Annotated in this window: 38 protein-coding genes and 2 tRNA genes; 26 read left to right on the top strand and 14 right to left on the bottom strand. The window is 40.7% G+C overall.

What is annotated here, in order from left to right; genetic code table 11:
* The 4 genes from ACLL8Z_RS05985 to groL form a co-directional block, all read left to right on the top strand.
* On the top strand, nucleotides 1-891 hold an 891-nt coding region (locus ACLL8Z_RS05985; RefSeq protein WP_411273856.1), incomplete at its 5' end, for a hypothetical protein.
* A gap of 5 nt (nucleotides 892-896) precedes the next feature.
* Nucleotides 897-1,238 (top strand): preprotein translocase subunit SecG, encoded by a 342-nt coding sequence (gene secG, locus ACLL8Z_RS05980; RefSeq protein WP_411273855.1) that lies wholly within the window; start codon nucleotides 897-899, stop codon nucleotides 1,236-1,238.
* 213 nt (nucleotides 1,239-1,451) lie between these two features.
* Nucleotides 1,452-1,745: a co-chaperone GroES gene (gene groES / locus ACLL8Z_RS05975; protein ID WP_340380197.1), complete on the top strand. Its 294-nt coding sequence runs from the start codon at nucleotides 1,452-1,454 to the stop codon at nucleotides 1,743-1,745.
* Nucleotides 1,746-1,859: 114 nt separating this feature from the next.
* Nucleotides 1,860-3,500 carry a chaperonin GroEL gene (gene groL, locus ACLL8Z_RS05970; protein ID WP_411273854.1) on the top strand — a complete coding sequence of 547 codons (1,641 nt, stop codon included), beginning with the start codon at nucleotides 1,860-1,862 and terminating at the stop codon, nucleotides 3,498-3,500.
* Nucleotides 3,501-3,580: 80 nt separating this feature from the next.
* Here groL and ACLL8Z_RS05965 read toward each other — a convergent pair whose 3' ends face one another.
* The 3 genes from ACLL8Z_RS05965 to ACLL8Z_RS05955 are packed head-to-tail and all read right to left on the bottom strand — an operon-like array spanning nucleotide 3,581 to nucleotide 5,601.
* Nucleotides 3,581-4,267: an SGNH/GDSL hydrolase family protein gene (locus tag ACLL8Z_RS05965; RefSeq protein ID WP_411273853.1), complete on the bottom strand. Its 687-nt coding sequence runs from the start codon at nucleotides 4,265-4,267 to the stop codon at nucleotides 3,581-3,583.
* Between the two features lies 1 nt (nucleotide 4,268).
* Nucleotides 4,269-4,967 carry a lipoyl(octanoyl) transferase LipB gene (lipB, locus tag ACLL8Z_RS05960; RefSeq protein WP_411273852.1) on the bottom strand — a complete coding sequence of 233 codons (699 nt, stop codon included), beginning with the start codon at nucleotides 4,965-4,967 and terminating at the stop codon, nucleotides 4,269-4,271.
* Complete coding sequence (locus ACLL8Z_RS05955) at nucleotides 4,954-5,601, bottom strand: 4'-phosphopantetheinyl transferase family protein (protein WP_411273851.1); 648 nt, start codon at nucleotides 5,599-5,601, stop codon at nucleotides 4,954-4,956. The genes lipB and ACLL8Z_RS05955 overlap by 14 nt, the downstream gene beginning before the upstream one ends.
* Nucleotides 5,602-5,669: 68 nt before the next feature.
* Between ACLL8Z_RS05955 and dcd the strand changes: the two genes are divergently transcribed.
* The 5 genes from dcd to ACLL8Z_RS05930 all read left to right on the top strand — a co-directional run bounded on the left by dcd (nucleotide 5,670) and on the right by ACLL8Z_RS05930 (nucleotide 11,105).
* Entirely contained in the window at nucleotides 5,670-6,206 is a 537-nt protein-coding gene (gene dcd / locus ACLL8Z_RS05950) for a dCTP deaminase (RefSeq protein ID WP_411273850.1), read from the top strand.
* A gap of 107 nt (nucleotides 6,207-6,313) precedes the next feature.
* Complete coding sequence (locus ACLL8Z_RS05945) at nucleotides 6,314-9,025, top strand: TonB-dependent receptor plug domain-containing protein (RefSeq protein ID WP_411273849.1); 2,712 nt, start codon at nucleotides 6,314-6,316, stop codon at nucleotides 9,023-9,025.
* Between the two features lie 3 nt (nucleotides 9,026-9,028).
* Nucleotides 9,029-9,796: an enoyl-CoA hydratase/isomerase family protein gene (locus ACLL8Z_RS05940; protein WP_411273848.1), complete on the top strand. Its 768-nt coding sequence runs from the start codon at nucleotides 9,029-9,031 to the stop codon at nucleotides 9,794-9,796.
* Complete coding sequence (locus tag ACLL8Z_RS05935; RefSeq protein WP_411273847.1) at nucleotides 9,796-10,671, top strand: SDR family oxidoreductase; 876 nt, start codon at nucleotides 9,796-9,798, stop codon at nucleotides 10,669-10,671. The genes ACLL8Z_RS05940 and ACLL8Z_RS05935 overlap by 1 nt, the downstream gene beginning before the upstream one ends.
* Before the next feature lie 152 nt (nucleotides 10,672-10,823).
* Nucleotides 10,824-11,105: an ATP-dependent Clp protease adaptor ClpS gene (locus tag ACLL8Z_RS05930; protein ID WP_411273846.1), complete on the top strand. Its 282-nt coding sequence runs from the start codon at nucleotides 10,824-10,826 to the stop codon at nucleotides 11,103-11,105.
* On the opposite strand, the gene ACLL8Z_RS05925 is transcribed toward ACLL8Z_RS05930, so the two are convergent.
* Nucleotides 11,106-12,044: a type IX secretion system membrane protein PorP/SprF gene (locus tag ACLL8Z_RS05925; protein WP_411273845.1), complete on the bottom strand. Its 939-nt coding sequence runs from the start codon at nucleotides 12,042-12,044 to the stop codon at nucleotides 11,106-11,108. It lies immediately after the preceding gene.
* Between the two features lie 302 nt (nucleotides 12,045-12,346).
* On the opposite strand from ACLL8Z_RS05925, the gene ACLL8Z_RS05920 reads away from it, so the two are divergent.
* The 6 genes from ACLL8Z_RS05920 (at nucleotide 12,347) to preA (ending at nucleotide 20,268) form a co-directional block, all read left to right on the top strand.
* Entirely contained in the window at nucleotides 12,347-13,804 is a 1,458-nt protein-coding gene (locus ACLL8Z_RS05920) for a CoA-acylating methylmalonate-semialdehyde dehydrogenase (protein ID WP_411273844.1), read from the top strand.
* A gap of 63 nt (nucleotides 13,805-13,867) precedes the next feature.
* Nucleotides 13,868-15,214, top strand: a complete 1,347-nt coding sequence (locus tag ACLL8Z_RS05915) for an aminotransferase class III-fold pyridoxal phosphate-dependent enzyme (RefSeq protein WP_411273843.1) — start codon at nucleotides 13,868-13,870, stop codon at nucleotides 15,212-15,214.
* Nucleotides 15,215-15,337: 123 nt separating this feature from the next.
* A complete protein-coding gene (hydA, locus tag ACLL8Z_RS05910; RefSeq protein ID WP_411273842.1) occupies nucleotides 15,338-16,717 on the top strand; it encodes a dihydropyrimidinase in 1,380 nt (459 codons plus the stop codon).
* 19 nt (nucleotides 16,718-16,736) lie between these two features.
* Complete coding sequence (locus ACLL8Z_RS05905) at nucleotides 16,737-17,603, top strand: nitrilase-related carbon-nitrogen hydrolase (protein ID WP_411273841.1); 867 nt, start codon at nucleotides 16,737-16,739, stop codon at nucleotides 17,601-17,603.
* Between the two features lies 1 nt (nucleotide 17,604).
* Nucleotides 17,605-18,990 (top strand): NAD(P)-dependent oxidoreductase, encoded by a 1,386-nt coding sequence (locus tag ACLL8Z_RS05900; protein WP_411273840.1) that lies wholly within the window; start codon nucleotides 17,605-17,607, stop codon nucleotides 18,988-18,990.
* A gap of 9 nt (nucleotides 18,991-18,999) precedes the next feature.
* Nucleotides 19,000-20,268 (top strand): NAD-dependent dihydropyrimidine dehydrogenase subunit PreA, encoded by a 1,269-nt coding sequence (gene preA / locus ACLL8Z_RS05895; protein WP_411273839.1) that lies wholly within the window; start codon nucleotides 19,000-19,002, stop codon nucleotides 20,266-20,268.
* A gap of 37 nt (nucleotides 20,269-20,305) precedes the next feature.
* Here preA and ACLL8Z_RS05890 read toward each other — a convergent pair whose 3' ends face one another.
* Nucleotides 20,306-21,430 carry a carbohydrate-binding family 9-like protein gene (locus tag ACLL8Z_RS05890; RefSeq protein WP_411273838.1) on the bottom strand — a complete coding sequence of 375 codons (1,125 nt, stop codon included), beginning with the start codon at nucleotides 21,428-21,430 and terminating at the stop codon, nucleotides 20,306-20,308.
* Between the two features lie 294 nt (nucleotides 21,431-21,724).
* On the opposite strand from ACLL8Z_RS05890, the gene ACLL8Z_RS05885 reads away from it, so the two are divergent.
* Complete coding sequence (locus tag ACLL8Z_RS05885) at nucleotides 21,725-23,278, top strand: M20/M25/M40 family metallo-hydrolase (protein ID WP_411273837.1); 1,554 nt, start codon at nucleotides 21,725-21,727, stop codon at nucleotides 23,276-23,278.
* A 126-nt stretch (nucleotides 23,279-23,404) separates the two neighbouring features.
* Here ACLL8Z_RS05885 and ACLL8Z_RS05880 read toward each other — a convergent pair whose 3' ends face one another.
* On the bottom strand, nucleotides 23,405-25,600 hold the full coding sequence (locus ACLL8Z_RS05880) for a B12-binding domain-containing radical SAM protein (RefSeq protein ID WP_411273836.1): 2,196 nt from the start codon (nucleotides 25,598-25,600) through the stop codon (nucleotides 23,405-23,407).
* A gap of 176 nt (nucleotides 25,601-25,776) precedes the next feature.
* On the opposite strand from ACLL8Z_RS05880, the gene ACLL8Z_RS05875 reads away from it, so the two are divergent.
* From ACLL8Z_RS05875 to ACLL8Z_RS05860, 4 genes are all read left to right on the top strand, one after another.
* On the top strand, nucleotides 25,777-26,385 hold the full coding sequence (locus ACLL8Z_RS05875; protein ID WP_411273835.1) for a superoxide dismutase family protein: 609 nt from the start codon (nucleotides 25,777-25,779) through the stop codon (nucleotides 26,383-26,385).
* A 142-nt stretch (nucleotides 26,386-26,527) separates the two neighbouring features.
* A complete protein-coding gene (locus ACLL8Z_RS05870) occupies nucleotides 26,528-27,388 on the top strand; it encodes a S1 RNA-binding domain-containing protein (protein WP_411273834.1) in 861 nt (286 codons plus the stop codon).
* A 66-nt stretch (nucleotides 27,389-27,454) separates the two neighbouring features.
* On the top strand, nucleotides 27,455-28,045 hold the full coding sequence (locus ACLL8Z_RS05865) for a hypothetical protein (RefSeq protein ID WP_411273833.1): 591 nt from the start codon (nucleotides 27,455-27,457) through the stop codon (nucleotides 28,043-28,045).
* Nucleotides 28,046-28,384: 339 nt separating this feature from the next.
* Complete coding sequence (locus tag ACLL8Z_RS05860; protein WP_411273832.1) at nucleotides 28,385-28,906, top strand: glucosaminidase domain-containing protein; 522 nt, start codon at nucleotides 28,385-28,387, stop codon at nucleotides 28,904-28,906.
* Between the two features lie 2 nt (nucleotides 28,907-28,908).
* On the opposite strand, the gene ACLL8Z_RS05855 is transcribed toward ACLL8Z_RS05860, so the two are convergent.
* Both ACLL8Z_RS05855 and ACLL8Z_RS05850 read right to left on the bottom strand, forming a co-directional pair.
* Nucleotides 28,909-30,144 (bottom strand): TCR/Tet family MFS transporter, encoded by a 1,236-nt coding sequence (locus ACLL8Z_RS05855; protein WP_411273831.1) that lies wholly within the window; start codon nucleotides 30,142-30,144, stop codon nucleotides 28,909-28,911.
* Between the two features lie 74 nt (nucleotides 30,145-30,218).
* Nucleotides 30,219-32,870, bottom strand: a complete 2,652-nt coding sequence (locus ACLL8Z_RS05850; protein WP_411273830.1) for a PAS domain S-box protein — start codon at nucleotides 32,868-32,870, stop codon at nucleotides 30,219-30,221.
* Nucleotides 32,871-33,028: 158 nt separating this feature from the next.
* Here ACLL8Z_RS05850 and trxA point away from each other — a divergent pair, with 158 nt between their 5' ends.
* A complete protein-coding gene (gene trxA / locus ACLL8Z_RS05845; RefSeq protein WP_411273829.1) occupies nucleotides 33,029-33,334 on the top strand; it encodes a thioredoxin in 306 nt (101 codons plus the stop codon).
* Here the strand turns inward: trxA and ACLL8Z_RS05840 are convergent.
* Nucleotides 33,331-33,792, bottom strand: a complete 462-nt coding sequence (locus tag ACLL8Z_RS05840) for a MaoC family dehydratase (RefSeq protein WP_411273828.1) — start codon at nucleotides 33,790-33,792, stop codon at nucleotides 33,331-33,333. The genes trxA and ACLL8Z_RS05840 overlap by 4 nt on opposite strands.
* Before the next feature lie 181 nt (nucleotides 33,793-33,973).
* On the opposite strand from ACLL8Z_RS05840, the gene ACLL8Z_RS05835 reads away from it, so the two are divergent.
* Nucleotides 33,974-35,830, top strand: coding sequence for an ABC transporter ATP-binding protein (locus tag ACLL8Z_RS05835; RefSeq protein WP_411273827.1), 1,857 nt, complete (start codon nucleotides 33,974-33,976; stop codon nucleotides 35,828-35,830).
* An 11-nt stretch (nucleotides 35,831-35,841) separates the two neighbouring features.
* Nucleotides 35,842-36,939 carry a DUF3810 domain-containing protein gene (locus ACLL8Z_RS05830; RefSeq protein ID WP_411273826.1) on the top strand — a complete coding sequence of 366 codons (1,098 nt, stop codon included), beginning with the start codon at nucleotides 35,842-35,844 and terminating at the stop codon, nucleotides 36,937-36,939.
* A gap of 27 nt (nucleotides 36,940-36,966) precedes the next feature.
* Here the strand turns inward: ACLL8Z_RS05830 and ACLL8Z_RS05825 are convergent, their stop codons facing one another.
* From ACLL8Z_RS05825 to ACLL8Z_RS05815, 3 genes are read right to left on the bottom strand one after another with little or no spacing between them, the layout of a single operon-like run.
* Nucleotides 36,967-38,319 (bottom strand): Gfo/Idh/MocA family protein, encoded by a 1,353-nt coding sequence (locus ACLL8Z_RS05825; RefSeq protein WP_411273825.1) that lies wholly within the window; start codon nucleotides 38,317-38,319, stop codon nucleotides 36,967-36,969.
* A 48-nt stretch (nucleotides 38,320-38,367) separates the two neighbouring features.
* Nucleotides 38,368-39,405: a Gfo/Idh/MocA family protein gene (locus ACLL8Z_RS05820; protein WP_411273824.1), complete on the bottom strand. Its 1,038-nt coding sequence runs from the start codon at nucleotides 39,403-39,405 to the stop codon at nucleotides 38,368-38,370.
* Between the two features lie 36 nt (nucleotides 39,406-39,441).
* A complete protein-coding gene (locus ACLL8Z_RS05815; RefSeq protein WP_411273823.1) occupies nucleotides 39,442-40,737 on the bottom strand; it encodes an MFS transporter in 1,296 nt (431 codons plus the stop codon).
* Nucleotides 40,738-41,130: 393 nt separating this feature from the next.
* Between ACLL8Z_RS05815 and ACLL8Z_RS05810 the strand changes: the two genes are divergently transcribed.
* The 3 genes from ACLL8Z_RS05810 to ACLL8Z_RS05800 all read left to right on the top strand — a co-directional run bounded on the left by ACLL8Z_RS05810 (nucleotide 41,131) and on the right by ACLL8Z_RS05800 (nucleotide 45,366).
* The gene (locus tag ACLL8Z_RS05810) at nucleotides 41,131-41,259 is read left to right on the top strand and encodes an ATPase domain-containing protein (protein ID WP_411273822.1); all 129 of its coding nucleotides are present in this window, start codon (nucleotides 41,131-41,133) and stop codon (nucleotides 41,257-41,259) included.
* A gap of 167 nt (nucleotides 41,260-41,426) precedes the next feature.
* Complete coding sequence (locus ACLL8Z_RS05805) at nucleotides 41,427-41,831, top strand: Dabb family protein (protein WP_411273821.1); 405 nt, start codon at nucleotides 41,427-41,429, stop codon at nucleotides 41,829-41,831.
* 109 nt (nucleotides 41,832-41,940) lie between these two features.
* Nucleotides 41,941-45,366, top strand: a complete 3,426-nt coding sequence (locus tag ACLL8Z_RS05800) for a PAS domain S-box protein (RefSeq protein ID WP_411273820.1) — start codon at nucleotides 41,941-41,943, stop codon at nucleotides 45,364-45,366.
* Nucleotides 45,367-45,485: 119 nt separating this feature from the next.
* On the opposite strand, the gene ACLL8Z_RS05795 is transcribed toward ACLL8Z_RS05800, so the two are convergent.
* A tRNA-Asp gene (locus ACLL8Z_RS05795) sits at nucleotides 45,486-45,559 on the bottom strand.
* 159 nt (nucleotides 45,560-45,718) lie between these two features.
* Nucleotides 45,719-45,791: transfer RNA gene (locus tag ACLL8Z_RS05790), tRNA-Lys, on the bottom strand.
* Nucleotides 45,792-45,833 lie beyond the last annotated feature (42 nt).

Here is a 45,833-nt window from a genome sequence, read left to right as displayed (position 1 = left end):
GGAGGGGAAACGACAATTGACGAACACGTCCTCATAGAAGAAGAGCAGATAGAAATTTTTGAAGAAATTGAAGAAGCCGCCCAGGACCTAAGTCATGCTTCTAAAGAAAAAATAGCGGAAAAGTCTTTTGAAGGAACAATAGATGATGACAGCGGTGAAAATGAGATCGGAAATATCGATTCTGAATCCGAACCTGTAAAAGTTATAGTTGAACAGGACGATTTACACTTGCACACAACAGAAAATATTTCTTCTGCTGATTTCTTAACACAAGATGCGGGTTTAGTTACTACACCAGACATAACGGAAAATGTTTTTACGCCAGAGCGGGATATTGCCGAAAATATTACGCACCACGCTGCGTTAGATGATCAGCAGAAAGTTTCAAGGTACGATGATGATAAAATGCCTTACTCTTTCTTGTGGTGGCTGAGTAAGACGCGGAAAGAACATGCCGACAGTTATCAACCTTACGTAAGTTTTCAACTTGATACCAGCCAAAACATCAAGCGCAATACGGTAGACGAGTTGAGCACGCAAATAATTGAAAATATTTTTCATCTTCAATCACCTGTTGATGAACTAGAAAATGCACCTAAAACTGTTCCCTTTCAAGTTAAGCGTAAAGAAGATTTTATCGTAGAAAAATTCATTCGGGATGAACCGCAGATAAAGCCTCCTAAGTCTGATAAACTTGATAATGAGAATAAAGCACGAAAAAGTGCAGAAGATCCAAATGACCTTGTTTCAGAAACTTTAGCCCATATCTACACTGACCAAATGCTATTCTTCAAAGCAGTTGAGACTTACAAAAAATTAAGTTTGAAATTCCCGGAAAAAAGCACGTACTTTGCCGACCAAATTCGGGAATTAGAAAAGAAAATAAATTAAATAATATGTTATATACAATAGTTGTTCTTGCAATTATAGTTTGCGTCTTGTTGGTATTAATTGTGCTGATACAAAATCCCAAAGGCGGAGGCCTCTCTTCAGGATTTGCAGGATCGAATAATATTATGGGTGTGCAACGTACCGGTGACTTCCTCGAAAAAGGAACATGGGTTCTGGCTGTCAGCTTAATGGTATTAGCGCTTATGATTAACGTTGTTGTTGATAAGGGAGGAGCAGTCACTCAGGAAGGAAGGGAACTCCAGGAGATGATCAATAAGCCAGTTACAGCGCCGGCGCCTTCAAATATGACACTGCCTACCGCACCGGCAGATACGACGAAAAAATAAAATGAAATCTTTTAAAGAGGCCCTCTTACGGAGGGCCATTTTTTTATCCAAAGCTGACATTCAACTGACAGCATGACACCGTAACCTCCGAATTAAATGAGTCAACATTGTTAAAGAATGCAATTTTGACAAGAATTTGTTTGCTAGGGTATTTGGCATAATAAGTGACTGCTAAGAGACGTAAAATTCAACTAATTAAATACATAATAAAATATGGCATTAAATATTAAACCTAGCGCAGACCGGGTAGTTATAGAAGCTGCTGCTGCTGAAGAGAAGACAGCCTCAGGACTCTATATCCCTGATACTGCCAAAGAGAAACCACAAAAGGGAACAGTAGTAGCTGTTGGTCCTGGCAAATATGCAGAGCAAACCGGAAATTTAATCCCTATGCCTTACAAGGTTGGAGACGTTGTTTTATATGGTAAATACGCCGGTACAGAGATCACTCATGAGGGAAAAGAATATCTTATCATGCGTGAGGCCGATATTTTTGCAACTTTATAGTCATGGCGAGGTGTACCCTCAGAAATGAAAACCCAGTTTAAATAACATTAAAACCAAGGAGTCAGTTTATTAACTTAGTTCAATTACTAACTCCAACCTCAAAACTCTTTAAAAATGTCAAAACAAGTTAAATACAATGTTGAAGCACGTGATGCTCTGAAAAGAGGCGTGGATATTCTGGCTAATGCTGTTAAAGTAACTTTGGGACCAAAAGGCCGGAATGTAATTATCGATAAAAAATTCGGCTCTCCTTCTATCACTAAGGATGGTGTTACCGTTGCAAAGGAGATAGAATTGAAAGACCCCCTTGAAAACATGGGTGCTCAAATGGTCAAGGAAGTTGCTTCTAAAACTGCTGATATAGCAGGTGACGGAACCACCACTGCAACTGTCTTAGCTCAGGCTATTGTAACTGCAGGTATAAAAAACGTTGCAGCTGGAGCAAATCCAATGGATCTTAAGCGTGGTATCGACAAAGCTGTTTCAGCTGTCGTTGCAAACCTTAAAAGTCAGTCACAATCAGTTGGAGAAGACAATAACAAAATCAAACAAGTAGCTTCCATCTCAGCAAATAATGATGAGGTTATTGGAACCTTGATTGCTGATGCAATGGCAAAGGTTGGTAAGGATGGTGTTATTACTGTTGAAGAAGCAAAAGGAACTGAAACTGAAATGAAAACAGTTGAAGGAATGCAGTTTGACCGTGGTTACTTGTCTCCGTACTTTGTTACTAATGCTGACAAAATGGAGGTTGAGTTAGAAAATCCTTACATTCTAATTTATGATAAGAAGATTTCATCAATGAAAGAACTGCTTCCAGTACTTGAAAAACAAGTTCAAACTGGAAAACCACTTTTGATAATTGCAGAAGATCTTGATGGAGAAGCATTGGCGACTCTTGTGGTGAATAAGATTCGCGGATCTTTGAAAGTTGCAGCTGTCAAAGCCCCTGGTTTTGGAGATCGTCGTAAAGCTATGCTTGAAGATATCGCTATTTTAACTGGTGGTACGGTAATTTCTGAAGAAAGAGGATACAAACTTGAAAACGCTGATCTTACATATTTAGGAACGGCTGAGAAAGTTGTTGTTGATAAAGACAATACTATTGTTATTAACGGTGCAGGTAAGTCAGAAGATATAAAAGCACGCGTAAACCAGATCAAAGCTCAGGTTGAAACAACAACGTCTGATTATGATAAGGAAAAATTACAGGAACGTTTAGCCAAGCTTTCAGGTGGTGTTGCAGTACTATATGTTGGTGCAGCAACTGAAGTTGAAATGAAGGAAAAGAAAGACCGTGTTGATGATGCATTACATGCAACCCGTGCGGCTGTAGAAGAAGGTATTGTAGCAGGTGGTGGTGTTGCATTTATCCGTGCAGTTGAAGCTTTGGCAGATCTTAAAGGATTAAATGAAGATGAAAACACGGGTATTGCTATTATCAAACGTGCTATCGAAGAACCATTACGTCAGATCTGTGAAAATGCAGGTATTGAGGGTTCTATTGTCGTTCAAAAAGTTAAAGAAGGAACAGGTGATTTTGGTTATAATGCACGTACTGATGTGTATGAGAACCTAATTGGCGCTGGAGTTATTGATCCTACTAAAGTGGGTCGTGTAGCTTTGGAAAATGCCGCTTCAATAGCAGCAATGCTGTTAACTACTGAAGTAGTTTTAGCTGATGAGCCTGAAGAAAATTCTGGTGGTGGTCATATGCCTCCAATGGGTGGTGGTGGTATGGGTGGAATGATGTAATCATTCCCCATCGTATAATAAAAGGTCTTTTCGTAATCGAAAGGACCTTTTTTTGTAACCGACTTCCGTTTTCAACGACACTAATTCAACTCTTTTTTTATAAGGGGATACAATTTGTCTGCCCAATCCTTGTACATTTTATAGGAAGGATGAAGCCCGTCTGTTGAAGTATAGCTGTCATCGGTATCTGCGATTCTTGATGCAGCAGTTATTTCTACGTAATGGACATTTGCATTCTTTGATTCTTCTCTATTTACCTTGTTGTAAATATCAACAGATGCTGACTCCAGCTTTGTGTCTTTAAGTTTCCCAAAGGGTGTAACCGTCCAGTCTGGAATAGACAATACATAAACTGTAGCCCTCCCCCCTCTCGAATGGCTTATTGCCTTATTCAAGATTTCGACAAAGTGTGTTCTGTATTCATTAAGTGAGCTTTTTACATATTGGTTATTAACACCGATAAGCACAGTAACAAAGTCATATTTTTCTTTCAGGGGTTCGTTTTTCAGCGCCGCTAACAAATTTATTGTGGTCCATCCAGTGCTTGCTATTACATGTGGATTCTCCACTTTAAAACCCTCTGCCCGTAATTTATCCGCCAGTTGAAAAGGGAAAGATTCACTCTGAATCACTGCCTCGCCTGAAGTGTATGAATCTCCCAGAGCCAGAAATGTTTTCATTCCAAGGTGCTCTCCGCCTGAAGCGTCCACCTGCTTCCGGCAGGATGATACGGACAAAATCATAAATAAGCCTAATAGGAAATTCATTCTACAATTGCATTTCAAACAACCGGACAATATTTCTAACAAGTGCTTTCTTGACTTGTTCTAAATCCACCTCCATTTCCAGCTCCTTCTTCATTGAAGTTACAGCTTTATCATCAATACCGCACGGAATAATATTGTCGAAATAGTTCAGGTCAGTATTTACGTTAAACGCAAATCCATGCATGGTGACCCAACGGCTGCACCTGACACCAAGTGCGCATATCTTTCGTGCCTTCTCATTATCTGCGTCAAGCCACACACCAGTGTACCCCGGATAACGACCACTCTCAATCTCATATTCTGTAAGTGTATCGATCACAGCTTGCTCTAATGTCCGGAGATAGAGATGAATATCCGTAAAAAAATTATCCAGGTCAAGTATTGGGTAACCTACGATTTGCCCCGGACCATGATAAGTAATATCCCCCCCTCTGTTAATTTTGTAAAAACTGGCCTGTTTTTCTTTCAACCCCTCTTCGTCCAGGAGTAAATTTTTAGCCTCTCCACTTTTCCCGAGCGTAAAAACGTGGGGATGCTCAACAAGGATAAGGTGGTTTGGTACCGGGTTCTCGGAATTATTAGTCCTATTAGCGACTTTAGTATTTACCGTCGCAGAAAAAATCATTTCCTGCTTTTCCCAAGCAGCCTCATAGTCAAGAAGACCCCAATCCTGAAATATTACCTGTTTATTCTTGATCATTGTCGGCAACATAACCAATCATATATCCTTCAAATTTGTCGTAATTTACTGTATAGCCTTTGATCAATTTACCAATATCAAGACTTGCCTGAAATGATCCTTTACATGAATATATAAACGGTTGTATCCTGATGTGATCAAGAAAGCTGATATTTTTCTTCCCGTGTAATTTATAAATAGCCTCTTTTGCGCACCAGCAGACATACAAATGTTCAATACGGTCTGCCGATATGAAATCCAGTTCCTGCTGACTCAGAAACTTATGAGCTATTCGTTCTATCTTATCTTTAATTAGTTCAATGTCAATACCCACTGCCTTGGTTTTACTGACCATGACGGCAGCATAGTCAAAAGAGTGGCTCAGGGAAATAAAGTGGGGAAAATTAGTTAGGTAGGGCTTGCCACTTAAATCAACCCGGCAGTCTATATACTCATCTGTATTCATCATTCTCCGAAGGAGGACCCGGGTGCTGAGCCAATGCAGATTTCTCTTGCCATTAACTAGCGTATCCAAATAGGAAATCTCATGATGTTTTAGCTGCAGTTGAGCCATCAAATCCTCTGCACTTTCTTCAATTTTCCAAATAGCAAACGATGTTCCTGGGTCTAATTCTTTATGATAAACAAGCGACATTTTAAAAAATAAAATACCTGTAAAACTATCTCAAATTAATCATAATTTAGGCTAAATCTGAAATATTTATGATACTTTCCGACAAACTAATCCTTGAAGAAATCGACAAAGGAAATATTATTATCGAGCCCTTTAATAAAGACTGTCTTGGAACAAATTCCTATGACGTACATCTCGGCAAATATCTAGCCACATACAAAAACAGGGTGCTTGATGCAAAAGCTCATAATGAAATTGACCATTTTGAGATTTCAAAAGAAGGTTTCGTTTTGCAACCTAACACACTTTACCTGGGTGTTACACTAGAATATACAGAAACCCATAAGCATGTTCCTTTTCTGGAGGGTAAATCTAGTACAGGAAGGCTTGGAATAGATATTCACGCAACTGCTGGGAAGGGTGATGTCGGATTTTGCAATACCTGGACTTTAGAAATATCCTGTGCTCAGCCAGTAAAAATTTATGCAGGCATGCCTATTGGCCAACTAATTTACTTTGTTGTTGAGGGGGAAATTGAAACAATGTACAACACCAAAGGCAATGCGAAATACAATAATAAGACTACAAAACCGGTAGAAAGTATGATGTGGAAGAATTCCTTTTAAGGAAAGTCTTCGTAAAAAATAAGCTATACCGGATGTAATCACTCAATTTTTTCGTAAATTGAGTGATCTCATTCATGCGGTTCCCGAACCTGCGAAAAAAAACTCCAATGAACAGGCGCCTGCTGATATTATTTCCAATTATATTCCTAGTAATAACATTTGGCTTTATTCAGGAAGATGAGCCTCTCAAAAAGATAATTTCTCAGATTGAAAAATATCGGACTGATTATCCTCAGGAGAAAGTTCACCTCCACATGGATAAGCCGTATTATGCAATAGGGGATAATATCTGGTTTAAAGCTTATGTTGTAAATGCCGAAATAAACGAGCTGTCGGCACTCAGTAAAATTCTATATGTTGATCTGATAAACGATAAAGATTCCATTAAACAATCCCTGAAGTTACCATTAAACTTAGGTCTCGCCTCGGGAGATTTCACGCTGACCGATTCCTTGAAGGAAGGCAATTATCGTATCCGGGCTTATACAACCTGGATGCGGAATTTTGGCGAGGAGTATTTTTTTGACAAGACATTTACTGTTGGAAATTCTATATCAAACGCGATCCTGACCAATGTTAACTATACATTCAGCAAAACCGGCAATTCAGAAAGGGTTGTCGCGAATATTCAGTACACTGACATGGAAGGTAATCCCCTTTCTAGTAAAGAGGTAAACTATAATGTTAATTTGGATTTTAGAGATATTGCCAAAGGAAAAGGGATAACAGATTCCAGGGGTAATGTCCAGATAAACTTTACAAATAATCAACCTTTCATTTTAAAATCAGGGAAAATACTTACGAGTATAAGGCTCGACGAAAAAACTGCAGTATCCAAGAGTTTTCCTGTTAAGTCTACTTCAAGTCAGGCAGATGTGAAGTTTTTCCCGGAAAGCGGCGAGCTCGTAAACGGCATCCGGTCCAGGGTAGGATTTAAGGCAGTTGGCGCCGACGGACTTGGGATGACAGTTTCCGGTTATATCACCGACAAAGGAAATAACAAATTAACCGAATTTAAATCGGAACATGCTGGAATGGGTCATTTCCGATTAAATCCCCTCACTGACGAAATCTATACTGTGCATATAATATTTGAAGATGGGTCAGAAAAAAAATTCCCTCTTCCACGTGTGCTCCCCCGGGGTTATGTGTTAAGTATTACAAACACCAACCCGGATAAACTTATTGTTAACATAATAACCTCGGAAAATAGTCAACCTGACGCCAAATTTACTCTTGTCGCTCAAACCAATGGCCTTATTAATTTTGTTGCGAAGAACAAACTACAGGGCCAATCGTTTACAGCTGAGATCCCTAAAAGCCGTTTTCCAACCGGAATATTACAACTAACTCTTTTCTCCCCGACAAATGAGCCAGTTGCGGAACGACTCGTATTTATTAATCACTCCGATTTTTTAAAAATCAATTTAAGCACTACGAAGATAGTATTCGACAAACGGGAAAATGTCAGTCTAATGCTGGATGCAAAAGATTCAAAAGATAAACCTACTGTCGGAAGTTTTTCAGTTTCAGTCATAGACGAGACAAAAGTGCCCTTTAAGGAATCAGCAGAAACCACAATAATATCCAACCTATTACTAAGCTCTGACTTGAAGGGTTTTATTGAAGAACCAAACTATTATTTTACTGAAATCAATGAGGATAAAATCAGGCAGTTAGATATACTCTTGCTAACCCAGGGATGGCGACGCTTTGAATGGAAAAATATCCTTTCAAACTCATTCCCTAATCTGGCGTACCAGCCTGAGACTAACATGGAAATTAGCGGGCGTGTAAAGGCTTCAAACGGCAAGCCAGTCGTGGGAGGTAAAGTAACATTATTCTCCTCCGCAGGCGATGTCTTTCTGATTGATACTATTACAGACGTCAATGGCGAATTCAAGTTCCAGGATTTGAACTTCAGCGACAGCACTAAATTTATAGTCCAGGCAAGGAATGAAAAAGATCGCAAAAATGTAGAAATTCAACTAAACAGAATCCCAACTCAGCTTGTAACAAAGAACAAAAATGAAGCAATGCTTGAAGTTAACGTGAACCGGTCTATACTCCCATATCTTCAAAATAGTAAAAATCAATTCGATGAATTGCGTCGTTATGGAGTGATAGGAAGGAACATTATGTTAAGCGAAGTTAAGGTAACAGAGAAAAAACCGATCCTTAAATATTCCTCTAATCTAAATGGTGCTGGAAATGCAGACGCAATTATAAAAAGTGAAGATCTTCAAAATTGTGCCTTCATTTCGCAATGTCTGCAGGGAAGAATAGCAGGCATAATTGTGAGTAACGGAATAGTTTATTCATCAAGAAGCATGGGCAGTTCTTTCGGGGGACCTGTGCCTATGCAAATTGTTATTGATGGAATGATGGTAGAACCGGAATTTATTTCTTCAATTAATCCACAGGATGTAGAAAGTATAGAGATTTTAAAAAGCGGAGCTAATACCGCTATTTATGGAATGCGCGGCGGTGGTGGTGTCCTCGTAATTAACACCAAGCGAGGGGAGGTCAGCCGGGATTACAGGAGCTTTGCGCCGGGGATTATTAGTTATAATCCCAAAGGCTTGTATAAAGCACGCGAGTTTTATTCTCCAAATTATGCGGACCCTAAAATAAATTCAAAGATGGCAGATCTAAGGACAACTATTTATTGGAACCCTAATGTAGTTAGCGATTCTACAGGCAAAGCAAGTGTTGAATTTTACAACGGCGACGGTACAGGAAACTATAAAGCCATAGTTGAGGGCATAGACATCAACGGAAAGATCGGGAGACAAATTTTCAGGTACAGCGTTAAATAGACAATGAACACTATTCAAGTCAACATAAAAGATAAAGTGGCAGTCCTCCAGCTCGACAGAGGTCGATCAAATGCCATAAACGCCGAAATGGTTTCGGAGCTGAAACAAATGATACAGAATATCGGGAAAGATGATAATATTGCTGGATTAATTATTACAGGTAAAGAAGGTTTCTTTTCGGCCGGTTTGGACCTCATTGAACTCTATGATTATGATGAATCAAGTATCAGAAAGTTTTGGATTGACTTCCTGAATTTAGTTTCGGTTATGGTTGCCTTCCCGAAACCGATGGTTACAGCCATCAGTGGTCACAGTCCAGCGGGCGGCTGTGTTCTGGCTCTATGCGCCGACTACCGCGTAATGGCCGAAGGAAAGTTTATAATCGGTCTCAATGAAGTCCCGGTCGGAATAATTGTTCCTCAAGGCATTTTCCACCTGTATTCTTTCTGGCTTGGGAATGCAAAAGCGTATCGATATTTACTTGAGGGTAAATTAATGAATACAATAGAGGCATTGGCTTCAGGTCTTGTTGATGAACTGGTCAAATCGGAAAGTATTTTGCATGCTGCTGAGCGGCAGATCAAGAAGTATATTCAGATGGATTCTACAACATGGCAGCAAAGCAAAATTAATTTGCGGGCAGAACTACTTGAAAAAGTAAATGCCGACCAAACCGAAATGCTTGAAATTATGCTGAAACAATGGTGGTCGACTAGTACCCGTTCAATTTTAAGAACAATCATACAAAACTTACAGCAAAAATCGTCCTGATGTATAATCAACCAATGTTAAGAGAGGATGCTCTATCTGGAAAAACTATTATTGTAACTGGAGGAGGTACCGGACTGGGGCGTGCAATGAGCACCTATTTCCTCAAAATTGGAGCAAATGTGGTTATTACGAGTCGCAAACTCGATGTACTAACGAAGTCAGCTTCAGAAATGGAAGCCGAAACTGGAGGAAAAGTACTGCCCTTACAATGTGATGTAAGAAATCCTGAAGAAATCGAAGCGGTATTAAAAGCATCAATCACAGCATTTGGACAAGTTAACGGCTTATTGAACAATGCTGCAGGGAATTTTATTTCTCCCACCGAAAGGCTTTCCACAAACGCCTTTTCTACAATAATCGACATTGTATTGAAAGGGACCGCAAACTGTACAATGACTCTTGGAAAGCATTGGATAAAAGAAAAACAAGCCGGAACAATATTGAACATTGTCACTACTTATGCCTTCACGGGTTCCGGTTATGTTGTCCCTTCTGCATGTGCTAAAGGGGGGGTATTGGCTATGACACGTTCTTTGGCAGCTGAATGGGGCAAGTACGGAATCCGAACCAATGCAATTGCCCCGGGCCCATTTCCTACCAAAGGCGCTTGGGACAGACTGCTTCCCGGAGATATGGCTAAAAAATTTGATTTCAAAAACAGGGTGCCTTTGAAGCGTGTCGGAGAATACCAGGAACTGGCAAACCTTGCTGCATTTATGATGTCTGATTTTTCAGGATATATTAATGGGGAAATTATCACTATTGATGGCGGTGAATGGCTTCAGGGTGCCGGACAATTTAACGGACTTGAGGCAATTACACCTGAAATGTGGGATATGCTTGAAACAATGACCCGTTCTGCAAAAGGTAGCTAAAATGGAACTAAAAAGAGTAAACTTCTCCTCCGGAACCCAATGGGAAAATATAGTTGGATACAGCAGAGCGGTATGGATAGGTAACATCATTGAAGTTAAAGCCAATCTTTAATTTATCATTGAAATCAGTATCCAATCCGTATTTTTGTAAGATGGGAACACAGGTACAGGAAGAAACTCTGACACTTGAAGAAGTATTATCTGCGCTAAAAGTCAGCCACCGCCTTATTCTTTGGAACGATGATACGAACACTTTCGAGCACGTCATCCATTGCCTTGTGAAATACCTTGATTATACAGATAAACAAGCTGAACGAATTGCGTTGACAGTACATAATGATGGTAAGTGCATTATTTTGGAGGGTTCGTATACGGAAGTCGAAGTATACCGTAAAATACTTCAGCAGGAAGGCCTTACTGTTAGTGTTGAATAATCAAAAATAGCAACGTGCTAGAGCACTTTGACTTGCCTTGGTAGCGAATCTGAAGTTCAATACAATTTCATGTGACCCCTTTTCAACTCCGGCAAGTTTCGAGGTAGTGAAGTCATAAGAATAGCCAAGCTGAATGTTAGGTGTCACCTGCAACTCTGCAATTATATCGAATGAATCCATTGACCTAAGAGATCCGCCAAGCCAAAGCGTTTCCTTAAGCAAAAAATTAGCGTTTACATCTAATTGAACAGGCGATCCGCTAACATACTTTACCAAAACATTAGGTTTGAACTTTATATCTGGCCCCAGATTAGCTAGATATCCACCCTGCATTATATAATGTGGTTTATATGCTGTCTCCGAAGGTGAATCTCCGCCCAGATCCCGGTAATAGAAAAAAGGTGAGGAAATCCCTGCATAAAATTTTTCAGAGAATAACATCAGTCCTGCACCGAAATTCCCACGCATTGAGCTCTGATCTGCAAATACCGGATCCGATGATGCTGTGGCACTTCCAGTTAAGCTATACTCACCTACATATTTACTAATTCCACCATTGACTCCCAGTGCCAGATAAGTCCCTTCCTGTAGTTGAACGCGATGAGCTAGGGTAGCAAATGCACCGTTTTCGCTGATCACCTCACCTATTTGATCGCGCATTAAAATCAAACCCATTGAGGTATTTGAGGATTTTATGGGGCTGTGAACCGAGAAGGTTTGTGTATTAGGCGCACCTTTGAATCCAACCCATTGCTGACGTGCCAGGGCGGTAACATTGAGTGATTCGTCAATAGCAGAATAGGCAGGATTAATGACCAACCCGTTGAACATATACTGTGTAAACATGGCTTTCTGCTGTGCATTTGCAGAACCTATTCCTGCGGCCACCAACATGGAAGCCACAAACAGAAAAATAAGCCATTTTGAAGTAATGCACATTTAGAATGAATTTTAAGATCAATTACTTTTTTACTGATTATTAAGTTGATAGGCCGTCTTTAATTCTTCTACGTCAGGAAAATCAAATAGTTACGTAAATAAGTGTGGGCTAAGCACATTTTAATATCATATAAATTGGCTTAATTTGCTCTGTGTATTATTGGGATGAAAATCCAATACCAATACGCAATTATGAGACGTAATAATCAGCTGCACAGGAATTTGGCGATAGATAAATGTTTTAGTAAGTTCATAATTCTTTAACTCCTAATAAATATTCAGCTCAACGCAAATTGCCTATTATGAAATACCCCGCAGTCACAAACTTTATTCAAGGAAGATTTACTGGTAACTCCGGAAGAGAAATGTTAGATGTGATATCGCCGCTTGATGGAAGTCTTCTTTCGACTGTTCCACTGTCAAAATCTATAGATCTTGACACAGCAGTTTCATCTGCTACGACGGCTTTCAAAACCTGGGGCAAGATGCCAATCAAAGAACGGGTACAGGTTTTCTTCAGATTTAAGTCGCTTTTAGAGAAATACAAAAAGGAGCTGGCAAATCTTGTTTCAGAAGAAAATGGCAAAACGCCGGATGAAGGTCTGGCGGAAATAGAAAAATCAATTGAGCTCACCGAGTTTGCCTGCTCCCTTCCCCAGCTGGTTACCGGGGAATTATTAGAAGTTAGCAGAGGAATTGAATGTCGGACGGAACGTGTTCCTTTGGGTGTGGTCGCGTCGATTGTTCCTTTTAATTTCCCAAGCATGGTTCCTTGCTGGACAATACCCAATGCTATAGCCCTTGGAAACTGTATGATCATAAAACCATCCGAAAAAGTGCCCTTGAGTATAGGTCGCATCGCCGAACTACTTAAGGAAGCAGGATTGCCTGATGGTGTATTAAATGTTGTTCACGGAAATAGCGAAATTGTTGACTCAATATGCGATCATCCGAATATCGAAGCTGTTTCATTCGTAGGCTCGACCAAGGTTGCAAAAATAGTTTATAGGCGGGCCACACAGAATCTCAAAAGATGTCTGGCCCTTGGGGGAGCTAAAAATCATTTACTGGTTTTACCAGATGCCATCCCCGACATGACTGCCCAAAATATTACGGCTTCAATGAGCGGATGTGCCGGCCAGCGTTGTATGGCTGCATCAGCTATGATTGCCGTTGGAGAAGTGGATCATATCATCGAAAGACTTTGTGCTGAAGCGAGAAAAATGGTTCCTGGTGAAAATCTTGGCGCAGTAATTAACAAAGAGTCGAAAGCTCGCATTGAGAATTATATAAGCCAGGCTGAGAAAATGGGAGCCAGAGTTCTTGTTGATGGTAGAAATAAGGTAGTAGCGGGCAAGGAAAATGGCACATATATAGGTGCAACAATTATTGATTATGTAACACCGGATATGTCAGTAGCAAAAGAAGAGATTTTTGGGCCGGTGATTAGCATTATGCGAACCAAAACTCTTGAGGAAGCTCTGATTATTGAGAATAACAATCCTTACGGAAATGCTGCATCGGTATTTACCCAAAATGGCGCCGCAGCCCGGTACGTCATTGAACATGCGAGTGCTGGTATGGTTGGTGTTAATGTGGGAGTACCTGTGCCTCGTGAACCTTTCTCTTTTGGAGGATGGAATGAAAGTCGATTTGGTGTAGGTGATATAACGGGTAAAAGTTCGATTGAGTTTTGGACTAAATTGAAAAAATCCACTACAAAATGGAATCCTCAGGCAGGTGTGAATTGGATGAGCTAATTCAATGAAATATTGAGTTGAGAACATCCATAAAAAAGGCAAAGGAAAACTTTATAAAATTTTATGTCAAAGGTCATTAATGCGAGTAACACGAGAGAAATTATTCAGGATAACCTGGATTATACCCTGTTTTCCTGGAGTAAGCAAAAAGGTATAAATCCAATTGCTGTTAAATACGGCAAGGGCGTTTACCTCTATGATTATGATGGCAAGAGATATATAGATTTTTCATCTGGCTTAATGAACGTTAATATCGGCCACGGTGATCAAAGGATCACAGATGCCGTTTTGAAACAGATGCAGGAAGTAAGTTATGTGACTCCCTCCTGCGTTACAGAAGTACGCGGAATGTTGGGAAAAAAACTTGCGGAAATATGCCCTGGCGATCTGAACAAAGCTTTTTTTACACTCTGCGGGGCGAGTTCTATTGAAAACGCAATAAAAGTGGCCCGGCTGCACACCGGCAGGCATAAGATTCTCGCACGGTATCAATCCTACCATGGATCAAGTTATGGAGCGATGTCTGCAGGCGGAGATCCCCGTAGGCTTGCAGCCGACTCGCAGCAAGCGCCAAACTTTGTACATTTTGATATCCCTGAGACGTACCGGTGGGAATATGGCGATGAACAATTGCTCAAAGAGTCTGTAAATCAGTTAGAACGCATAATTGCGTTCGAAGGACCTGGAAATATTGCTGCCATTCTGCTGGAAAGCGAATCCGGCACATCAGGGTGTCTTAAATACCCTCAAGGTTATTTGAAGCATGTAAGGCGGATTTGTGATGAACACGGCATCCTTTTAATTTCAGATGAAGTTATGAGCGGCTTTGGCAGAACGGGAAAATGGTTTGGGTTCCAGAACCACGATATTATTCCTGACATGATTGTAATGGCTAAAGGATTGACTTGCGGATATCTTCCTCTCGGATGTTTAATGCTCTCAGACCGCATTGCTGCAAAATATGACGATGCCGTTCTCCCCATTGGGCTGACCTATTCCGCACATCCTGTGAGTTGCGCGGCGGCATTAGCTACACTTCAAATTTACGAAAATGACAACCTGATCGAAAACGCTGCAGCCATGGGCCGGTATGTAAACGAACAGGTGGTATTATTACGGGAAAAACATCCCAGCATTGGCGATTGGAGAAACACCGGTTTGCTCGGGTGCCTGGAATTAGTAAAAAATAGGGAAACGAAAGAGCCTTTGGCGCCATTCAATGCACAGGGAGAAGATATGTTAGTCATGAATAAAGTGGCTGCAAAAATAAAAGAATCAGGTATGTACACTTTCGTGCGATGGAATTACATATTTATTGCACCCCCACTAATTGTAACAAAGAACGAAATCGATGAAGGAATTGCCATTATATCGGAAGCATTAAAAATTGCTGATAATTCGCTAAATTGATATATTAAATAAATCCATTCGCAATCGCTAAGTTCTCATTCCAATGGTTTGCCCGGGATATGAATAACATGAGTTCGTAATGGAAAACACTGAGTATGAAAATTTAAAGAAAGGAGAATAATTTTGTCAGTCCTCATTAAAAATGGCCGCATTATTACCGCATCTGAAGATTATATAGCAGATATTTTCATCGATGGCGAAGTCGTAAATACAATAGGAAAGGATTTGCGCCTGCAGGCCGATCAGGTCATTGATGCAGCAGGAATGATGATCTTCCCCGGTGGTATCGACCCTCATGTTCATCTTGACATGCCGTTTATGGGAACTTTCTCCAGTGATAGTTATGAAACGGGAACACGTGCAGCTCTTTTCGGTGGTACAACAATGGTAATCGATTTCGTCTTGCAAACACAGGGGAATTCCCTCAAAAACGCCTTAGCAGATTGGCGATCCAGAGCGGATGGGAATGCAGTGGGAGACTACAGTTTCCATATGGCTGTAACCGATTTCAATCCAGAAACAAGGCTGGAGATAAGAGAAATGATAAATGAAGGTATCACATCTTTCAAAACTTTTATGGCCTACAAAGGATCGCTGATGGTGGACGATAGGCAAATGGTTGGCCTGATGGAAGAAGTTAAAAAACAGGGAGGCATAGTTACTACTCATGCAACCAACGGCGATATGATCGATTTTCTGATAGCAAAACATCGCTCAGAAGGAAAACTTTCACCCTTGTATCATTATCTGTCTCAACCAGAAGTTACAGAATCAGAAGCATCTGCAAGGTTTGCCGATATGATCGGCTATACAAAAAGCCCTGGCTATATAGTTCACATGACCTGTCAGGGCGCCTTAGACGCTATTCGAAATTCAACTTTCCGGAATCAAAAAGTTTTCGCAGAAACTTGTATACAATATCTAACACTCGACGCTTCTCTGTACGAAAATGACTTTGAAGGAGCGAAGTGGGTGATGAGCCCTCCCCTGCGGAAGAAAAAAGATCAAGCTGCTCTATGGGCCGGGTTGAATCAGGGTCTGATACAGGTGGTAGCAACCGATCATTGTCCGTTCACATGGAACCAAAAACAAATGGGCAAGGCTGATTTTTCAAAAATCCCTAACGGACATCCGGCCATTGAGCATAGAATGGAGCTATTATTTTCCGAGGGGGTTCATTCTGGCATGATCAGTCTTAACAAATACGTGGAAGTGTCCAGCACCAATGCCGCGAAAATATTTGGTATGTTCCCTCAGAAAGGCACAATAGGGATTGGTTCTGATGCCGATCTGTTGATCTTTGATCCTGATAAAGAACATGTGATTTCTGTTGACACACATCATATGAACACAGATTACTCTGCTTATGAAGGCTGGAAAGTAAAAGGAAAAGTCAAAACCGTTTTGTTGAGAGGAAAAGTAGTGATAGACAATAATAATTGCCTGGTTAAAAAAGGTAATGGAAGATTTATTAAACGTAAAAAAGTAAACGGGATCATTTAATCCCTAAAACATTGCAATTATGCCAAGAAAGATAAAATCCGGCCTTATCCAAATGAGCCTCGCAAAGACGGAGGGTGAAGGTACAATTGAGGAGATCAAAGATTCGATGCTGAAAAAACACATCCCATTTATTGAGAAAGCTGGGGAGCAGGGTGTCCAGGTCTTATGTTTGCAGGAGATTTTCAACACCCCTTATTTTTGCCCGGGACAAGACAAAGCCTGGTATGATTCGGCCGAAAGTGTACCCGGCCCAACTACAGATCTCATGGCAGAATATGCAAAAAAGTATAATATGGTAATGATTGTGCCAGTTTATGAAAAAGAACAAGCTGGGTTTTTCTATAATACCGCTGCTGTTATTGATGCTGATGGCACTTACCTGGGCAAATACCGAAAAAATCACATCCCACATACGACGGGTTTCTGGGAAAAATTTTTCTTTAAGCCTGGTAACCTTGGATATCCCGTATTTCAAACCGCGTATGCAAAGATTGGAGTATACATCTGTTATGATAGACATTTCCCTGACGGTGCGCGCGTGCTGGGGCTGAACGGAGCAGAAATAGTGTATAATCCTTCAGCAACGGTAGCAGGCCTCTCACAATATTTATGGAAACTGGAGCAACCGGCCCATGCTGCTGCAAACGGATACTTTATGGGCTGCATCAATCGGGTAGGCGAAGAAAAACCCTGGAACCTCGGGAGGTTTTACGGAACATCCTATTTTGTTGATCCGAGGGGGCAAATATTCGCACAAGCGTCAGAGGATAAAGATGAGCTTCTGGTTTCAGAATTTGATCTCGACATGATCGAAGAGGTGCGGAACACCTGGCAGTTTTTTCGCGATCGGCGACCGGAAACTTATGGTAAGTTAACGGAACTTTAATATGGCAATATCTGAAGGCAGGCTTTCGAAAGAGGGTTACAATTCCAATTTCCAGGATATCAACCCTCCGTTTGAAAATTATACCGCGGCAGCTGTTGAGGCTAACCGCTGCCTTTTCTGTTATGACGCGCCTTGCATGAAATCATGCCCAACGAGCATTGATGTTCCAAAATTCATAAAACAGATCTCCACGGAAAATATAAAAGGCTCTGCTCATACAATTTTCTCTTCGAACATAATGGGCGGCGGGTGCTCGAAAGTATGTCCAGTGGAAAAGCTCTGTGAAGGTGCTTGTGTCTATAATCTTCTTGAAGAAGAACCCATTCAAATTGCCCGTCTTCAGAGATATTCGACGGAGATAGCAATAAGAGAAAGATGGGGACTATTTACCCGAAAAGCTTCCACTGGTAAAAAAGTAGCAATTGTAGGAGCTGGGCCCGCTGGCTTATCTTGTGCGCACGTTCTATCCCGGGAGGGTGTTGATGTAACGATTTTCGAAAAACAAAATAAAGGCGGCGGACTTATCACATACGGTATTGCGGCATATAAAGTGACTCCAGAATTTTGTCAGGAAGAAGTAGATTACATTCTCTCCATAGGCGGAATAGAAATTAGATACGGGCAAACCCTTGGAAAGGATATCTTTCTAAACGACTTAGAGGAAAACTTCCATGCTGTTTTCCTGGGCATGGGAGTAGGATTGACACGAAAGCTAGGCATCCCCGGTGAGGAACTGAATGGTATTGCTGATGCAATAGATTTTATTTACGATATCCGTACCAAGCCATTTGAAAAAATTCCAGTAGGAAACAAAGTGGCTGTGATTGGGATGGGGATGACCGCAATTGACGCTGCTACTCAGGCAAAACGACTTGGCGCTGAAGAAGTGACATTAGTTTATCGCCGCAGCCAGGCGGAGATGCCCTGTACAGAAACAGAGCTCAATATTGCCAAATTAGATGGTTGTAAAATAATTTGGCAGGCAGCACCCAGGGAGATCACGGGCTTTGAGGGAAAAGTAAACAGTCTAATCTGCGATCTTATGTCTTTGGATTCTTCTATTCCCGGAGATCGTAGATCACCAAAGCCTACAGGTCAGACAATTCAATTGGATGTTGACATGATAATCAAGGCTACGGGCCAATTACCCTTCGAAGAGCTTGTAGATAAAAATGAATTTATTCATAAGAGCGGACGAATAATGGTCGACGATCAGCATGAAACTTCCATCGCATCCATTTTCGCAGGTGGCGATTGTGTAAATGGGGGGAAAGAAGTTGTGGACGCCGTACAGGCAGGCAAGGAGTCAGCAGCAGGCATTTTGAATTTTCTTAAGGTCATACCTATCCCGAACGAGCCCCTCATAATAAATCCACTAAAACTTTAACTCAGAAAAATGGCAGATCTATCATCAAACTTTCTGGGAATTAAGTCTCCCAACCCATTTTGGCTGGCCAGTGCTCCCCCTACAGATAAAAAAATAAATGTATTGCGCGCCCTGGAGGCAGGATGGGGAGGCGTTGTATGGAAAACATTAGGCTCACAAGTCAAAAACGTATCGTCACGTTACTCTGCGGTAAATTTTAATGGCGGAAAAGTGATGGGATTTAATAATATTGAACTAATTTCAGATCGGCCTTTACAAATAAATCTTGACGAGATCAGGGAAGTCTTGCGACTATTCCCCGACCGGGCGATGGTTGTTTCATTAATGGCAGACAACACCCGTGAATGCTGGCATGAACTCATAAAAAAAGTAGAGGATACCGGTGCGCACGGACTGGAGCTAAATTTTGGTTGCCCTCACGGCATGACTGAAAGAGGAATGGGAGCATCTGTTGGGCAGGATCCAGAGATTGCCCGGATGGTAGTTGAATGGGTAATGGAATGCGCAACGATTCCTGTAATTACAAAGCTTACTCCAAATGTTCATTCTGTGGTTCCTACAGGAAAAGCAGTGGTTGAAGCTGGAACAAATGCCCTCTCATTGATCAACACAATTCAGTCTGTTACCGGAATTGATCTGGATACACTTGTTCCTAATCCAAATGTTGCGGGTAAATCTGTTTTCGGAGGTTATTGCGGTCCTGCGGTAAAACCCATCGCATTGAAATTTGTAACAACCTTAGGTCAGGATCCAACAACCAGCAGAGTTCCTATCTCTGGAATCGGGGGCGTTAACAGCTGGAAAGACGCAGTTGAATTCATGTTGTTGGGAGCCCTTAATGTCCAGGTATGTACCGCGGTAATGACTCGGGGCTTCAGGATTATTGAAGACCTTTGTGAAGGGTTAAATAATTGGATGGACGAGAAAGGTTTTGAGCATACAACAGATTTTATAGGCAAATCGCTTCCGGTTATGACTAACTGGGAGGAGCTGGATATCAACTACCACATCGTTGCACATATCAATCAGGAAAAGTGCATTCATTGTGGCCTGTGTTTTATTGCCTGTGAAGACACCGCCCATCAGGCAATAAATTTAGCTTACGGAACGCCTTATAATACCTATTCAATTAAAGAACCAGAATGCGTCGGCTGCAATCTGTGCTCCCTGGTCTGTCCTGTCGATAACTGCATTACGATGGTTGAACAGCGTAAAGGCGAAGAATACCTGAATTGGAAAGAGTTCCAGAAAAGAGGATTACCTTTGAATGATCACTGATGAATGGAAAAGTGTAATTACTATTTTCTTAATTTCTTCATTTGCTAATTCTCGATACCTGCACCAGGCCCTCATCATTCACACTATATGTATTCTCATCAGCACTGATGTAAACCATGAACTGCCCGCTGGTGGCTTCCATCCATAATTTATTATCTCTCGAATCAACTTCTAATATTAAATCACTGATGCCTAAATCTTTCAAGTCCTTAGCATAGGACTTGTTCTTTTGAAAATATTCTTTTTGCAGGTAGTAAACGAGCCAGAGATGTTTCTTTTGCTTTTCGCTATAAGGAATGATATAATCCGCCGAAGCTTTTCCCACTTCAGGCTTACTAAAGAACAAGTAACCCCATCTCTCCGGATAATGCATATTGATCACTCCCTGCGGAGACCACACCCAGTTATGTTCAGGAAGATTTCTTCCATTCGCACCCTTTAACTTGACGTATTTACCTTCTTTGACTTCAACATCCCATTCCACTCTTGAGAAGTCTATCCTCCAGAATTCTCCATCAGTTGGAACCTTGGCCTCATTACCCATTGTTACAGCCATAAAAGGGATAAACATTTCAACAGTCCAGCCTATATCGGCATCGTTAGGATTATTTAATGTTCCCTGAATATTGATCGCAGTCTTCATGCCAGGAGTGTTGTAGGCAAACATTGCTCCGCTGCCATTACGATATGGTTTGGGCATAAATAAATCGAATATCGTATTTTCTGCATTTATTTCTATCTCATAATAGCGATGAGTGTCATTGTCAGGATCGATGAAAACCTCAAAGTCATTATCATAAAAAACAATTTCATCGTGTTTATTTAGATAAGCCCATACATGTGGTTCCAGCAGTTCCGCTGCGATGTAGAGGCCTTCGGCCGTCCACGTCATTTTCGCGCGGGTATTCCAGGTCGGAGCTGGCTTACTGTCCCCCTCGATATCTTTGAAATATTCTGTCCACGCTGCATTCTGCCATGCCGCTTCGTCTATTTTACCATCGATCACTGGAGGAGTAGCTGTGAAAAGGGCATTATACTGACGAGGAGTTGTGAAAAGCGCTTCTTTACCTGAGAAAACTGATTGTGCACTAACGAATCCGTTTAATAGCACAAGCAGTAATATCGTAGCATAAGTTCTTGATGACAGGAATATTGAAATCACAATGAAAGTTTTAATGCTGGCAGGAATTTAAGAAGATTTATTTAATAAGCCGCAAAACATCGCTTTCACTCCTTCAAAATTTAGCAGATATGGATCAACCATTTAGCATTGTATTACAAATCAAACCGTAGTGCAAAAATCGTGTGAGGCTAACTACCTGTTCTGACATTTTATATATTTGTTGCAACCATTATAAACACTTATTCACTAAACTATTCTGATCTTGCACCTATATACATTAGATTCGAACAAGGTCACAATAAATCACCACTATTAAAAACCCAACTTAAATAAATGAAAAAATCGATAGGAATACTATCCGTTTCTCTACTATTGTCGGTCAGCATTGCATTTTCACAAGTTAAGTACCCAGTAATTGAAAACATAATAAAAGAGGCAACACAAAACTCGCAGTTAAAAAAGTTAGCTCATGAGTTAACAGACGGAGTTGGTCCTAGGTTAGTAGGAACGCCTCAAATGAAACAGGCTCACGATTGGGCAGTTTCCAAATATCAAAGCTGGGGAGTAAGTGCAAAAAATGAAAAATGGGGTGAATGGCGCGGATGGGAACGCGGTGTGTCGCATATTGATATGGTTTATCCGAGGGTGAAGTCACTGGAAGGTATGCAACTCGCCTGGAGCCCTTCAACAAATGGCAAATCGGTTACTGCTGAAACAATAATCCTGGGAAATGCCTCTGATTCACTTGCTTTTCAAAAGTGGCTTCCGTCGGTAAAGGGAAAGTTTGTTTTGATTTCAATGAATCAACCTACCGGTCGCCCTGATTATAATTGGCAAGAGTTTGCCACAAAAGAGTCTTTCGATAAAATGAAAGCTGAGCGTACTGTAGAAACAGCAGCGTGGAGGAGCCGTATATCTAAAACTGGTTTAAGTAACAGAAATCTCGCACTTGCGCTAGAGAAAGCCGGAGCAGCTGGAATTGTAGCTTCTAATTGGTCGTCGGGTTTTGGTGTAAATAAGATATTCAGTGCTAATACAACGAAAATTCCCACAGTTGATATATCCCTGGAGGACTATGGTTTAATATACCGTCTTACAGAATCGGGTGTCAACCCTAAAATAAGTGTTAGAGCAGATTCAAAAGAACTGGGACTTGTTCCAACGTTCAATACTATTGCCGAGATTCGTGGATCTGAAAAGCCTGAAGAATATGTCATGTTATCTGCACATTTCGATTCCTGGGATGGTGGAACAGGTGCTACAGATAATGCAACCGGAACAATAACAATGCTTGAAGCAATGAGGATTTTGAAGAAGGTTTATCCTAACCCAAAACGGACTATCCTGGTGGGCCATTGGGGAAGCGAAGAACAGGGTTTAAATGGTTCAAGAGCATTCGTAGAAGATCATCCTGAAATTGTGAAGAACATTCAGGCACTGTTCAACCAGGACAATGGAACAGGAAGAGTTGTAGACGTGTCAGGGCAAGGATTTTTAAACGCTTATGATTATCTGGGGCGTTGGTTAAGTCCGGTTCCAGTAGGCATAAGCTCTCAAATCCAGTCAAATTTTCCGGGCTCACCAGGTGGCGGTGGTTCTGATTATGCTTCTTTCGTGGCTGCAGGAGTGCCAGCGTTTTCTCTAAGTTCCCTAGGATGGTCTTACGGCAACTATACCTGGCACACCAACCGGGATACTTATGATAAGATTGTTTTTGATGATGTTCAGAATAACGCAATCTTGACAGCAATTTTAGTTTATATGGCTAGTGAAGATCCAGCAAAAACATCACGCGAAAAAAGTATACTCCCTATAAGTCCAAGGACAGGCCGCCCTTCTGAATGGCCAGTTCCGCGTTCACCAACCCGTAAAGGCGGAGTTAATTAAGGATGACGCTTTTAGAACAAAGCATCCTAAAAAATAAAACTAAGTTATTCAATAGCGTAGTCTAAAGGATTACGCTATTGATTAACACAAACTGGCTTATTCAGAAACGCTATTAATCTGAATTAGCTATAACACCAATAAACCTGAACATCTAAGCGTGTTCATTGCCTTTCCATACCAAAATGGCTCAATGTCCTGACCCACGACCTTTTCAAAGTCATCTTTAATTTTTTGAAAGGTTAATCGATGGGACTTTTCTGTGCTGATATCTTCAAGGAATTTAATTAGCCAGTCGGAATAGATATTGTCAATTTGAACACTGAACTGTGATTTTTTGTCAAAAAATTTAAAGTCAGCAATTTCCCACTGCTTACCTTTTCTTTGCTTTGTAAAATAAGTAACAATGGGCTTCGACCCCAGCCATACCAGCTTTGCATCGGATCTTACTAAAAAAATGTCCTCCCGTGCAATTGCATTCTCAATAAAGCCCACATTAACTTTGGTACTAGGAACCTTATGGTCGAACCAATATTGCAAAGGGTGTTCAAAGCATATCCCATGCATATAATTGAACAGGGATTTTTTTAAGCCATAACTGAATAATTCATGGTTTGCACCCTGAGTATCAATATGAACAATATCGTTATTTGCAAAACTGCCTTCCGATGACGTTGTTTTTGAAACATTGAACTTTTCCGGGAACATTCCAACCGGGCTATGGGCAGTCATTGCAAACTGATGCCAAAATGCGGATTGCAAGACACCGGCTTCAAACATCTGACGTACCATCTCTAATGAGTCAATTGTCTCCTGAGTAGTTTGGGTAGGAAATCCATACATCAGATAGGCATGGACCATTATTCCAGCCTGCGTAAAATTATGTGTAACCCTGGCAACCTGTTCAACGGTAATACCTTTTTTTATAAGTTCTAATAGTCTGTCAGAAGCCACTTCAAGCCCCCCGGAAATAGCAACACAACCTGAAGCCTTTAATAAGATACATAGATCCTTAGTAAAGCTTTTTTCAAATCGGATGTTGGTCCACCATGTAACTGTAAGTTTCCTCTTTAAAATTTCCAGTGCCAAAGAACCCATTAGTGCGGGTGGTGCAGCTTCATCAACAAAATGAAACCCATTTTCACCGGTTTGAAGAATCATCTCTTCTATTCTGTCGCAAAGCAAACCTGCTGCAATGGGTTCGTATACTTTTATGTAATCCAGAGAGATATCGCAGAAAGTACATTTTCCCCAATAGCATCCATGAGCCATGGTAAGTTTATTCCATCTTCCATCACTCCACATTCTATGCATCGGGTTAACAATCTCAATAACTGAAATGTATTGATTCAGAGGCAAATCAGAGTAGTCAGGAGTGCCAACTTCAAATTGCTTGTAATCCCTCGAAGGGCTCGCATTACTATAAGTTACAATGCCGTCTATCAGCACAAATGTCCTCTTAAGTTCCGTTATCCCTCGTTTACCATCCAAAAGTTCAATGAGGTGCTCCATTGGTGCTTCTCCATCATCAAGGCATATAAAATCAAAGAACTCGAATACCCGAGGATCAGAAATCGAGCGCAATTCGGTGTTGGGAAATCCACCTCCCATCGCAATTCTAACCTCTGGAAAATTTTTCTTTATCCATTGTGCCGAGCGGAATGCAGAATACAGATTGCCCGGAAAGGGCACAGAAAAAGAAACTAATTGAGGATTTATTACCTGCATTTTTAATTCGAGAACGTCTTGATGTAAATGATCGACATAGGTGTTCTCCTGCTGAAGGGAATAGTAGAGATCATCAAAGCTTGCGGCAGATCTGCCAAGGCGCTCAGCATATCTGCTGAATCCGAAATTAGCGTCGACACATTCAACTATTAAATCTGAAATATCCTCAAGATAAAGAGTAGCGAGATGTTTCGCCCTGTCCTGATTTCCCATGGTTCCAAATGCCCAGTCCAGTTCCTCCATCTGTTCAAATCTGGAGGCCTCCGGAAGAAAATCCTCCATACAGATCAAATGAGATAATGTTGGATTATTTCCCTGAAGGAATAAAATTACTGCGTCAATAGATTGAATATAATGATCTTTTAAGGCTATAATACGTTCTGCATTGGCAGTTAACGGATTTGGGTAATTCTTGACTTCCTCAAAAATATTTTTCAATCCTTCCCGCGAGAACAATTTCAAAATCACCTCAATCCCAAGATCAGCCTGAACAGATGGAATATTCTTTGTGTTAAGGAAACCCTTCAAATATGCCGTTGCCGGGTACGGTGTATTTAACTGAGTGAAAGGTGGGGTGATTAATAATACTTTAGTCACTGGGTGGTACTGTTCTGTCTACAAAAATATCCTTATTATTTGAGATAACGAATTTGGGTTTTTTAACTATCTTACGAAGGAAGACATTTGTAGAGTGAATGGAATTCGAATGGGCGCATCTCCAAACCTTATTAAATACAATTTGTTAGATAATATATAATCCAACAACCAACATTATGAAGAAAAAATCACTGTGGCTAATTTTACCTCTATTTGTGGGAGTAATGGCAGCCTGCACAAACACAAACGACACCAATTCTACTCAAGATTCATCCATGCATGTTGATAGTATGGCGATGGATACTACATCGGGTATGAACGGCATGACAGCGAATGCGCATGCTGATATCGCTGCTACTAAAACAGATACATCTGGAAGCGGGCGTGTTGAATTAATAAAAAAAGATGATGGAACTGTAGAGATGAGCCTAAGCCTTAACTTTCCAAAAATGGCTAATAAAACAGTAGCAGTCCATTTCCATGAACATGGCGATTGCGGGGATGCCGGCAAGGGTGCTCACGGGCACTGGAATCCGACAAACGAAGCGCACGGCAAATGGGGTTCGGCAGCATATCATTCGGGAGATATCGGAAATGTTCAATTAAATGCAGAGGGTGCTGGTACTGTGACTGTATCGTCGAACAGGTGGACAATCGGTGGTGACGAAAAAACAAATTTACTTGGACGCGCTGTAATTGTGCATTCCGGCGTGGATGATTATAAAACCCAGCCAACGGGAAATGCAGGAAGCAGAATTGGCTGCGGAGTGATATCAGGAAATTAATTTCCAGAAGCCCTAAATATGAAAATGCTTTCGATAAACGGAGGCATTTTTCATATTCGCCAAAGTGTGTCAGAAAATCAATTCAGGTCCTTTTTGTATCTTTGCAGATTAAATATCCCCTTTGGTTTGATTTGAATTACAAATGGTAGAAATAGGAAAGTTTAATGAACTCAGGTTCATCAAGAAAACAGATATTGGTTTAATTCTTACCGATGGGGAGAAGGAAGTCGTTTTGCCGTACGTTCATGCACCGCAGGATGCGGAACCCGGAGATAATCTCCATGTCTTCGTGTATATACATAGTGATGGCAGATTGATGGCAACAACTGAAACTCCCATTGCAATGGTGGGTGAGTTTGCCTTTTTAGAGGTCGTTGATGTGAATGAGCAGGGAGCATTTATGAATATGGGTATCGGCAAAGATGTATTCGTGCCTGAACGCGAGCAGAAACGTCCCATGCAGGTTGGCCAAAAGCACGTCGTATTTCTATATACAGATGAACGAAATGAACGTATTACTGCGTCTTCGCGTCTAACTGATTTTATCGATCAGGATAAGCATGATTTGGATGAAGGCGACGAAGTCAGCTTAATTATTTTTGATGAAAGCGACCTGGGGTATAGTGCCATTATCAACCAAAAATATGCTGGGCTACTGTATCATAACGAAGTATTTGAAGATCTTCAGGCTGGTGATGAGAAGCGTGGCTTTGTTAAAAAAATAAGGGAGGAAAACAAGATAGATCTAAGCTTGCAGGTAATTGGCTTCAGGCATATTCTTGATCTCAAGGATACCCTTCTGTTGGAGCTAAAGGAAAATGGCGGTATTATTAACCTTGGTGATAAAAGTTCACCAGAAGATATATATAACCAACTTAAGATCAGCAAAAAGGCTTTCAAAAAAGCTGTTGGCAGCCTTTATAAAGAGCGTCTGGTTTTGGTTTCAGATGACTCAGTTAAACTTGTGACAAAGCCTGTGGAAATTGACGATCAGGCTGAATAATTATTTGTTATTGAGCCGAAAAAAAGGTAATATTAATTAGCATTTGGTGTATCAAACAGTATTAATATGAAAATTGCTCTGACTTTTGGATTTATACTTTCAACACTTGGTTCATTCGCACAGAACGGCATTCCATCCCGAGCGATACAGATTCAAACTGCAGTCTTAGCAGCTCCTGCTGACAAGCGTGAAAAGTCTACAGTGTTGGGCTATAATGAAAAAGGTGTATTAGTGGAACTCAGGAAAGGAACAAATGAACTGATATGTCTCGCCGACGACCCAAAGATCCCGGGATTAAATGTTGCAAGCTATCACATAAATCTTGAACCGTTTATGAAGCGCGGAAGAGATCTCAGATATTCTGGAAAATCAGCAAAAGAATCAACTGACATCCGCGACGAAGAAGTAAAAAGCGGAAAGCTGCTTATGCCCGAACAGCCAGCAACCTTGTATGTGCTTACTGCCAAAGCCGAAAACTATGATGCTTACTCGGGAACCGTTAAAGATGGCTTTCTGAGATATGTGATTTACATACCCTATGCCACTGCAGAAAGTACAGGCCTCCCAACTAAGCCTGATGTCGCTGGGATGCCATGGCTTATGGATCCGGGAAGTCACCGTGCTCATATAATGATCACGCCTGCACCCAAAAATTAGGATTCAATAGAAACTTGTAGCCAAATAAGAGAAATTATTTTTACACCTTTTGAATAGTTGCTTACACGGTAAGTAATTATTGAATTTATTTGCTTTACGCCTAATTCAAGCGAAAAATCGTGTCTAATTTAATACTCATTTCCTGTCCTTGAATCTGGACATTCGCTAATGGGCAATGGGTAAAGACACAGTAATTCAAGCCTTTGATAAAACAATTCAAAATTTATGCCGTTATAAACGCAACCTTGTTAATAAACCGATCAATCACAAAATTAATTACAGAGGAATTAACCCCAGATACTTGAAGTGAGAAAATTATCTTGGAGCAAAGAACAAATTATGAAAAAATACATCTTTTACGTACTCGTATTAGCCTTAGGTTATGGGATTGGAATTGCATACAATTTAAACGGTTTCGGAAATTATCCAAATGCAGTATCAATCAATAATTCAGGTGATAAGCCTGGAGAATTTTCTGAAAGAGCACTGGTAATGCTAATGAAAGAACTTAAAATAAAATACCCTGAAGTTGCACTATCGCAAGCAAGACTTGAGACAGGTAATTTTACTTCAGCTATTTTCAAAGAGAACCACAACCTTTTTGGGATGAAAATGGCAGAGCTAAGGCCAACTTCCGCTATTGGGATCAACCGGGGCCACGCCTCATATTCAAATTGGAAAGAATCCGTTGTTGATTATGCCCTTTTTCAGAGTTTTATCATTTCCCGCTTAAAAACTGTAAGTAGAGATGCCTATCGCCAACATATTCAAAAATATTATTCAGAAACTTCTGACTATTTGGTGAGAATTGACCGGGTAGGAGTCAAAAGAGTTGATGATATTTTCAAATTAAAGATGTAACCCTAAGCGTTAGTCTTTCTATTCAGAAAACTTTCCTTTTTCATGGTGCGAGCAGCAACGACGGCGCTTATAAACATTAAAATGGCTCCGGCAAAAAATGGGGCTCCGGCAAATTTAATGGGTGAGCCAGGGCGGGTAAACCATGCGAAAAGATTGGTCATCAACAATGGGCCAATTATGGATGTTGCACTCATTAGGCTCGTCAAAGCGCCCTGCAATTCGCCTTGTTCATTCTTTGGTACATTTCCCGAAATGATTGATTGAAGTGCTGGCCCTGCAATTCCACCAAGGCAGTAAGGTATAAGAAAAACAAACATCATCCATCCCTGACTCGCAAATGCAAATAAAAATAATCCTAACGAGTAAAGAGCCAGACCGACGTAAATACTCTTTTCGTCGCCAAGTTTAGGATTGGTATAGCGGATTAACACCCCCTGTACAAGTGCCACGAATAAACCAACAACTGTAAGAGATATTCCCATAAGTGCATTGCTCCATTGAAATTTTTCAATGTTATAAAAAGTCCATGTGCTCTGAACCGCGTGGGCTGAGATGTAAACAAAGATCAGTGAAATTATAAGCCCACCTACCCCTTTGTACTTTTTCAACTGCATAAGGGATCCAAGAGGATTGGCACGCTTCCATTCAAAAGGCCTGCGATGCTCTTTACTGAGAGATTCCGGTAAAACAAAGTAACCGTAGATTACATTTAATAATGTTAGTCCGGCAGCTGCAATAAAAGGAACCCTGGGACCCAATTCCCCAAGTAATCCACCTAAGCCTGGTCCGATGATAAACCCCAGGCCAAAAGCGGCACCTATCATCCCGAAATTTTGTGCCCGGTTTTTATCAGTGCTAATATCTGCGATGTAGGCGGTTGCAGTTGTAAAACTTGCACCAAACACTCCGGCGATTATTCTCCCTAAAAAAAGCCACCAAATAGTTGGTGCAAGGGAAAGGAATATATAATCTATCCCAAAGCCGAACAACGAAAGGAGCAATACTGGTCTCCTCCCGTACTTATCGCTCAGGTTTCCAATTATAGGAGCACAAACAAACTGCATTATAGCATACGCAAAAGTCAACCACCCACTCCATTGCGAAGCTTCACTTATGTTACCATGAGTTAATTCCTGTATAAGCTGTGGAAACACGGGGATGATTAAGCCCAAACCGGTTACATCAATTAATAGGGTAATAAAAATGAAGCTTATAGCAGCTTTACGAGATGAAGCCATATCGTACTAAGTGAGAGGGAAATTTCAATGTGCCAGAGTTATTATATAAAAAGGTGCAACGAGAAAAAATTGAGTCAAATTTTGTCTTTCTCCTCACTTACGGAATGGTTTTCCTGATCCGGGATATTGAAATAAAACGTACTTCCTATATCCTGTGAAGATTCAACCCAAATTCTACCGCCATGCTTCTCAACAAAACTACGGCACAATCCCAGCCCCATTCCTGTACCCTTTTCGCCGGAAGTACCGTAGGATGTGAAGCCGGTACTATTGCTGAACAACTTTCCAATATCGTCCGAAGGAATTCCTATGCCATTGTCAACGACTGAAAACAGAATACCATTATCTTTTCGCTCAGCCGAAATTAACACTGTGCCTCCCTTATTAGAAAATTTAACAGCATTTGTGACAAGGTTTCGAATAATTGAAGCTAACATATGTTTATCAGCCCTAATTTGCAGCCCCTCATTAATTTTCTGTTTTAAATCAATCTGTTTAGCTTCTGCTATTGGATTTAATTTATTCATGGTATGCCTTACATCACCAGCAAGATCATCAATCAATGAAGGTATAAAATCAACTGAATGAAATTGGATTCTGGCCCATTCAAGCAAATCTTCCAGCAATTCATGCGCATTAAGCACTCCCGTCTGCATCATTCCCATATACTCCACCAATTCGTCTTTGCTCGAATTCTCTATATCCATAAATACAACCTCAAGCAGAGCTACGCATCCGGAAATAGGATTTCTCAGGTCGTGAGCAATTACAGAAAGAAGTTTGTTTTTCTGATCATTCAAGGTATTAAGATCGCTATTAAGTGATTTTAGAGAGTCTTCATGAAGCTTTCTATCCGTAACATCCCTCATACTTCCTTCAGTTCCAAACACTTCTCCATTCCTGACGATCAACTGAGCATTTACTGAACTGTATCTTTTCTCACCCGCTTTTGTTTTCAGACGCACCTCAAAATCGGTAACGATGCGATTTTTCTTGATGGTGTCAACCAATTGCTGTCTGTCAACTACACTAAAATAAAAATCGGTTACTGGTTTGCCAATTATTTCATCACGGGTATAACCCGAATGTTTTTCTATGGACGGACTGACTTCTGTCACTATCCCTTCCTGATCAGTCTGATAAAAAACATCCTGAATGTTTTCAAAAATCCTGCGAAATTTCTTTTCACTTTCTAAAAGTGCTGTCTCTGCTTCCTTAATTTTGGTTATGTCGTGAGTTAAACCCAATAATCCTGAGATCTTCCCATTGTCATACAAGGGTATCTTTGAACACAAAATGCATCTGGTTGTGCCATCTATCCAGGTTACTGTCAACTCACTGTTAATAATGGCTTTGCCCGTTGTTAAGACTTCTTTATCTTCGGCAGAAACTTGTTTTGCAAAATCGACGGGCAGAAGTTCAAAATTATCTTTGCCCAGAAGTTCTGAAGGATCATTAACACCCATAAACTCACATTCGGCTTTATTCACCAATACTTTACGTGATTGAAGGTCCTTAACAAAAATACTTGTCGGAATATTGTCGATAAGAGTGCGCAAAAGTTCACGTTCGTCCCTTAGGGCACTTTCAACACTCTTCTGGTTATCTTCTGCTTTTTTCCGTTCGGTAATATCAACCATAGAAACACTGGTCCGCTGAACCCCGTTGGAATCCCTGAAAGAAACAGAGGAAATCTCGTGTGGAAATCGTTCGCCGTTTTTTCGAATCCCTGTTAACTCGGCCTTGGCAAATCCACGTTCTTCACGTTCTTTAAGATACGATACTAGTTTTGGATCCGCTGTGTCCATAATTTCAGACCTGCCAAGGGCACGCATCTCATCGATAGTATAGCCGAACATATCCAAAGCAGCTTTATTGGCTTCAAGGATATAACCGTCGGGCTGAATGAGAAAATGGGCATTTAATGAGTTTTCTAGTATTGATTTATATTTCTCTTCACTATCCTTTAACTGTATACTTTGAATCTTTAACTCCTGAATATTCTGGATCGTCCCGGAAACCCGTATACATTGGTCCTCTTTAAAATGCGGATTACCACGAAGCTTTATCCATAGTGGATCACCCTTACTTGTAATAATCTCCACATCAAAATTAAAGGAAATGTCATTATCTTTTGCTTCATTAATCGCATTGTCAAACAGGATTTTATCGGAATCCGTTGTAAAAAACAGTTTAATGGTTTCGATATCAGGCACAAAATCATCAGCCACCTGGAAAATATGTTTAACCATAGACGACCAAAAAACATGCTGCGTAGGGATATCGTATTCCCAGGAACCAATTCTTGCGGCCTCATTTGTTTCATTCGAAAGATCAATATTTCGTTTTAATTGAATTTCCTGTGCCACTCGTTTTGTTATATCTTCAGAATACATAATGATTCCAGATATCTGCCCTTCGTTATTCCTCCAGGGCCGGATATCCCAGCATAACCACTGGATATCTCCGTTAAGTCTTACAAATTTATCTTTGGGATTACTCTGAATTTTACCCTGAAGGCATTCTTTATGTATCAATTTCCATTCTGCTCCAATCTCTGGAAACAACTCATAATGCGATTTTCCAATCAGTTGTTTTCCTTGCAAACTATAATCCTTAACCCACTGTTCTGAAGCAGCGATATATTTCATTTCTGTGTCAACAACAGCAATTGCAGTTGGTGTGGATGAAATAATATTGACCAAGTGATCTACGTTAGCTTCCATTTATGCGAGTAAAATTTTGAAATTGTGTATACGTCCGCAGACCATCTATATTACAGGATATTATTTTTGCGTTGGATTGCAAATACATCTTGCTAAAGATAAAAAACATCTATAATTTAAACAATTGTACTCCATTAATCTCTAAACAAATTAGTAATATGTCAGTTTTTCGTGAAATTTTGGAATCAGATCAACCAGTGCTGATCGATTTCTCTGCTGAATGGTGTGGCCCCTGTAAAATGATGGCGCCAATTTTAAAACAACTGAAATCCATGATAGGCGACCAAGCCAAAATTCTCAAAATAGATATCGATAAAAATCCGGCGATAGCACGCCAATATAATGTCCAAAGTGTTCCCACCCTTATACTATTTAAAAACGGGGAAATAAAGTGGCGCCAATCAGGTGTTATTCAGGCAATTCAGCTAAAATCAATAATTGAAGCCCAGTTAAAGGTTAGCTAAACAATGAAATGATATAAGAATATCACATTACCTGAAAATGCTGGTTTTTTCTGATCCTTTATTTCGAGCTCAACATGGATAGTGGCTTTTGTGATACCACGAAGATTGGCAATTGTTGCGAGTTTGACATTTAGCCTCACCTCACTATTTACCAGTACTGCTTGTCCGAACCTTAAATCTTCTATTCCGTAATTGATTTCCATTTTAAGATTCTGGATGTCTACAATCTTTTTCCATAAGTATGGAATGAGGGAAAGTGTGAGATAACCATGAGCTATTGTGGCTTTAAAAGGACCTTCATTTTCTGCTTTTGCGACATCCGTGTGTATCCACTGATGATCAAGTGTTGCATTAGCGAATTGATTGATCTGAGCTTGATTAATTTTATGATAGGGCGAGATTCCAAGGCTTTTCCCCAGGTAAGCCTCAAATTGCTCGTAGTTAGTTATAACAATCATCTTTTCAGAACTTAGTATTAAGAAACCATTTTTATTTAAAAATTATAATTTAGTATAGATCTCAATATGAGCATAAAATCTCATCGAAACGAAAATGTTCCGGGAATAACTTTTAAGATCGATTTAGAGATACTAAAATCAACCCCAAATTCCACAAAACAAATTATCTAAGTTTGTACCGATGAGTGAAAGTAGCCGGTTTGAGAAAAAGCCCAAAAACGCCATTTCTTTAAATATCATTACGTTAAAAGATCGTTTATCAGCTTTGTCTAATCTGCCGGCGTTTTTAAAGCTGGTATGGCGAACCAACGCAGCGCTAACTCTTTGCAGCGCAGCGTTGCGCCTTATCAAATCCGCCCTGCCTCTCTCTATGCTCTACATTGGAAAGCTTATCATTGATGACGTCGTGGCCATTAATAATGGAGCACCAGCAAGTGCGACTGACGATCTGTGGCTTCTTATTGGCATTGAATTCAGTCTCGCAATAGTAACCGATGTACTGAACAGAGCTATCACCTTAATAGATAGTTTGCTGGGCGACCTGTTCTCCAATTTTACTTCGGTACAGATTATGGATCACGCCGCCAAACTTGACCTTGATCAGTTTGAAGATTCTGTCTTCTACGATAAGATGGAACGAGCCAGACAACAAACTCTTGGCAGAACCCTGCTATTGTCGCAGGTAATGAGCCAGATTCAGGATATTATTACTATGCTTTTTCTGGCTGGCGGCCTAATAGCATTCAATCCCTGGCTAATATTTCTCTTGTTCGTTGCAATCATTCCTTCATTTATGGGAGAATCTTATTTTAACGATAAAAGTTATGCCCTCACGCGAGGTCAAACTCCTGAAAGGCGCGAACTCGATTATATCCGTTTCCTCGGTGCAAGTGATGAGACAGCAAAGGAGGTAAAAATGTTCAACTTATCCGGATTCATAACGGACCGGTTCAGGATTTTGTCAGGAAAATTTTACAACGATAATAAAACGCTGGTGATAAGCCGTGCCGGTTGGGGAGCTTTTTTTTCAGTGCTGGGAAGTGTGGGATATTACCTTGCATATATAATAATTATAATAAGGACTATTGAAGGAAAAGTGAGCATTGGTGAATTAACTTTTCTTGCAGGCTCATTCAGGCAGATGCGATCCCTGCTGGAGGGTATATTAACAAGATTCACAAACATTTCTCAGGGGGCAATTTATTTGAATGATTTCTTTGAATTTTTTGAGATACAACCGCGCATTCTTCCGGTTAAAGGTTCTCTTGCCTTTCCTACACCATTAAAGACAGGGTTTACTTTTGAAAATGTTGGATTCCGGTACGTAAATTCTGACAAATGGGCGAACCGGCATTTAAGTTTTACTTTTAATGCTGGTGAGAAACTCGCCCTGGTTGGAGAGAATGGAGCAGGGAAGTCGACGCTGGTAAAGTTGTTAGCTCGTTTGTATGATCCTACAGAAGGCAGGATTCTTCTCGATGGGATTGACTTAAAACAATACGACTTGTTCGATCTGAGGAGAAATATGGGTATTATTTTCCAGGACTTTCTTAAATACCAAATGACTTTTGCGCATAATATTGCTGTTGGAAATATTGCAAAAAAAGATAACCTCGACTTGATTAAAATAGCTGCAAAAAAGAGTCTTGCCGATTTACTGGCGAATCGATTACCGAATCATTATGATCAGATGCTGGGTAAAAGGTTTGCAGATGGTGTGGAACTTTCGGGCGGGGAATGGCAAAAAGTAGCCCTGGCCCGCGCATATATGAAAGATACACCATTGATGATTCTGGACGAGCCCACAGCAGCTTTAGATGCAAGAGCAGAATTTGAGGTCTTCGAGCGGTTTTCAGAACTCACTCTAGGAAAATCAGCAGTTTTAATATCTCATCGTTTTTCAACAGTTCGTATGGCCGATCGTATTTTAGTGCTGGATGAGGGCGAGCTAATCGAAATAGGCAGCCACGAGGAACTGCTCAATAGAGGCGGCCGATATGCCGAACTCTTTAATCTTCAGGCCATGGGTTACAGATAACCAGAGACAAGATGGCAAGGAATAATATTCAGGATTCAAAACTAACTTACAGGCTGGTTGCAATAGCATGCATGTTAATTGTTCTAATATTGATTTTCAGTTTAAGATTTAAACCCGAAATCGTTGAAATTTACTATTCAAATGGAATTTTTCCTATCATCCGACAAGGGTTCCAATTCCTTTTCAATTATGTACCCTTTAGCACAGGAGATGTACTCTATATAATAATCATTGTGTTTCTATTACTCGGGATTTATAAATTTATCCTGTTTCTTATCCGTAAACAGTTCGGAAACGCTGGTTTATTATTCCTGGGCTTTGTACTCCAACTCGAGATAGCAATTACAATTTTTTACATTGCCTGGGCACTAAATTACTTCAGGCAGCCAGCGCAGAATCGGTTGAATTTGCAGACCTACGAATACACTGCCGCCGATCTTATAAAGGTTACATCTCTACTTATCGATTCCGCAAATTTAAGCCGTTCTTCACTTAAAGTGTCAGATTTCCAAGTTGCAAATGAGCAAATAGTGGGTCCAGCAATTAAAGCCATGGTTGGATTATCAACCTTCAATCCTCCTTTAATCGCGATCAGTCCATCTGCCAAAATCAGTCTCTTAAGTCCGCTTTTAAATTATATAGGCACTTCTGGATATTACAATCCATTTACAGGCGAAGCCCAATTTAATAGTTTGATGCCTGTTTTTACTCAGCCTTTTATTGCTTGCCATGAAATGGCCCATCAAATGGGATTCGGCGCCGAGGATGAAGCAAACTTTGCTGGTTTTATCGCTGGGAAATCTTCCGAAAACAATTTGCTAAAGTACTCGGCCTATTATCTGGCCTCGCAGGAATTTATGAATGAGGTTTGGAGAACCGACAGTGTTACATTTATAATTATAAAAAACAAGATATCCCCTGCGGTGATCCAGGATTTGGAAATAGAGCGGCAATACTGGACTAAATATCAGGGCGGCGCAGCTAAATTGAGCAGCGTATTTTATGACAACTATTTGAAAGCTAATAAACAGCCGGAAGGTTTAAAAACCTATAATCGGATGATTAAACTATCCATGGCTTATTACAAGAAAGAAGGTTTAATCAAATAAATACCAGAAATAGTGGTTTCCGTATTGCTAGACCCTCGGCTCCCACCCTTTCTGATAGTCGCGTTTCCAGAACTTCATTGCATCCTTATCGTTCTTGATATGCCCGTTGCTTGGATCAATATTTAACGTTTTGCCAGATCGTTGAGCAATATTTCCGAGCTGCACTAATAATGTACTTTTATGTCCACCGAAGATATCTGCGTTTAATGCTTTACCATCCTTAATGGCCTCAACGAAATTTTGAAGATGGAATGCGTCTAACTGCTGGGACGGACTCGTCAGGCTGCTTGTATTTACTACTGAAGTAGCTTTAACCTGGTTAATAATTTTATTTTTAAGATCGTAAATGGTGTAAGCATTGCCTCCGGTAATAACCAACGAGCCATTTTCCCCGTAAAATATCACACCTACACTATCTCCCTCCATTGGATATGGATTACAACTCCGGCCTTCCCAAGCAATTGTAGACCTATTAGCAAATTCCATGGTGATAACTTGAGTGTCAGGAGTTTCCCAATCATCCTGATAACGATAGCGCCCCCCTGATGAACTTACCTTTGTAGGATAATCAACTCCCAGCCCCCAACGGGCCAGATCCACCATATGAGTTCCATTATTCAAAGCTTCCCCGGTTCCCCAATGCCAATGCCAATGCCAGTTATAATGAATTAAATTGTCTTTGTAAGGCATTCGTGGAGCCGGCCCCTGCCACAGATCATAATCCAGCCATGCCGGAACCGGAGCAGCCTTACCAATTCCAATTGACGGACGATTATTGGTATACCATGTCTTAGCAAAATAGGGACGACCAATTACGCCGGCGTGAAGCTCTCCGATTCCTTTAACAACATTTGGCCAGGAACGACGCTGGTTACCCATTTGAATAACATTCTTGTATTTCAACGCCGCGGCAACCAGTAATTCGCCTTCGTTTGGATTATGGCTGCAGGGCTTTTCAAGATAAACATGCTTGCCTGCCGCAGAAGCGAGAATAGCGGCTGGAGCATGCCAATGGTCTGGGGCTGCTACAACCAGCGCATCTACATCTTTGTCTTCAAGAGCTTTTCGAAAGTCTGGTACGGCCTTCGGACTTGAATTTTGGATTTTGCGTACACTGTCTATACATATCTGTGCTGCACGACTATCCACATCACAAATATTATATACTTCACAATTTTTTTGAGCAGCAAAGTTATTTGAAAGTGCAAGCCCGCGGGAGTTTACTCCCATCACAGCCAACCTTACACGTTCATTAGCTCCCATAATCCGCGCGTAGCTGCTAGCGCTAAACGCCGGCAAAACACCGCCAAAGGATAATGCTGCTGCACCTGTAACAGTTTTTTTTATAAAATCTCTCCTGGAATCAGACTTGTTATTCATAATAGGTTTTTGTCCGGCTACAGCCGGGATTAGCGAAATATCAAAATTTCAATCTTTTTTTTTCATCTTAGGGTAAACCGATGCCAATGTAACGGGGTCGCCATTCTTCTGTCTGCTAACTTGAGCAGCCTCCATAAATGCATAAATTTCCAGGGTCTCCTCTGGACTTACCGGAACTACTCCTGTTCGGAAAAATTTAATGATCTGAACAAGCAAAGGGTTATAGCCGCCATAATCCCCCACTGATGCAGCACCTTTTTCACCAAAAGCAGTTCCTCCATAAATATGTTTTCCATTTCTGGTTCCCCTAAACGTACCAATGCGCCCATCATCCCATGTACCAACAACCATATCAGTTTCGGGCGTATAAATTCTGCTTACTTTTTTACATCCCGTTCCCATTAGCGTGTAAAGAATCTCAACGCCATGAATCCCGTACCAAAACAGATCAGGGTGCGTGCTTTCAAGTGTTGCCGGACTGTAAGCATCCGCTCCAAAAATCTTACCTACTTTACCTTTTGCAATCTCTTGTGCACCAGCAGTAAATCTTAGTGAGGAAGAAGAAAAAACTGGAACATTCGCGACTCTTGCTGCCTCGAAAATGGTCATCGCGTCCTTCAATGATCCGGCAATTGGCTTATCAATGAAAAATGGCTTACGGGCTTTAATAACCTGTAATGCCTGTTCCAAGTGAAGGCGACCATCATTCGTTTCCAGCAATACTACATCCACCTCTTTAAGCAGCTCGTCAATTGATGAACTGATTTTCACACCCAGCTTTTTAATATCCTCTGTATATCCAGCTATCCTGTCAAAACTGCTTTTTAGGTCTTTGCTTCCAAAGGGGTAAGCAGCTACAACCTTATATCCCCCAAACTCTGCATTTGCTGCTGGGTCATTTAAAGTCTTTGTAAAAGCAATGCTATGTGATGTGTCAAGCCCAATTATCCCAACTCGTGTGCCGGCAGGACTATCTACTCTAAAAATACTCATCGTATCACTCAGAGCATTACTGGCAATAGTTATCCCTGCCACCGACAAACTGGTAGCCCTAATAAACTTCCTGCGATTCAACATACTTTTCATATTCTCAATTTACCACAAAAAATCCACTTTTTTTTATTACAAATCCTGAATTGGTGTCATCTTAGGTACCAGTACCCGGAACATAATGAACCATGCTATCAGATAAGCTGTTCCGCAGAAAAGAAATAATATGTAATAACCTGTTTCAACCTCGCCAAGCGCCCTGTAATGATCCAAAAGCGCACCGGCAGTTTTCGCAATAATGATAGCCCCGAAACCGCCGAACATGCCTCCAATACCAATTACAGCCCCAATTGAGCTTTTAGGAAACATATCTGAAACGGTAGTAAAAATATTTGCAGACCAAGCCTGATGGGCCGAAGCTGCAATTCCAATGATTATCACGGCATACCACATATTATATGAACCTGCTTCTTGGGAAAACATAACCATTAAGGGGAAAATTGCATATATAAGCATGGCAGTTTTTCGGGCTCTTACAATACTCCATCCTTTGCTTTTTACAAACCACATGGGAAGCCATCCTCCTAAAACACTACCCACACCTGCCATGATGTATACTACTGCTACAGGAAAGCTAATTTCCATGCCCACAAGGTTATATTCTGCAATTAAGAAAGCAGGTAGCCAGAACAAGAAAAACCACCACACACCATCTGATAAGAATTTGCCTACCGCAAATGCCCAGGTTTGTTTATAAGTTAACAATTTGGTCCAGGGTACTATCGTTTGCTTTTCTTCCGAAACAGCATTGTTCATATCAGGATCGCTGTGTATATATGCAAGCTCAGCCTTTGAAACCTTTTTATGTTTATCTGGCAATTCATACATCACAAACCAGAAGGCAAGCCATAGAAATCCAACAGCACCTGTTGCAATAAAAGCCATTTGCCAGCCATAAGTTACCGCAAGCCATGGAACTACCAGGGGTGCAATAACAGCTCCTATGTTTGTCCCGCAATTGAAAATTCCCGTTGCCAGAGCGCGTTCCTTTTTAGGAAACCACTCTGCAACAACTTTAATTGCCGCTGGAAAGTTACCTGCCTCTGTAACTCCTAAAAATGCTCTGAATATTCCAAAGCCAAATGTGCTGGTAGCAAATGCATGCATTACCGACGCAATACTCCATAAAAACAAAGAGATTGCATACCCTAGTTTCGTACCTATCCTATCAATAACGCTTCCTATGCCCACCATCCCAAGCGCATAGGCGAGTTGAAAAGAGGCAACTATATTAGCATAATCAGATTCGGTCCATTGAAATTCTTTCTCGAGAACAGGCTTAAGTAAACTGATTACTTGCCTGTCCAGATAATTAATGGTAGTGGCAAAAAACACCAGAGAACAAATTGTCCAACGATAATTAGTCATATAGTAATCATTTGAAGGTTAAATAAATGTCGGTATTCAGAATGGTAAATGTTTATCCCTTTAAATTCAGAACCCCTATTGATGAGCAATATCGTAAATTAAAGTGCAGAATTGCAAGTCTAAAGTTAAGCAATAGCGCATCCATCAAATAAAATTAACAAGGTAAATAACTTGAACTTCGACGTTGGCAGACTTTTTGTCTTTATAGGTCTATCTTATTTATCTAAACCATAAGATCGTTCTTTTTCCTCAGTTAAAAGTTAAACAACAAAGAAATCCCGTCCCCACGGGATTTCTTGTTTGTGCTAAAAAAACCACAGTGACCTAAATTATTGGTATAAAAGTTTCAAAAGCAGGACACTTTTTTAGCCTAAGCTGCGGTGTGCAAGCAAAATGGCGAAAACGCCTACCGGAATAAATGTTCTTGATAAATTTACCTTCAGCGGATTACCTAAGGGCCGCCCCACCCTTATCTGCGGAACAGCAGGGTGTGGAAAAACCTTATTTTCTTTAGAATTATAAGAAAGTGGAAAAAGAATATCATTTAAGGCTATATAAAGTTATGCCAACATAATTCTAAAACAGGCGTTCAAATTTATGCTTCCACGTCCATTAAAATGTCCTTATAAGATCTTTGTTTTATAAAAAAATACTACTAGGTTTAATGCCTAATCTTTAATTAAAATATTATGATAAAATCTAATAGACGGAGATTTCTTGCTTCAGCAGCTGGCTTAGCCGCCGTCACCGTAGTAAATGCAACGCCCATGAGAACAAAAGAAAAAAAGTCGATCGCACATCAGGTATATTTCTGGCTTAAAAACCCAGGTTCAAGTGAAGACCGCGACGAATTAATAAAAGGAGTTAAAACGCTGAGAAAAATCGAATCAGTTAAGAAACTTACAGTCGGCGTTGTTGCAGCGACAGAAAAAAGGGAGGTGATAGACGACACCTGGAGTGTTTCTGAACTCGTCTTATTTAATGATCTGGCAGGCGAAGCAGCTTATCAGGTGGATCCCATACATCTGGATTTCATAACGAATTACAGCAAACTTTGGTCTAAGGTTGTGGTTTACGATTCATCTGAAGTTTAAATGAAAGTTAATAAATTCTGAAATTCATTCTATCTAATCGGTAATTGCCATGCAAGTCTACTAACCAAGAATTCAACAAATTAGTAGAGAAACAAATCATAATACATGTATGGGAGAAAAGTTGAAGGAAACGATTGATCCAATAAGCACCGGTGAAAAACATCAGGCAGTAGAAAGAGCGAAGGCGGAAGAAGCCCTACGCATATCGGAAGAGAAATACCGTGCGCTGTTCGATTCCATTGACGAGGGATTCAGCATACTGGAAGTATTGTTTGACGATAGTGGTAAAGCGGTTGATTACACTTTTCTTGAAATGAATAGTGCTCACGAGGCAATGACCGGTTTGTCTCAAGCGGCGATAGGTATGCGAGTTAATGAACTCATTTCAGACCTGGAAGCTGATGTGTTTGAACGTCTCGGGAAAGTCGTCCTTACCGGGGAGCCTGTCCGCTACGAACAGTATGTAAGCGAATGGAACCGTTGGTTCGATGTTTTTTCATCACGGGTAGGCGGCAACGGTAGCCTGAAAGTTGCCAATTTGTTTACCAATATTACAAAACGCAAACAGGCCGAAGCAAAGATAAAAGAAAGCGAAAGCCGTTTCCGCACTATGGCCGATGCCTCACCATTTCTAATCTGGACGATCGGCGCCGATGGCCTATCTTCCTATTACAACAAAACATTTCTTGATTTTATTGGCGTAGCCAAGGATGAAGACATTTCTGACTGGGGAAAAATTGTTCATCCAGATGATGTTGAGTTCACGTTAAACACGATAAATACGGCCATTGCCGAACGCCGCTCTTACTCATTGGAATGCCGCATGTTAAGGGCTGATAGGCAATGGCGCTGGGTGCTGGCACAAGGCAATCCAAGTCTGAATACCGATAATGAGTTTTTGGGTTTTGTCGGTTCCTCCGTTGACATAACCGAACGAAGGGAAAGTGAAACAAAAATTAAAGAAAGCGAACAACGCTTTCAAAACCTCGTGCGGAATGCCACTGTAGGAATTGTTGTTCTGACAGGAGAAAGCATGAAGGTGGAAATTGTGAATGAAGCATATGGTCGGCTTATTAATCTGAAACCGGAAGACTTGTTAGGCAAACCACTTTTTAGTCTTATCCCTGATGAAGAAGAGTATTATAGACCCTTAATAGAGAAAGTACGGCAATCCGGTAATCCTCTTCATCTCTACGATAGCCCTTACACCGTAAAAGTAAATGGAAACCGCATTGAGGGATTTGTGCACATAGTGTATCAGCCGTATCGCGACAAGCAAGGAAAAACTCAGGGTGTAATGGGAATCCATCAGGATGTAACTGAAGCGGTGAAGTCAAGAAAAAAAGTAGAAGAAAGCGAAAAAAAATTTCAAGCAGCAATTTCAGCAGTTGAAGGCATTATCTGGACAAACAATGCAAATGGTGAAATGGTAGGTGAACAGCCTGGATGGGCTAAATTGACCGGCCAGAGTGTTGAAGAATACCAGGGTTATAACTGGTCTTCAGCCGTTCATCCCGACGATGCACAACCCACAGTAGATGCATGGAACAAAGCAGTAAAAAATCAAAGCATATTTGAATTTGAACACAGGTTAAATACAAAGCAAAATGGATGGAGACTATTTTCTGTTAAAGCCGTTCCAGCCATTGATGAAAATGGTATAATTAAACAATGGGTCGGTGTTCATACAGACATCACCGAACAACGTGAAGCCGCGAAAAAAATAAAGGATAGTGAATCATATTTCCGAAGATTAACTGATACTGTTCCAGCAATTATCTGGATTACCGAACCCAATGGAACTTGCAGCTATTTGAATAAGCTCTGGTACGACTATACCGGACAAACCGAAGAGGAAGCCAAGGGCTCGGGCTGGCTCGAAGCCACACACCCAGATGATAAAGAACTGGTAGCTGAAATTTTTATTAAGGCCAATTCAGAGCAGAAGCCTTTTTCTTTAACCTACCGGCTTCGTAATTCGAGAGGAGAATATCGCTGGGCAGTAAATAGCGGAAGCCCGAAGTTTGATGCAGAAGATATATTTGAAGGGATGATTGGTACGGTGGTAGATGTGCATGAAGAAAAATTAGCAGAAGAAAAATTGACCTACCGCACTGCTCTGCTTGAGGCACATAGCCAAGCGAGTGTAGACGGGATTTTGCTGGTAGACGCGAAAGGGAAAATTATTTCATTTAACCAACGCTTCGTTGAAATATGGAACATGCCGCAACATATTGTTGATGCCAAAGATGATGAAGCAGCCCTTTCATTTGCTATGACACAATTAGTAAGCCCACATTTATTTATTGATAAAGTAAAATACCTCTATGAGCATCCAACAGAAACAAGCCTTGACGAATTGGATTTTAAAGATGGTAAAATAGTAGAAAGAAATGGTTATCCGGTAATTGGAGAAGATGGCAGTTATTACGCCTGGAGCTGGACCTTCAAAGATATTACCAAACAGAAACATTATGAGAAGACTATCATTGAAAGTGAACAACGCTTCCGAACATTAGCGGAAACTCTGCCGCAATTAATATGGATGACGAATGAAAAAGGTATTTATGAATACGCTTCAAACCATTGGATAAATTATTCAGGACTTGACCCCTATCTGGAAGATAGGTGGGAAAAATTAATTCATTCTCATGATCTGGAAAGCCTGAAGCAAGGTTGGGAAAGCAGCCTACAAACCGGCCAAACCTTCTATTCAGAAGCGAGGCTTAAAAATAAAGCCGGTGCATATCGCTGGCATCTGGTTCAGGGAGAACCGATAAAAAACGAAAAAGGATCAATAATTAAATGGCTCGGTGCTTTCACTGACATTGAAAATTTAAAAGAAGAACAAAAACAAAAAAATGATTTTCTCTCGATGGCAAGCCATGAGCTTAAAACCCCGGTTACCACAATAAAAGCATACGGACAAATTATTGAACGCCTCCTAGAAGAAAAGGAAGATTTACAAACATTGGGCTTGGTAAAAAGGATGAGTAAACAGGTTAATCGGCTTACCATACTTATAAAAGATCTCTTGGACGTAACAAAAATGCAAAAGGGCGGCTTAGTCCGATACGAATCGGTTTTTAATTTTAATGACCTGGTAAAAGAAGTGATTGATGATATGCAAAAGACGATCGCAACTCATCAAATATTGGGTAATCTGAATGCTGATTTAAAAATACAGGGAGACAAAGATAAATTGGGTCAGGTACTCGATAATTTAATATCAAACGCAACAAAGTATTCGCCCGGTGCCGAAAAAATTATTGTTAGTACCCAGATTGTAAAAGACGGCGTCCAATTGAGCGTTCAGGACTTTGGCATCGGAATTTCAACGAAGGGACAACAGCGTGTCTTTGAACAATTTTACCGGGTTACCGGCGAAAATCAATCGACTTTTCAGGGGATGGGTATCGGCTTGTATATATGCGCAGAAATAATCAAAAAAGAAGGTGGCAAGATCTGGGTAGAGAGTGTGGCCGGCAAGGGGTCCGTGTTTTATGTTTGGCTGCCGTTGAGTCATACAATATAAAGAACTTCAAGTTCCTATTTCTGTGTGTAGAATGCTTGTATCTCGAATAACAACGTGATTGCAAATACAATCGCATAAATGCAAAATCCCCTTCAGTGCTACCTGAAGGGGACTAATTGCGGACCGGACGGGACTCGAACCCGCGACCTCCGCCGTGACAGGGCGGCATTCTAACCAACTGAACTACCGGTCCGTAGTTCTATTTATTTGTAATCTTTTTAACATATCAGACTAGAGACTACTGCTCAGGAAAGATACAATTTATTTTTGTGATCCCACTGGGATTGCCCCGTTTTCCATCGGGTAAACTTCTCATCCCAGTGAATGTTTAATCGTGCTTCGCACATTTATGTGATCCCGCTGGGATTCGAACCCAGGACCACTACATTAAAAGTGTAATGCTCTACCAGCTGAGCTACGGAATCATTATTAGAACTACTTTCAAGATCGTTTTTCTTAAAAGTGAG

It is taken from the genome of Daejeonella sp. (genome assembly GCF_046590655.1).
Lineage (GTDB): Bacteria > Bacteroidota > Bacteroidia > Sphingobacteriales > Sphingobacteriaceae > Daejeonella.
Note: the sequence above shows the minus strand (reverse complement) of the source record. Positions and strands in the feature narration are given on the sequence as shown.

Excerpts from the sequence above, each read along its gene's own strand:
- secG (WP_411273855.1), top strand. The coding sequence starts at position 897 with ATGTTATATACAATAGTTGTTCTTGCAATTATAGTTTGCGTCTTGTTG.
- groES (WP_340380197.1), top strand. The coding sequence starts at position 1,452 with ATGGCATTAAATATTAAACCTAGCGCAGACCGGGTAGTTATAGAAGCT.
- groL (WP_411273854.1), top strand. The coding sequence starts at position 1,860 with ATGTCAAAACAAGTTAAATACAATGTTGAAGCACGTGATGCTCTGAAA.
- ACLL8Z_RS05965 (WP_411273853.1), bottom strand. The coding sequence starts at position 4,267 with ATGAATTTCCTATTAGGCTTATTTATGATTTTGTCCGTATCATCCTGC.
- lipB (WP_411273852.1), bottom strand. The coding sequence starts at position 4,967 with ATGATCAAGAATAAACAGGTAATATTTCAGGATTGGGGTCTTCTTGAC.
- ACLL8Z_RS05955 (WP_411273851.1), bottom strand. The coding sequence starts at position 5,601 with ATGTCGCTTGTTTATCATAAAGAATTAGACCCAGGAACATCGTTTGCT.
- dcd (WP_411273850.1), top strand. The coding sequence starts at position 5,670 with ATGATACTTTCCGACAAACTAATCCTTGAAGAAATCGACAAAGGAAAT.
- ACLL8Z_RS05945 (WP_411273849.1), top strand. The coding sequence starts at position 6,314 with ATGAACAGGCGCCTGCTGATATTATTTCCAATTATATTCCTAGTAATA.
- ACLL8Z_RS05940 (WP_411273848.1), top strand. The coding sequence starts at position 9,029 with ATGAACACTATTCAAGTCAACATAAAAGATAAAGTGGCAGTCCTCCAG.
- ACLL8Z_RS05935 (WP_411273847.1), top strand. The coding sequence starts at position 9,796 with ATGTATAATCAACCAATGTTAAGAGAGGATGCTCTATCTGGAAAAACT.
- ACLL8Z_RS05930 (WP_411273846.1), top strand. The coding sequence starts at position 10,824 with ATGGGAACACAGGTACAGGAAGAAACTCTGACACTTGAAGAAGTATTA.
- ACLL8Z_RS05925 (WP_411273845.1), bottom strand. The coding sequence starts at position 12,044 with ATGTGCATTACTTCAAAATGGCTTATTTTTCTGTTTGTGGCTTCCATG.
- ACLL8Z_RS05920 (WP_411273844.1), top strand. The coding sequence starts at position 12,347 with ATGAAATACCCCGCAGTCACAAACTTTATTCAAGGAAGATTTACTGGT.
- ACLL8Z_RS05915 (WP_411273843.1), top strand. The coding sequence starts at position 13,868 with ATGTCAAAGGTCATTAATGCGAGTAACACGAGAGAAATTATTCAGGAT.
- ACLL8Z_RS05905 (WP_411273841.1), top strand. The coding sequence starts at position 16,737 with ATGCCAAGAAAGATAAAATCCGGCCTTATCCAAATGAGCCTCGCAAAG.
- ACLL8Z_RS05900 (WP_411273840.1), top strand. The coding sequence starts at position 17,605 with ATGGCAATATCTGAAGGCAGGCTTTCGAAAGAGGGTTACAATTCCAAT.
- preA (WP_411273839.1), top strand. The coding sequence starts at position 19,000 with ATGGCAGATCTATCATCAAACTTTCTGGGAATTAAGTCTCCCAACCCA.
- ACLL8Z_RS05885 (WP_411273837.1), top strand. The coding sequence starts at position 21,725 with ATGAAAAAATCGATAGGAATACTATCCGTTTCTCTACTATTGTCGGTC.
- ACLL8Z_RS05875 (WP_411273835.1), top strand. The coding sequence starts at position 25,777 with ATGAAGAAAAAATCACTGTGGCTAATTTTACCTCTATTTGTGGGAGTA.
- ACLL8Z_RS05870 (WP_411273834.1), top strand. The coding sequence starts at position 26,528 with ATGGTAGAAATAGGAAAGTTTAATGAACTCAGGTTCATCAAGAAAACA.
- ACLL8Z_RS05865 (WP_411273833.1), top strand. The coding sequence starts at position 27,455 with ATGAAAATTGCTCTGACTTTTGGATTTATACTTTCAACACTTGGTTCA.
- ACLL8Z_RS05860 (WP_411273832.1), top strand. The coding sequence starts at position 28,385 with ATGAAAAAATACATCTTTTACGTACTCGTATTAGCCTTAGGTTATGGG.
- ACLL8Z_RS05855 (WP_411273831.1), bottom strand. The coding sequence starts at position 30,144 with ATGGCTTCATCTCGTAAAGCTGCTATAAGCTTCATTTTTATTACCCTA.
- ACLL8Z_RS05850 (WP_411273830.1), bottom strand. The coding sequence starts at position 32,870 with ATGGAAGCTAACGTAGATCACTTGGTCAATATTATTTCATCCACACCA.
- trxA (WP_411273829.1), top strand. The coding sequence starts at position 33,029 with ATGTCAGTTTTTCGTGAAATTTTGGAATCAGATCAACCAGTGCTGATC.
- ACLL8Z_RS05840 (WP_411273828.1), bottom strand. The coding sequence starts at position 33,792 with ATGATTGTTATAACTAACTACGAGCAATTTGAGGCTTACCTGGGGAAA.
- ACLL8Z_RS05835 (WP_411273827.1), top strand. The coding sequence starts at position 33,974 with ATGAGTGAAAGTAGCCGGTTTGAGAAAAAGCCCAAAAACGCCATTTCT.
- ACLL8Z_RS05830 (WP_411273826.1), top strand. The coding sequence starts at position 35,842 with ATGGCAAGGAATAATATTCAGGATTCAAAACTAACTTACAGGCTGGTT.
- ACLL8Z_RS05825 (WP_411273825.1), bottom strand. The coding sequence starts at position 38,319 with ATGAATAACAAGTCTGATTCCAGGAGAGATTTTATAAAAAAAACTGTT.
- ACLL8Z_RS05820 (WP_411273824.1), bottom strand. The coding sequence starts at position 39,405 with ATGAAAAGTATGTTGAATCGCAGGAAGTTTATTAGGGCTACCAGTTTG.
- ACLL8Z_RS05815 (WP_411273823.1), bottom strand. The coding sequence starts at position 40,737 with ATGACTAATTATCGTTGGACAATTTGTTCTCTGGTGTTTTTTGCCACT.
- ACLL8Z_RS05810 (WP_411273822.1), top strand. The coding sequence starts at position 41,131 with ATGGCGAAAACGCCTACCGGAATAAATGTTCTTGATAAATTTACCTTC.
- ACLL8Z_RS05805 (WP_411273821.1), top strand. The coding sequence starts at position 41,427 with ATGATAAAATCTAATAGACGGAGATTTCTTGCTTCAGCAGCTGGCTTA.
- ACLL8Z_RS05800 (WP_411273820.1), top strand. The coding sequence starts at position 41,941 with ATGGGAGAAAAGTTGAAGGAAACGATTGATCCAATAAGCACCGGTGAA.